Source organism: Cnuella takakiae (genome assembly GCF_001953305.1).
Taxonomy (GTDB): Bacteria; Bacteroidota; Bacteroidia; order Chitinophagales; family Chitinophagaceae; genus Flavisolibacter; species Flavisolibacter takakiae.
The window spans coordinates 2,456,145-2,506,070 of sequence record NZ_MTFE01000010.1; the positions used below are offsets into that span (position 1 = coordinate 2,456,145).

Genomic DNA, 49,926 nt, shown 5'->3' on the forward strand with positions numbered 1-49,926 from the left:
GTTTAACGAGGCGGCACTTACCACCATCGCTACCTGTGGCGACATCAACCGCAACGTGTGCACTACCTCCAACCCCGTAGCGTCGCCGCTGCACGAAGAGGTAGAGGTGCTGGCCAATAAAATTGCCGACCTGCTGTTGCCCAAAACGCGTGGTTATTACGAGATCTGGCTGGACGAAGAAAAGATCGCCGACAAAAGCCAGGAAGAGGACCCGCTGTACCAGGACCGCTACATGCCCCGGAAATTCAAGATCGGTATTGCCATTCCGCCGGTAAATGATGTGGACATCCTGACCAACGATCTGGGCCTGATTGCCATTGTTGAAGGCGGTAAAATCATTGGTTACAATATTTGCGTAGGCGGTGGTATGAGTACAACCCACGGCAACCCCGACCACTATGCCCGCCTGGCTTCTCCTTTGGCCTATGTTGAAAACGACGAAGCAAAGGTGTTGAAAGCCGTATACGAAGTGCTGACCATCCAACGCGACTATGGCAACCGCAGCGACCGCAAGCTGGCCCGCCTGAAATACACCGTTGACCGACTGGGCCTTGCATGGTGGCGCGAAGAGCTGGAACGCCGCAGTGGCTTCGCCATGGAAGATCCCAAACCTTTCCATTTTACCTCGCGCCGCGATGATTATGGCTGGGCACAAAACCACCATGGTTTGTGGTACTTCACCATGTTCGTGGAAAACGGCCGTGTACTCGACATTCCCGAACTGAAGATGAAGGAAGCCTTGCTGAAGATCGCAGAAAGCGGCAAGGCGGCATTCCGTTTTACCTCCAGCCAAAACCTGATTGTAGCGGACATCAAACCAGAAGACAAAGCTTTTGTTGAAAATATTCTGGAAAGCTATGGTTTGGTAGCCCATACCCTGCGGGCAACCAAGCTCCGGGGTAATGCCATGGCTTGCGTGGCCCTTAATACCTGCGCACTGGCACTTGCCGAAGCACAGCGTTATATGCCTTCTTTACTCACCAAGGTGGAAGGCATCCTGGAAAAGCACGGCCTGCAGGACGAAGAACTGATTATGCGCATGACCGGCTGCCCCAACGGCTGTGCCCGTCCTTATGCCGCGGAGATCGGTTTTGTAGGTACCGCTTACGGCCGCTACAACCTCCATTATGGTGGCGACCGCCTGGGCCTGCGCCTCAATAAAATTTACAAGGAAAGCCTCGACGAGGCCCAGATCCTTGCCGAGCTGGACAGCGCTTTTGCTGCCTTTAAAGCGGAGCGCACCGAAGGCGAAACCTTTGGCGACTTTAGCTATCGCAAGTATATTGCTGCGGCTGCAACAGCGTAGTCTCAGCATGAAAAAAGTTGACCAACAAGCCAGCAGCGGTGCATGCAGTACCCCTGCTGGTTTTTTTATGATGAAAAAATGGATGGTGGCCGCCGGCCTGCTGGCTGCAATCAAAAGCCCGGCACAAAAGCAGGTAACTGTAATGCAGCAAAGCTGGCTGGGACTGGTACAACAGGTAAGGCTTTCCCAACATTGGGGCCTGCTGGCCGATGCACAATACCGCACGGTACAGCACTGGGCCGAAGGCAATAACTTTCTGTTGAGCCGCTTGGGTGGCACCTGGTACAGCAATAGCCAGTTGCAACTTGCTGGTGGATATGCCTACCAATACCTGTTTGCACAAAATGGCACTCTGCTACGGCAGGAACATCGCCTGTGGCAACAGGCACAGTGGACCAACTCCTGGAGCAGGGCACGCTTCCAGCAAAGAGTGCGGATGGAGGAACGCTGGCGCGAACAGTTTGCCACCAGCGCACAGAAAACCAAAAGTTACCAGTACCTGTGGCGGGCAAGTATGCAACTGCAGCTGGCATACCCCCTCACCAAAAAGGCTGCAGGCCCGGGTGCTACCGCCCTGCTGTTGGCCGAAGAAGCGTTGTTCAACCTGGGAAAGGCTGTTGTGTACAACCATTTTGACCAGAACAGGTTGAGTGCCGGCTTCCAGGTTCAGGTAGGCAGCCAGGACCAGTTGCAGGCAACTTATATGCGCATCTTCCAGCAGCTGGCAGCAGGAAGCCATTACCGGCAAATCCATTGTGGCCGCATTTTTTACACCCATACCATCGATCTAAGGCGAAAAAGTTAGGTGAATTCCGCAGCAGCGGGAAACCATTACATGCATGAAAACAGCGGCGATCCTTAGCTTTTTATTACTTTCGCTGGGTGCCGGCGCCCAAAAACAGGTGAGCACGAACAGCCAGACCTGGCTGGGGTTGATACAGCAGGTGCGCTTCAGCAACCGCTGGGGCCTTTCCGCAGACCTTCATTTCCGTACTGCCGACAATTTTGTGCAGGGGAAAAACATCGTGCTGGGCAGGATTGGCGCTACCTATTACCCCGGCGACCGCACCCAGGTATCGGCAGGATATGCCCATTTCCATTATTATCCCGGCGAAAACCATCCGCAGGATGCACGGCCCGAGCAGCGCCTCTGGCAGCAGGTATTGTGGACTACCCATGCCTCCAGGCTGCGGGTACAAAACCGGCTGCGCCTGGAGGAGCGCTGGCGCAAACATGTGGACAGCCGCGGCGGCATTACAGATGATTATGATTTCAACTGGCGCACCCGCATGCAGCTGCAGTTGCTTTATCCTTTGGGTAATAAGCCATTCGGACCCGGCTCCCTGGCCCTGATGGCAGCCGATGAGGCCATGCTGAACTTAGGCCGGGAAATCCAGTACAACATCTTTGACCAGAACCGGCTGATTGCCGGCGTACAGCTACAGGTCAATAAAAACGATTTCCTGCAAATTGGCTATATGCACATTTTCCAGCAACAGGCATCCGGAAATAAGTACCGCCAAAGCCATGTGGCCCGGATTTATTATACCCGCAATATCGACCTGCGCAGGCAACGTACTGTTGCTGTCACTTTGTAAACCCCGTCTTTCCATGCCCCTATAATCTTGCCTTTTCTCCTGCAAGCTGCCGGTTGAAGGTTGGTAGGTCCCGTGGCCTTATTTTCGCTGTAATTTCCTTTAACAAACTACGAGGTTGCGGCACGAAAACGATGCCCCTTGCTATTCATATGGAATTCACTACCAACCTGCTCCTGCAACTGCCCTATCCTGTTGCCATCCTGAAAGGGGCGGACCTTGTAGTGGAACTTGCCAACAATCACCTGCTTCGTTTTTGGGGCAAAACAGCCGCTGAAGCATACCACCAATCTTACTTCGATTTATTTCCCCATTTACGCGATTCCGACCTGGTACGGCAATGCATGACGGTGTTGCAAACCGGTGAGCAACAGGAACGGGACGAAGTGCCCTGGATTTATGAACGCAATGGTGTCCAGCATAAGATCATTTTTAAAATAATACTGACACCCTGGCGCAGGGAAGAGGGTATCATTGAAGGGGTGATTGCCAGTGGCTTTGATATTACCCGCGAGGTGGAAAGCCGCAAGCAGTCGGAGGCTACCCGCTCGCACCTCGACAGCCTGATTGGCCAGATGGCCGCAGGTCTTGCCCAGGCCGATCTGCAGGGCAACTTCACCGATGCCAATGACCGCTTTTGTGAGATACTGGGCTATAGCCGGCAGGAGTTGCTGCAACTGAATTTTGCTGCCCTCACCCATCCCGATGACTGGAAAGCACTGGAGCCCCGTTTTTGGGCTTGTGTGGAAGAAGGCATATCCATGAATGCGGAAAAGCGGTGTATCCGGAAAGATGGTACCATCATTTGGGTCAACAATAGTTTTTCCCGTATTTCGGTGCCCGGTGTAAACCCGTTTTTGACGGCTGTTTGTATCGATATTTCTGCAACAAAGGAAATACAGGCCAACCTGGATCGAAAGATCCGCGAGGTTACCGATTATAAATATGCGCTCGATAAATCCTCCATTGTCGCCATCACCGACCATCGGGGCATTATCCAGTATGTGAATGAAAAGTTCTGTTCCATTTCGCAATACAGCGCCGAAGAACTGATTGGTAAAGACCACCGGCTGATCAATTCGGGGTACCACGAAAAATCATTTTTCAGTGAACTGTGGCGCACCATCAGCCAGGGAAAAATATGGAAGGGCGAGATCCGGAACAAGGCTAAAGATGGGTCTTTCTATTGGGTGGATACCACCATTGTTCCTTTTCTGAACGAAGCCGGGAAGCCTTACCAGTATATTGCCATCCGCAGCGATATTACCAGCCGTAAACAGGTGGAAGATGCCATCAAGGAAAGCGAGGAGCGTTATGCCACGGTGGTGGAAGCCTCGGACCTGGGCTTGTGGGATTTTGATGTTCGGAAAGGAACGATAGTAGCGGCAGGCAAAATGGCCCAGATTTATGGGCTTTCTTCCAACGCCGATTACAACCTGGAACTGGTGATGCAAAGTGTACATCCTGAGGACCGCAGGGAGCAGCAGGAATTACTGGAACAAATTATAGCAGGTAAAATTTCAACCACCTTTATTACCGAGTTCCGCATCATCGATAACCAAAACGGTGCAGTAAAATGGCTCCGTGCCAAGGCCAGGGCATTTTTCAACGAGCAAGGCAGTTTGTACCGTACCGTAGGCACTGCCGCCGACATCACCCATCAAAAGCTTGCCCAGGTACTGTTGGAGGAAAACGAAGAACGGCTGAACCTGGTTATAGATGCCGCCAACCTGGGTATGTGGGATTTTAATCTCGAAAACAATACGACCATATTGCCAGAACGTACTAGGGAGTTTTATGGGTTAAAACCTGATGAGGCTTTTACGTTTGAACGGTTCCTGCAATCCGTTCACCCCGACGACCGGGAACGGGTGGCAAAGGGCAACCGGGAACTGCTGTTTGGTAATACCAGCGAAACCCAATATTTCAATGAATTCAGGGTGCTGCAACCCGATGGCGGGGTGCGGTGGAACCGGTCTTTTGGCCGGGTGCTGCTGAACGAAAAAGGTGTTCGTTACCGGTTTATTGGTGCCATTCTCGATGTGACCGAAGAGAAATTAGCGGCACAGGAAATTATGGAGCGGGAGCGGGAGTTTCGCTCGCTGGCCGAGAATACGCCGGATATTATTATAAAGCATGGCCGGGATTTCAGGTACCTGTATGCCAATCCGCAGGTAGAGATACTGGTGGGCAAACCACCGGAGGCCATCATCGGCCGTTCCATGTGGGAGGTAGGTGTGCCGGAATCCATATGCCATTTTGTTGAGGAACAGCTGGAGCTGGTGGTAACAGAAAAAAGGTCGCACTCTGTTGAATATTCTGACCGGGATGGCGCTAACTGGTTGTACTCCCGTTTTGTGCCCGAGTTGGACGCCACAGGAGAGGTCAGTACCATCCTGGTGATCACTACCGATATTACTGGTTTGAAACGGGCAGAAGAAGCCCTGAAGGAAAGCGAAACCCGCTTCCGAACCATGGCCAACTTTATTCCCCAGCTGGCCTGGATGGCAGGCCCCGAAGGCAAAATCTATTGGTACAATCAAAGATGGTTTGATTTCACCGGTACCACGCCAGGCGAAATGAAGGAAGACGGCTGGCACAAGGTGTTCCATCCCCTAATGGCCGACCGCGTGGAAAACCTGTTGCAGCAGGCTTTCAGGGGTGGCTACCCTTGGGAAGATATTGTGCAGATCAGGGGCGTTGATGGGCAGTACCGCTGGTTCCTGTCGCGGGCCGTGCCGGTACATAACGAAGGCGGTGCCATCGAAAGCTGGTTTGGCACCCATACCGATATCACGGCCCAACGTGCCATCGAGGATGCCCTTACCCTCACCAAAGATCAGTTGGAACTGACATTTGAAAACGTACCTGCTGCTATTTTCCTGACAGATAAAAATGGCAGGATCATTTACCTGAATGAGGCCGCTGCGCACAACATCCTTTTCGACACCGTAGAGGAAGTGCTGGTCTTGGGTCATATGGAAGCAGTGCGCCAGCGAGTGGAAAAGTATTTTGAAATGCGCGATGAAAACGGCGAGCCTTTTACCATTAAAGGCGGCGCCAAAACACACGGTTTCCAAACGCGCAAACAAAGCCGGTTGGTGTACCAGCTGATACACCGCCAAACCGGTAAGGTGACCTGGTACGATTCACATTCGGCGCCCCTTTTCGATAATGAAGGCAACCTGCTGATGGTGCTCACCACTACCACTGATGTTACCGACCAGCGCCTGTTTACCGAAAAGCTGGAGCAGGAAGTTGCCCGGCGAACCCAAGAACTGCAGCGCTCCAACGAGGACCTGCAACAGTTTGCACATGCAGCTTCTCACGACCTTAAAGAACCGGTACGCAAGGTGCTCACCTTTCTTGACCGGCTGCTGAAGGAGTTCAAACCCCAACTGCCGGAAAAAGCCGTCAATTACCTGGAAAGGGTAGAAGTGGCTGCCCGCAGAAGCTATACCATGATTGATGGCCTGCTGCGCTATTCAAAAGTGGATGCTGCCATCCTGGTGCATGAACCCATAAACCTGGAAGCGCTAATCAAGGATATTGAAACCGACCTGGAACTGCCCATCCAGCAAAAGGGAGCCAAAATAATAGTAGGTGCCCTGCCCTGGCTTGAAGGTGCTCCCGAACTGATTTACCAACTGTTTTACAACCTGGTCAACAACTCGCTGAAATTTGCCAAACCCGGAGTGGAACCACAGATTGAGGTTTTTGCGGACAGCGAGCCTGCACCCGAAGGCATGGTGACCATTGTTGTAGCAGACAATGGCATCGGTTTCGACCCGGTACATTCGGAAAAGATTTTCCAAACCTATACCCGCCTGCATTCCAAGGACCTCTACGAAGGATCGGGGCTGGGGCTTGCGCTTTGCCGTAAGATTGTGGAGCGGCATGGCGGCACCATCAGGGCTACCGCCGAACCGGGAAGGGGTGCCCGTTTTATCCTTTCGCTGCCCCAAAAAGTGGACGCTGCCCATTTGGCCTTTGCTGCCGCCGACTGATGAGAATCAATCGGGTTATATGCTTACCTAAATTATTTTTGCCCTTTCCCCAACTGGTTGGTCTTCCTTTGTGATATTCTACTATTTTTGTGGACTAATGAAAAGGACGGTTCTACTGGTTCTGGGTTTACATCTGTTTATTCCCTTTATGGGCCAGGCCCAAAAACAAACGGTACATGTGCAGCAGGTATGGTTGAACTATTTTAACCAAACCCGGTTTTCGGACCGTTGGGGTATCTGGGCAGATGCATCTTTGCGAACTAAAGAAGATTGGACAAACGACCTGTCGCAGGTGATTGGCAGGGTAGGATTGACCTATTACCTGAGCAACCAAACTAAATTTACCGCCGGTTACGGGTACATACACCACTATCCCAGCGATAATCACCCCCAGGTTGCCATGCCCGAACACCGCCCCTGGCAACAATTGCAATGGCACAACAACAAACCCAACCTGCGGCTGATGCAATGGGTGCGGCTGGAAGAACGTTTTCGCCACAGGATTGCGGCCCCCGACAAACTGGGAGCAGGGTACAATTTCAACTACCGGGTGCGCTACAATATGCTGCTGGCCCTGCCCTTATCCAAAAAAGCCTTTGCTCCCGGTACTTTTTCGGGAGTGCTGAACAATGAGGTGCATATCAATTTTGGAAAGGAGATTGTATACAACAGCTTTGACCAGAACCGGTTCTTTGCAGGTTTCTTTTACCATGTAAACCAGCACGACCAGATCCAGGCAGGCTATATGAACCTGTACCAGCAGCAGGCCGCGGGCAACCGGTACCGCTCGGTACACACCGCAAGGATATCGTACTTCCACAACCTGGATCTACGCAGGAAAAAACAAAACAACGGCCCCGGCCATTAAACGCCACTCCAATACAAGTGAAAGAAGCACAGTCAATCAGCCAGTTGAAACATAAAGAAGGGCCGGCCTCCAATCATCTCTTTCCCATATTCCTTAAGCTGGAGCAATTGCGCCTGCTCATTGTTGGCGGCGGCTATATCGGTTTGGAAAAGCTGACCGCCGTACTGCAAAACGCACCTGCCACTACCATCCGGTTGGTGGGTATCACCATTTCGGACGAGATCAAAGCCCTCGCAGCAAAACATGAGCAACTGACCCTGGTGGAAAAAGCTTTTGATGCTTCGGATGCAAACGATATTGACCTCGCAATTGTAGGCATCAACGACCCCGAAGCCAGCAGCGCCATTTCTGCGGAAATCAAAAGCCGCGGCATCCTGGTGAACGTGGCCGACAAACCCGAGCTCTGCGACTTTTATCTTTCATCGGTGGTAAAAAAAGGCAACCTGAAAGTGGCCATATCCACCAATGGCAAATCGCCCACCGTGGCCAAGCGCCTGAAGGAAACCCTGGACGATGCCCTGCCTGCCGAACTGGACCAGGTGCTGGATAAAATGCAAGCCATCCGCAATGGGCTCAAAGGCGATTTTACGGAGAAGGTGAACAAGCTAAACCAGATCACTTCGGTGCTGGCCACCGGCAAAGAGTCGGAAAACGCCAAGAGCGAGCAGCAGTGGAAAAAGATTGCCACCTATTCGCTGTTTGCCTTCCTGTTCATGATCGTTGGACACTTGCTGCTTTCGTATATGCCTTTGCGTGAGTGGGGACAGGCACTGAGCGAAATTAAAATCGACAAGCAATTTTACTACCTCGTTGCCACGGGCTTTTTCGCCCAGCTGGTAGATGGCGCCCTTGGTATGGGTTATGGTGTTACCTGTACCACGGTGCTGCTGTCGCTGGGGGTAAACCTCCCTGCTATTTCCGGTTCCATTCATACGGCCGAAATGTTCAGCAGCGGTGTTTCTGGTTACAGCCATTATAAGTTCGGCAACGTAAACAAAAAGCTGTTCCGTGCACTGCTCATCCCCGGTATCATTGGTGCCGTTGTGGGTGCTTACCTTTTGTCTATCTACGGTGATGCCTATGCGAAAACAATCCGGCCCATACTGGCAGCCTATACCCTGATCCTGGGTATCCGCATCCTGTACACGGCGCTGGGTAAAAAGCGCAAACCCCAAAAAGTAAAAAGGGTAGGCTGGCTGGCCGGTGCCGGTGGCTTCCTTGATTCGTTTGGCGGCGGCGGCTGGGGGCCCCTGGTTACCAGTACCCTCATTTCAAAAGGCCGTACCCCTCGATTCGTGATCGGCTCCGTAAGCATCACCGAGTTTTTTGTAACCCTTGCTTCGGCACTCACCTTTTTCGGCATGCTGGGCCTGAGCCACTGGCAGGTGATCGTAGGATTGATTGTAGGGGGTATGCTGGGGGCGCCACTGGCGGCAAGGCTGTCGGGCAAACTGCCCCTGAAAACCATGTTTATCGGCGTAGGCACCATGGTGATCATCTGGAGCCTGCGGATATTGATCAAAGCATTTTTTTAAATAAAGCTTCCATCTCTTCCGGAAATGGAAGATCTGAACTCCTTCGGGAGTTTTATTTTACTTAATTAGTCTACAAAAACAATAGACTGTAAAGCAGAACCAACAACAATGCAAACAACCTCTACAAATCAACGCTGGCGCCTCTTGCCGGTATTGTTCTTTTTCACTTTTGTATTACAGCTTAGGGGATCAGCCCAGGAGTCCAACCTCGTTGAGGTAGCCGGCAGGGTAGTAAGTGCCGAAAGCCGCCATGGCCTTGCCGGCGTAAGCGTCGGTATCAAGGGTAGTGTAACCGGTTCGGTTACCAACGACTCGGGATATTTTGCCCTGCGCACCCGCCTGCGTTTTCCTTTTACCCTCAATTTTTCCACTATAGGCTACCAGCCGCAGGAGTATGAAGTGCGCGGACTGGATTCCAAGATCAACGTGGAGCTGTTCACCCAAACCCAGCTGGGTACCGAAGTGGTGGTAACCGCTTCCCGTGTTTCGGAAAACATTTTGAAAAGCCCGGTAGCCATTGAAAAGCTGGATATCCGGGCCATTAAGGAAGCCGCTGCACCCAGTTTTTACGATGCTTTGGAAAACGTAAAAGGCGTGCAGATGCTTACCTCAAGCCTCACCTTTAAAGTGCCCAATACCAGGGGGTTTAACGTACCCAATAACTTCCGCTTTTTGCAATTGGTGGATGGTGTGGATATGCAGGCCGCTACCCTGGGGGTTCCCCTGGGTAACGCTATTGGAGCCACCGAGCTGGATATTGAAGCGGTGGAAATTACGCCCGGTGCGGCCTCCGCATTATATGGCATGAACGCCATCAACGGAATCGCCAACCTGCAAACTAAGAGCCCATTCAAATACCCCGGACTAAGTGTGTACCAGAAAATCGGTGTGAACCATGTGGATGGCATTGATCGCGACCCCAGTGCGCTCACGGAAACTGCGATCCGGTATGCCAAAGTGATCGGCAACCGTTTTGCCTTCAAACTCAACTTCAGCACACTGAAGGGTACCGATTGGGTTGCCAACGGCCTCGTGGACCAAAACCCGCAGAACTTGGGTACGGCCAACCCGCGTTTCCCTGAACTGGCTGGTGAGGCCAATCCTGCCCGCGACCAGTGGAGCCGCTATGGCGATGACCGCCAGGCTCGCCAGGCCATCAGCGTCAACTACAAGGGTGTGCCTGAAACCTTCAACGTGGCCCGTACCGGCTACCTGGAAAAAGACCTGATCTATCCCGATGTGCGCAACCTGAAATTGGATGGCGCCCTTTTTTACCGCCTCAACGATAAACTGGAAGCGTCTTACAGCTACCGCTATGGGATCATGGATGGCGTGTTTCAGCGTGGCAACCGCATTCAGCTGAATGATGTGACGGTGCAGAACCACAAGGTGGAGCTGCGCAGTGCCGACTTCCTGGCCCGGGTATATGTGTTGAAAGAAAATACCGGCAAATCGTACAACCTCAACCCGCTGGCTTATAGCCTCGACCTGAGCCATGCTTCCAACGCGGTATGGGGCTCCACGTTCAAAGGCGAACTGCAAAGACAGCTGGATGCCAACGTTGCGCTCACCGATGCCATGCAGGCTGCCCGTGCTGCGGCTGATGCTGGCCGTGCCGAACCCGGTACCGCAGCCTTCAACCAGCTGAAAAATACCATTGTAAACTCCAACAACTGGGACGTAAAATCGGCCAGCTTGCCCAATGGCGCACCCAATGGTGGTGCAGCGGTATGGCAGTATAGCAATACCTACCACGCCGACCTGCAATACCATATCAGCCGCATCAAATGGGCCAATGTGCTGGTTGGCGGCGACTACCGTTTGTACGAAGTGATCCCTGATGGCAACACCTTCGTGGACCTTTCCCGCCCCTTGGCGGAGCGTACCGTTGCTGATAAAAACGGCTCATTTGGTGAAAAGCAGTACTACCGTAAGTATGGCGTGTTTGCACAGGTAACCAAGCTGTTCTTTGACGATAAACTCAAAGTATCTGCCTCAGCCCGCGTGGACCGCAACCCCGAGTTCAGCACCAAGCTGAACCCCCGCCTTGCTGTAGTGTACACGGCTGCGCAAAGACATAATTTCCGGGCATCTTTCCAGAATGGCTATCGTTTTCCTGCCTTGTTTGAAGCCCTGTCATTCCTCAACAATGCCAGTGTGCGCCGCGTAGGTGGCCTGGCACGGGTAAATGAAGGCATCGGCTTCCTGGAAAATTCCTACACCCTGGCTTCACTCGACCGCTTTACGGCTGCCGTTGCCAACGATGTACGCGCTGGTCTGACAAACAACGATGCGGCCCTGAAAAACCGCAATGTGTTGCAGGCAGCCAACCTGCCCGTTATGCAGCCCGAAAGCATCAACTCGTTTGAAATTGGTTACAAGAGTGTGCTGGCCAACAACAAGCTGGTGCTGGATTGGGATGCTTACTATAATATCTACGGGGGCTTCCTGGGACAGGTGGAAGTGGCCGTGCCTACCTCTGGAACCATCGGGAGTGATGCCGCCGTGTTGGATATGACCGTTCGCAACAAGCAAAACCGCTACCGCGTGTACACCAATGCCCGCAACAAGTACAATAGTTATGGTTCTTCGCTGGGCGTTACGTACAACTTCTACAAGCGGTTTACAGTAACTGGCAACCTTAATTACAACAAGCTGTCGAATAACCCCAATCCTGATATTTTCCAAACCAGCTTCAACACGCCGGCATGGATCACCAATGTCTCCTTCAGCAACCGCGAGATCATCAAGAATGTAGGCTTCAACATTGTATGGCGCTGGCAGGATGTGGTGTTCTGGGAAAGTACCCTCGCCAACGGACAGGTACCAGCCTATAGTACCATCGATGCACAGGTGAACGTACGTTTCCCCAAGCTGAAATCAACGGTGAAAGTGGGCGGTACCAACCTGCTGAACCAACGCTTTATCCAGTTTGCAGCGGGCCCCACCATTGGTGCCCTGTACTATGCAGCTGTTACGGTGGATGGACTGTTGAAGTAAACTATAAGTCTCACTGATGATAATGTATTGCTCACAGATGGCACAGATTACACAGATGTTTTTTGAATGGTAACATTCTTATCTGTGTCATCAGTGTCATCTGTGAGAAACTTTATTGTAAATGCCGGTGTTTGTGATCAAAAATGAGTGCTCACAGATGCCACAGATAACACTGATGTTTTGGGGATAATCCAATTCTTATCTGCGCCATCTGTGTAATCTGTGAGAAACTTAATTGTGATTGCCGGAGTTAGGAGATGCTATAGTTTAGTGCTCACAGATGCCACAGATACCACGGTTGTTTTTCGTAAAAATGAAATCCATCTGCGTTATCTGTGCCATCTGTGAGCACTTTATTTTTCAAGCCACTGCAGCATGTGCCCGGCAATGGTGGGGGTCTCTACCAGGAAACCATCATGGCCATAAGCCGAATCAATTTCCACGTAAGTGGCATTGGGAATATTGGCTGCCATGATCTGTTGCTCCTGCACCGGGCACAGGATATCGCTGGTTACACCAATGATGAGCGTAGGAACAGTTACCTGTTGGAGGGCCGCTTCAATAGTGTTGGCGCGTCCACGTGCAAGGTTATGGGTATCCATGGCCTTGCTGAGGAGGTAATAGCTATAAGCATTGAAGCGCTTCACCAGCTTTTCGCCCTGGTAGCGCATGTAGGAAGAAGCTTTGAAATCATCCACCTTGGCCACATCGGCATCCGATTGCTTTTCCACCATGATGGCATAGTTGCGGTAGGTAAGCATGCCAATAGCCCTTGCAGTTGCCAGCCCTTTTGCACCGGCATCAGCGTTGGGTTGGCCCCAGGTACCATCGGCTTCAATGGCCATGCGCTGCGCGGTGTGCACGGCTATGCCCCAGGCGCTTTCGGCAGGAGAGGTGGCCAGCAGGAACATACGGCCGAAACGGCCAGGTTCGGTGAGGCTCCATTCGAGGGCTTGGTAGCCGCCAATGGAACCGCCAATGAGCAGGTGAATATGTTCGAGTCCCAAGTGTTTCCGCAACAGGATATGTGCCTGCACCATATCGCGGATGGTGAGGAAAGGAAAGGCTTGGAAGTAAGGTTGGTTGGTGTCGGGGTTGATGCTGAGCGGGCCGGTACTGCCATAGCAGGAGCCCAGTATATTGGCGCAAACAATAAAATAACGATCGGTATCCAAGGGGAGGCCCTTGCCGATCATGCCGGGCCACCAGTCGGCAGCATCCGAATTGGCTGTGAGCGCATGACAGATCCAAACAACATTGCTTTTGTCCTGCTTTAAAGTACCATAAGTGTGATAGGCGATGTTGATTTGAGAAAGTTGCTGCCCGCTTTCGAGCAGTAGCGGACCATCATGTTGCAATACGTTCATCCGGCGAATTCAGGCCCCAAAATAAACGCCTGCAGGCGTACTTTTGAAAAAAAATATCCGAAATGATCCATATAACACTGGAACGTACACAAGGCGATTATGGTTTTGAAGCCAAAGATGCGGCGGGCCATAGCGTGCTCACCGACTCCTCATCCGAGAACGGCGGCAACGACGCCGGTGTGCGTCCCATGCAAATGCTGCTGATGGCCATGGGTGGCTGCAGCGGTATTGATGTTGTTTCTATTTTGAAAAAACAAAGACAGCAGATCGATGGCTTCACCATGCAGATCAGCGGTGAACGGGAAGCCGGCGTAGAACCCTCGCTTTGGAAAACCGTACATGTGGTGTTTGATATCAAAGGAAATATTGATCCTGCAAAGGCCGAACGTGCCTGCCAGCTTTCCATCGAAAAATATTGCTCTGTAGCCGAAACCCTGCGCCGCGCCGGTGCAGCAGTTACCTGGGAAGTGAAAGTAGCGCCAGTAGTTACCATTTAGCATTTTGAACCACAAAGACAGGAAGACAATGAGGAACACAAATCGTTTTTGATAGCTCTTTGTCCAAATGTCAGCGTGGCTCCAACAACAACAACAATGAACGACACCTCGAACGAACAACAGAAGAACCATAAGCTTCATCCTACCACGCAGGCCATCCGCACTCACACCGAGCGCACGCAGCAGATGGAACATTCATCACCCATGTTCCTTACTTCTTCGTTTTGTTTCGACAACGCGGAAGACATGCGGGCTGCCTTTGCCGATGAAACGGATGATAATATCTACACCCGTTTTTCCAATCCTTCGGTACAGGAGTTTATCGATAAAGTTTGTGTGCTTGAAGGCGCCGAAAGCGGCTTTGCCACCGCCAGCGGCATGAGTGCGGTCTTTGCTTCCTTTATGGCTTTAATGAAAGCCGGCGACCACCTGGTGGCCTGCAAATCGGTATTTGGTTCTACCCATACGGTTATCACCAAGTTCCTGGGCAGGTACGGCATTGAATATACCTATGTAGACACAGATGCCACCGCAGCAGAATGGGAAGCAGCGATGCGGCCCAATACAAAGATGGTATACCTGGAAACGCCTACCAATCCCGGCCTCGACCTGGTGGACCTGCAAATGGTGAGCGCCATCACCCGGAGCCGCAACATCATCCTGAACGTAGACAACTGTTTTGCCACACCCATTGGCCAGCGGCCGCTGAAGTTTGGCGCCGACCTGGTGATCCACAGCGCCACCAAGTGGATGGATGGACAGGGCCGTGTGCTGGGTGGGGTAGTGGTGGGCCGCCCCGACCTGATCAAGGAAGTGTATGCATTTTGCCGCAGCACAGGCCCCGCAATGTCGCCATTTAACGCCTGGGTGCTGAGCAAGAGCCTCGATACCCTGCATGTGCGGATGGAGCGTCATGCTGCCAATGCGCTGCACCTGGCAAAAGCATTGGAAGGTCACCCAGCATTGAGTTGGGTGAAATATCCTTTCCTGTCTTCACACCCGCAGTTTGCCATTGCCCAAAAGCAAATGCTGAATGGTGGCGGTATTGTTTGTTTTGAGCTGAAGGGCGGTATTGAAGCTGGTCGCAATTTCCTCAACAGCCTCCAATTGCTTTCCCTTACAGCCAACCTGGGCGACGCCCGGTCCATTGCCTCGCACCCCGCAAGCACTACCCATGCCAAGCTCACCGAAGCCGAGCGGATGGATGTGGGGATCACGCCGGGCCTGATCCGGATTTCAGTGGGATTGGAGTATGCGGAGGATATTGTAAATGATATCAAGCAGGCGCTAAACCCCCTGTCCCCCTAGAGGGGGAACTTAGGCCGTGGTGTTCGTCGCAATTGTACAATACCTTAAGCTTTAGTAGCACAAACAACAAAGCCACTCCGCAAAGAGTGGCTTTGTTGTTAATAAGGTTGATTGACCTGAGTTCCCCCTTCAGGGGGACAGGGGATGCTATGCGGCCTTCGCCTGCTCCATGATCTCGTCCATCGAAATACCCATATGGCTTTCGTCGTACACGCACTCGCCGTTGCGTACTACCAGTACCTGGGGCGACTCATGGTGCACATGAAACACTTCTGCAACCTTGTTGCTCAGGTGGCGGTAGGCAATCAGGTCGAGGAAATAAAAGTCAATGTCAGAGGGCTGGTCGGCCTTCTGCAACCGGGACAATGCAACGGATGAAATAGAGCAACGGGTGCTGTGCTTGAAAATCACCTGGGGCTTATCCTGGCTGCGGGCTATAATCTGTTTGATCTGTTCGTCTTCTGTGAGATGTATCCAATGCATATCGCGGTTCTTTGTTTAGCCTCTCCATTTACTGTTTCGCTCGGTGTTCATAGGACAGCCATACTTGCTACGGGTAGCGGTGCAGGATGCCATGCTTATAATGGTGATTGCCAGGAGGCCGAAGGCGATGATTTTGTTTTTCATGACCAAAATGGATTTGCGTTAAAAACGGCGATCTTTGCCGGATATTTTGCGCAAATATATAAACCTTTAAACACGTGAGGCGGGGCGGGTTTTAATCCTTAACAGTTTGCCCGCACCCTATCCTAAGACTTTTTGCTCATGAACCTACATTTTATTTCCATCGGCGGCAGCGTGATGCACCAGTTAGCCATAGCACTTAAGCGAAAAGGATACCATATTACCGGCTCCGATGATGAAATTTTCGAACCCTCCCGTTCCAACCTGGAGGCCGAGGGGCTGTTGCCCCAAACCATGGGCTGGAATCCAGACTATATTCTGCCAGGTTTGGATGCGGTGATCCTGGGCATGCATGCCAAGGCCGATAACCCTGAGCTGGCAAAAGCCAAAGAGCTGGACCTGCCCATATACTCTTTCCCTGAATACATCTACCAGGAAAGCAAGGAAAAGAAAAGGGTAGTGGTAGGCGGCAGCCATGGCAAAACCACCACTACCTCCATGATCATGCACGTGCTGCGCACCGCCGGCAAGGAGTTTGACTACCTTGTGGGCGCCCGCCTCGAAGGTTTTGACCAGAGTGTCAATATCACCGAGGCCCCGGTAATTGTTTGTGAGGGCGACGAGTACCCCGCCAGTACCCTCGAAAAGCGTCCCAAGTTCCATTTTCTCTTCCCGCATATTGCCGTACTTACCGGTATTGCCTGGGACCATATCAACGTATTTCCCACTTTTGATTTTTACCTGGAGCAGTTCCGCATCTTCCTGCAAAAGATTGAACCCAACGGCTCGCTGGTGTACAATGAAACGGATGCTGTACTCCGCGAACTGGTGGAAGCCAACCGCAGGGAGGATATACAGTACCTGCCATATGGCGTAACGCAGCATACCATTGCCGGAGGCAAAACCACGATCACCATCGATGGGCAAAGCAGCGAACTAAAGGTTTTTGGCAACCACAACCTGCTGAACCTCCACGCCGCCTGGCTGGTGACCCAGCAACTGGGAATTGGTGCCGAACAGTTTGTACAGGCTATGAGCAGCTTTACCGGGGCGGCCAAGCGCCTGGAACTGCTTGCACAAAATGATAACACCACCATTTACCGCGATTTCGCCCATGCGCCTTCCAAGGTAAAAGCAACCGTAGATGCTGCACGCCAGCAGTTTCCCGACCGCCGGATTATCGGCTTGCTGGAACTGCACACCTATAGCAGCCTCAACGAGGCATTCATGACCGAGTACAAGGGTGCACTGGATGGCGCCGACAGCGCTGCCGTTTTTTACAGCAAACACGCCCTTGAATTGAAGCGGATGCCCGACCTGTCCAAAGCCGTTGTGGAGTCCGGCTTTGCCAAAGAGGGGTTGCAGGTGCTCAATACCCGTGCGGAAATAGAACAGTGGCTGCAACAACAGGATTACAGCAACAGCGTTGTACTGTTTATGAGTTCGGGCAATTACGACGGGCTGGATGTGGCAGAGACTGCAAATAACATTGCCGGAAAAGCCTGAGCAGATTTCGTATCTGGGATTTCGAATTTCGGTAGTTGTTGATGGAATGTAACATGCTACTGGCGTACAGTGGCCGAAATCCGAAATCCCAAATCCGAAATGCCCTAAGTTTGCCCCTGAAAACACCAATACTTTACCTTTACCCCTTTTAAGAATTACGGGTCATGCTACAACTTACCAAGCCTATTGCGTTTATTGACATTGAGGCTACGGGTTCCAACCCCGCTACAGACCGGATCGTGGAGATCGCCATCATCAAATACCTGGTGGACGGCACCCGCAATGTAAAGCGCAAGCTGCTGAACCCGGAAATGCCTATCCCGCAACAGGTGATCGACATTCATGGCATCACCGACGAGATGGTAAAGGATGCACCCACCTTCAAACAGGCAGCCCAGGAGATCAAACAGTTCCTTACCGGCTGCGATATCTCGTGCTACAATGCTTACCGTTTGGACATGCCCCTGCTGGTAGAGGAATTTATCCGCGCCGGTGTGGAGTTTGACATGAAAAACCGCAAGCTGGTGGACGTGCAAAAGATCTTCCACCAAATGGAGCAGCGCACGCTTTCGGCTGCTTATAAATTTTACTGCAACAAAACCATCGAGAACGCCCATAGTGCCGAGGCCGATGCGGCTGCCACTGCCGAGATACTGGAAGCACAGGTACAGCGTTACCCACAGTTGGGCAACAACCTCGAGTCCATTTTAAAAGTTATTGGCGAAGACCAGATCATTGATTTTGCCCGCCGTTTTGTGTACGACGATAAAGGCGTGGAAATCTTTAACTTCGGAAAACACAAGGGCCGCGCTGTGGCCGACGTGTTGAAGGCCGAGCCGCAATACTACGACTGGATGATGCGCGGCGAATTTCCCATGAACACCAAGCAGAAGCTCACCGAGATCTACACCCGCTCGATGCTCAAAAAACAATAAGCCTGTCACTGGTGGAGAAATTAGTTATTATTCCTACGTACAACGAAAAGGACAATATCGTGTCCATTCTGCAGGCTGTTTTTGGCTTGCAGCAGGACTTTCATGTATTGGTGATCGACGACGGTTCGCCCGATGGAACCGCACAAATAGTAAAAGACCTGCAGCCTGCTTTTCGCGGCATGCTCCACATAGAGGAGCGGCGGGGTAAGCTGGGTTTAGGTACGGCCTATATCCATGGCTTTAAATGGGCCATCCGCAATGGCTACCAGTTCATTTTTGAAATGGACGCCGACTTTTCGCACCGACCCATCGATCTGCCCAAGCTGTATGAAGCCTGCAAAAATGGGGGCGCCGACCTGGCTATTGGCTCCCGCTATATTCCCGGCGGCAAAGTGGTAAACTGGCCCTGGGACCGCATAGCCCTTTCAAAAGGCGGTTCTATCTATACCCGCCTCATTACGTGGATGCCGGTAAATGACCCCACCGCGGGCTTTATGTGCTACCGCCGCGAAGTGCTGGAAGCCATCAACCTCGACCAGATCCATTTTGTTGGATATGCGTTCCAGATCGAAATGAAATTTGCCGCCTGGAAGCTGGGTTTCCGCATCAAAGAGGTGCCCATCCAGTTTGAAGACCGCAAGTTTGGCGAAAGCAAAATGAGCAAGGGCATCATCAAGGAAGGGGTGCTGGGTGTATTGAAACTGAAATGGTATAGCCTCTCTACAAGTTACCGCCGAAGGGTGCGCACCGCACCGGCGAAACTGGTGTGATGGAACCCGGTAGCTGTAAGTCCTGGGCTGCAAGCTTCAAGTATGCAGCATTCATTGTGATAGCTTCTTTCAATGGAGTGCCTAAAAAATAATTGGAAAAGGCCTGCTTTACTGCGGGCCTTTTCCATGATAGATAGCACCTAAACGGTTTTGCCATCCACCCTATTTCGGACAGGTTGTACCGTTTTCACTTTGGTTGTGGATAATAATAACTTGAAGCTTGCAGCTAATAGCTTGCAACTTTTCCCCCAGCTCTTAAATAAATGGCATTATACCTCCTGTTGTTCCACATTGTTCCAACCTAAGTTGGCAATACTATGCAGCACCAGCCAAAGTGCCGCCAGCGCAAGCAGGCTGCAAAGAATAAGCAGCAAGGTAAAACCGCTGATCAGGTAATGAAACCCGCCCATCAAACCGGCCAAACCATAAAGCGCAAGCGCCCGGAAAAACTTGGAAACGGAAACATTCGTTTTAGTAGGGTTGGCAAAGGGGAGCTGCATACCGGCAAAGCGCGTCATGGTAGCTGCAATCAGGAGTGCATTGAACAAACCAAACAGTAAGTTGGGAATAGCTGCCGGCCCCAGCAAAATGATCGCTAGTACGCAATAAGGTACAGCAAGCAGCAGGTAGAACTTGGTGGTTAGGGCTTTGAAGGCACCCAGGATAAAGGCACCCGGTTTTTGAAGCGGCCTTGCATAAAACACCCAACTGGCTTTCCACTGATCGGAGTAGCTCATTTGGGTAACTGCAAGCAGCAGGGTAAAAGTTGTCATATATAAAAATATTGCCGCATGGCTGGGTTTTAAAGGGTAGGCTACCGATTCATCCCTGCTGATGGTTCGGTAAACTGCATAGCCCAAAAACACAACGAAGTATCCGATGGAAGGGAGCACCTTCATCCGGAAATCGCGGCTGCGGCCGCTGAGGCGCCAGGCAAAAAGAAAACCGGCCTTTTGAAAACCTTTGGGTGAAAGCAGCTTGCTGAAGGTTTCACTCAATCCTTTCTTTTGAACGATCAGTTTTTCCTGTGCCGGGGCGTTTTCCTGTGTAGCATAGCTAAGCGTCAGGTTGCGGATGAACACACCTGCCATATAGCGTACTACAATCCAGATAGCTACAATCGGCAATACAATACCCATGATGGCGCCTGCAATTTCGTAAGGCGTTACGTACCCCTGGAAAATTCGGGTAAGGGCGCCAAACCAAAAGGAGGGCACCAGTAGTGCATACCAATGCTCGCCCATGCGGAACCGGGTTTCGCCCATATTCACCATCATCCGGGGCACCAGCTGGTAGCTGGCGTATACCACTACGGTAAGGATGATCTGCATATAGGAAACAATGGCCTGGAACTTTCGGGGCGATACCAGCCGCATAGCGGCCAGGTACACGGCATTGATGACAAAAATGCTGAACAGGGTAAGCAACACCACCACTACCAGGAACAAGGCCGCACTGGGCCAATTGTATTTGATACCGGTATAAACAAGTCCGGGCAGCGACATAGGCAGCACCAGCTTGGTAAGATGGATAAGGATATGCAGCAGCCTGGCCAACAAGAAAGTGCGGTCATTTACCGGGCGGGTAAGGATGATGTAGTTGTCGCGCACATCCAGCAATACCGATGTAAAGTCGGCAATGAGCAGGGAGCAGAGCATCACCAGGAACATGGAAAAGTAAAAGGTGTAGCGGGTGATGCCTTCGGCGCCAATGGCAAATACACCGAGGTAGAGCAAGCCCAATACGGCACTGTACAACATGGTGCCCAGGGTGGCCATGGTTGCCGGCTTGTCGTTCTGCTTCCGCCGCATTTGCTGCATGGCGTTGTGCGTGCGGTCGTCGAGGGTGAGCTTGGTATGCAGGATCATGTATACCTGTGCAGGGTCGGCACCCAGCCGTTGGTAAAAGCCCAGGGGAGCCATGGCTGCCTTCAGCAATCCTTTGTTGATGATGTTCATAACTGGTTATTGGTTTCAAATGCCTGCATCAACTGGTCGGCACTGTCCGCTGTTTGCCCTTGTGCGGTGAGGGAAGCAAATATTTGTTCGAGGTGGCTTTGGCCCAAGCGCTCTTTCAGGCCTTCAAAAGTATCGTCGGCCAGCACCTCCCCGTTGGCAATGAGCACAATGCGGTCGCTTACCTTTTCCACCACATCCATCATGTGGCTGCAGTAAAAGATGGTCTTGCCTTCTTTTGCCATCTTGCTGATCAGGTCTTTTACCAGGATCACGCTGTTGGCATCGAGGCCGCTGAGGGGTTCATCCAAAATGATGATTTCGGGGTTGTGCAGGATGCCGGAAATGAGCAATACCTTTTGCCGCATGCCCTTGCTGAAGCTGTCCATGCGTTGGTACATATTGCCCTGCAATCCAAAAGCTTCCAGCATCTTTTCGATGCGGGGTCTATATACTTCGGCTTCCATGCCCTGGAGCATGGCCACAAATTCGAGGTATTCCCAGGGCGTGAGCACGTCGTAGAGTTCAGCCAGCTCGGGCACATAGCCAATCAGCTTTTTTACAGCCAGCGGGTCTTTTTTTACTTCAATACCTTTTACCTGTACTTCGCCGGTATAATCGGTAAGCAGGCCGCACAGCACTTTTACCGTGGTGCTCTTGCCTGCACCGTTGGGCCCGATATAGCCAATGACCTGCCCGGGATAAATATCGAGGTTGATGTTTTGGAGTACGTGTTTCTGCCCATACCATTTGTTGAGCAGCTTCAGCGAGATGATAGGATCCATAAGCAGGTAGTTGTAATAGGGAAGATATGATGGATTTCGGATCTATGATTTCGGATTTGGGATCTTTTGGACAGTATGGGTGCGTGTATAAACTTTACCTGTTTGTGGGTGTACAAACCGGGGCTGATGCACTTGCAGCCTATTGAGGTTACCGCTTGAAATAGTTTTTGTATTTAATCAGGGCTATCCTTAAAGGGTGATTTTCCTTAGCTTAATTGGCCTGCCACAAGGGGCTTTTTTACTCAGTTCTAGTTAGGTGCCGCCTTGGGCTTTGTCTTTAGAGCCCTCTTGCTTTGGATAAACCCCAAGCAGTATTTACGCTTTAAAGACACCCGTTTTGAATACAAGTGCAAAGCTCTACCCGCTGCCGAAATCCGAAATCCCACATCCGAAATCAATTATCTCCGAATTTCGCGCCATGAAAAAGGCCTTGTTGCAACTGCATGCCGCAGTGTTTTTGTGGGGTTTTACGGGCGTGTTGGGCAGGGCCATAAGTTTGGATGCCACCCTGCTGGTGTGGTACCGTTTGCTTATTACGCTGGTATCGTTGTGGGTGTTGTTTGCCGTTCAAAATAAGATCAGCCGCATACCGGCGCGCTCTGTTTTGCTTATTGGTGGCATCGGGTTGGTGCAGGCCCTGCATTGGGTTACTTTTTATGGCAGCATCAAACTGGCCAATGTTACCATTGCTCTTACTTGTTTGTCCACTTCCGCCTTGCTGTCTTCGCTTATAGAGCCCCTTTTGCTGAAACAAAAATTTCAAACACGGGAAATCTTCCTTGGATTTTTTGCCCTTGCCGGCATCCTGGTTATTTACAACTCGCACCTCCAGTTTTCCTGGGGCATCATTGTAGGATTGGTTTCAGCCCTGCTCACGGTGCTGGTGTCGGTGCTCAATAAAAAATACATCAACCAGTACACACCACAGCAGATCACCCTATACCAGTTCACGGGTGGTTTTACAGGGCTAACGCTTTTGTTGCCGCTTTTGCTGCAACTGGCACCCAATGGCTGGCAGTGGCCCACTGCTTTCGATTGGGTTTGGCTGGCGGTACTCAGCTGGCTGTGTACCATCCTTACCTTCTTTTTATACATACGTTCGCTCAAGCATATTTCGGCATTTACCATGAACCTTACGCTCACCCTTGAGCCGCTGTATGGTATTGCGCTCGCCTTCTTTTTATACCAGGAAAACAAGTACCTGAGCAACTGGTTTTACCTCGGTTTTTTACTCATCGCACTGGCGGTGGTGTTGCATATGGTGATGCTTCTGCGGCCAAAGCGTAGTTAGTAAGTAAATAAGCATGTAAGTAAGTAAGCAAATAAGGAAGTAGGTATGAATGTATGTATGTATGTAAATGTATGTATGTATGTATGTACGTAGCAGGCCTCAGCGGAAATTATCAAAGCCCGTAGGGCTTTAATCTGAATAGCCGCCGGTGTAACCGGCGGAATCAATAGTCCTCAATATCCCTTTACGCCCAACCCCGTAGGGGTTGAACAGCCATAGAGGTTCAACCCCTACGGGGTTGGATGTTCTAAAAACATTACCTGTTTCTCTTTACCGCCGGTTGTACTGGCGGCTATTCAGATTCGAGCCCTACGGGCTCAGTGGCTCCGAACATCATCATGGTTGAAGAGGCACGGATGATGGTTCAAACTGTATGCTTCGAATGTAAGTGTACTGTTATTGGTATAAACGCTTGAAATCACAACGTCACTTGGTGAACCCCGCCCTTCCTTCCCAGAGACCTATGGCTTGTGTACGTCAAAACGCTGCCGCTTTATGACTTCGTACTTTATACTTCGTACTTCCTACTTTGCACTTCCAACTTCGTACTTCCAACTTTGAACTTCCGCCTTTTAACTCCATCCTGGCTTATATTTACTGCCTCACTTTTCTGCACATGAGAAAAATTTTTTGTCTGTTGGCCCTCGTGGGTGCAACAACAATGCACGCTCAAAAGAAGCCGCTCGATCACACCATATATGATGGCTGGCAAAGTATTGGAGAACGCCACCTTTCCGCCGATGGCAAATGGGTGGCCTATGCCGTCAACCCGCAGGAGGGAGATGGCACCCTGTACGTGCAAAGCATTGCCGACAAGCGTATCGTCCGGACGATTCCACGCGGCTATTCCGCTTTGATCAGCGCCGACAGCCGCTACCTGGTTTGCCGCATCAAGCCTTTTTATGCCGATACCCGTGCGGCACGCATCAAAAAGAAAAAGTCGGAAGAAATGCCCAAGGATTCGCTGGCGGTGCTGGCCCTTGGAACCGATAGCCTGGTGAAAAAAGCGGGCATCGCTTCCTACAAAATACCCCAGCAATCGGGGCAGTGGCTGGCTTACCACAAAGCGCAGGTGCCCACCAGGGCTTCGGTAAATACCGCTACGCAAAAAACAGTGGATAGCCTGCAGAAAAAGGTGGATTCGCTGATGCAACTGGTGGTACAGATAAAGCAGGTAAAGGGCGGCAGCGCCGATGGGATGGATGCAGAAGACCCTGCTGATGGTGCCGCCGGCGCCAACACCGGTACCGACCTGGTGCTGCGCAACCTGGCCACAGGCAAGGAGCACACCTTTGCCAATATCGGCGATTATGTATTTGATAAAAAAGGTAACCGCCTACTGATGAAGGCGCTGAAGGCAGCGAAGGATTCAGCAATTGCAAACGCCATAGTGTTGTACGATTTGGCCAAGGATAAGTTGGATACCATCTTAAAGGGTGGTAATGATTTCCGTGGGTTGGCATTAAGCGAAGACGGCGCCAAAGCTGCCTTTGTTGCCGAACGCGACAGCAGCACCAAGGCCTTGCAAAAGTTTTATGGTGTGTACCTCTACCAGCAAGGCATGGACAGTGCCCGCCGCATTGTGTTCAACAACACACCGGGCCTGCCGCAACAGTGGCGGGTGAGCGAACATAGCAATATCACCTTCAGCAAAAGCGGCAACCGCCTGTTTTTTGGTACGGCGCCCATTGCTGCTCCCAAAGACACATCGCTGGCCGAGATCGACCAGGTAAAGCTGGACATCTGGCATTATAACGACGATTACCTGCAATCGCAACAACTGTTTACGTTGCAGCAAGACCTGAAGCGGAACTATACTGCTTTATTTGATATTGCTGCGCAAAAGATGCTGCAACTGGCGGACAAGAACTTTCCGGTGGTACTGCAAACAGGGGATGGTGATGGCCGCTATTTCTTTGTGGCTACGGACACCGGACGCAGGGTGCAGGCACAATGGAGCGGCCGCACCCTCAAAGACCTGTATGCCATTGAACCCACAACCGGCAAGAAGATCCTGCTTGCTACTAAACTCGACGGACAAACTTATGCTTCCACCACGGGTAAGTACATGCTCTGGTACGATGCTGCCAAACGCCAGTATTTCTGCTGGGATGGTACTGCCACCCGCCAGGTATCGAAAGGTATTCCGCACCCGCTTTTTGATGAAGAACACGACACGCCCATCGAGCCCGGTCCTTATGGTGTAATGGGCTGGCACAAGGCTGACAGCTTTGCGTATGTATATGACCGCTATGATGTATGGCGTTTGGATCCCAGTGGAAACTTGCCTGCCAAAAATTTGTTTGGGACTGCATCGGGTCGCAAGCAGGCAATCACCTACCGTTTTGAGCGCACAGATACCACCAACAGGTTTATCTCTTTTGACGAGCCGCTTGTGTTCAGCGCTTTTGACAACAAAACCAAGAAGAAAGGTTTGCGCCTGTTCCAGGGTGGACAGCTGACCGGCAGCGATTTCCTGCAGCCATTCAGTTTGGGATCGCCCATCAAAGCTAAGGATGCCGCAGTGTGGGCTTATACCAAGGAAAGCTTTACCCATGCGCCCAACTTGTTTGTAAGCGAAAACTTGGCAAACGAGCAGCGCCTGTCGGCCACCAACCCGCAACAGGCTCAATACAACTGGGGCACAGCCGAACTGGTGCGTTGGAAAACCTTTGATGGCAAACAAACGGAAGGCATCCTGTACAAACCCGAAGATTTCGACAGCACCAAGCAATACCCCATGATTGCTTATTTCTACGAAAAGCTGTCTGATGGTTTGTATAGCTACAATGCGCCCGCACCCACGCCCAGCCGCCTCAATATTTCTTTTTATGTAAGCCGTGGCTACCTGGTGTTTGCACCCGATATCAGCTATACAAAAGGACAGCCGGCAAAGGATGCTTACAACTACATCGTGAGCGGCGTACAGCATCTGGCCCGCAACAAGTGGGTGGACAAAAAGAACCTTGCGGTTCAGGGGCAAAGCTGGGGTGGCTACCAGGTGCTGGCCCTGTTGGTACAAACCAATATGTTTAAAGCTGCATGGGCGGGTGCGCCGGTTGCCAACATGACATCGGCTTACGGTGGTATCCGTTGGGAGAGTGGTGTAAACCGCCAGTTCCAGTACGAGAAAGGCCAAAGCCGTATTGGGTATACCCTTTGGGAGCGCCCCGATCTCTACCTCCAGAACTCGCCCCTGTTCCAGTTGCCCAAAATCAAAACGCCACTGGTAATTATGAGCAACGACGCCGATGGTGCCGTGCCCTGGTACCAGGGTATTGAGCTCTTTACCGCCATGCGCCGCCTCAACAAACCCGTATGGCTGCTCAACTACAATGGAGAGGCCCACAACCTGGTGGAGCGCAAGAACCGTAAGGATATCCAAATGCGCCAGCAACAATATTTCGACTGGATGCTGAAAGGCGCCCAACCCACTAAGTGGATCACCGATGGTGTGCCTGCGGTAGAGAAAGGAAAGGAGTGGGGGTTGTTGTAGTGTTAGGATTTTAGTTTTTGGTTTTTGGTTTTTGGTTATCCAAAAAGAAACAGGCCTGTTGCAATTGTAACAGGCCTGTTTCTTTTTCTGTAAAATGATCTGCTACAAACTTGCAACAAGAAACTAAAAACTAAAAACCAAAAACCTCAAACCGTTTCTACGCAGCCGTTGAAATATACTTTACCAAACTCCGCTTGGCAACCGGCAGCAATGTTTCTTCCAGGGGAAAACTATATTCGGTTTCGATGCTGTACACGGCAGGGTTGGGCAAGGTGCTGTGATAGCGGATCAACTGCTGCTTGATGCTTTCGTAGGTGCTCGACAAACTGCGGGTTTCGTCCTGGATAAATGCCGTGCGCATGGCCCGGTAACGCTCATCGTGTTTTTCAAATATTGAAAGCCGATAGTGGTACACCCTTGTACGCTGGCTGTTGCCGGCACTTAAAAAGAAGTAACCTTCCTGTATGTCCAACGGCACCAGGCCGATGGGCGTGATGATAATTTTTTCTTCTACAAATTCATACAACTCCGTGCCGCTGGTGATGGTAGACTTCATCCTGCCTTCCGAAAAATGGATGATGTCTTCCAGTTGCTGCATCACTTCATTGTCCTGGATCATTTGTTCGTACAGCAGTTCCAGTCGTTCCAGTTGCACACCGGTGGCTTTTTTGGGAAACTGCTCCTGCAAAAAGCGTTTGTTTTCCCGGAAAGCAATCAGGTTGTTGTAATGAAAAATAAGATCGCTGAGTTGCGGGTATAATTTGTTTTCATTGAAACATGCCGACACCTGCTGCAGGTAAGCCAGCAGGGTATATTTTTTTAATTCGAAGTCGATAAAGCCTTCTGCAAACCAGGTTTCCGATAATTGTTTCATAGTGCCAATGTTTGATTCCTAATTTACTAAAAATCTGCGGGGACTATTCTGGCATCATTCTTCCTTACCTTGCTGCAAATTCGTTTTATGGTAAGAACTGTGTTAGCGCTTGCGGTATTGTTTGCTTCCTGTAAAACCACCTCTTTTTACGTGGTGCGCCATGCCGAAAAGGAAGCTGCCCCAGCCAACGATATGATGACAACTGATGTGCCATTATCTGCTGCAGGGCAGGAGCGTGCGGTGGCGCTCCGCGATCAGCTCAAAGACAAGGGCATCGGTACTATTTATTCCACACCTACCAACCGCACCACGGGTACTGTAAGGCCGCTGAGTGCCGCCACAGGTGTGGCCATACAGTTGTACAATCCGCAGGACCCGATTTTTATCAAGAACTTGGTACGGCACAAGGGTGCACCGGTACTGGTAGTTGGCCATTCCAATACCGTGGATGACATGGTGAATACCCTCACGGGTAAAAGCCTTTTGCAGGACCTGCCCGATAACCAATATGGTGATTTGTTCCTCGTGAAAGTGCGGGGGAAAAAGACGGAGTTGGTGAAGGAGCGGTACGGAAGGTAGGTGTTTGGTGTTTGGTAAAACGTTTAAGGCGAGAAGGAAAACCTGAACCCGCGGTTAGCTGTCATGCCGAACTTGTTTCGGCATCTCCCTCTACTATTGTAAACTCCGATTTCAGCGGGGATGCCGAAACAAGTTCGGCATGACAGAGTCTAACGACATATAGTTTCCTTTCATTATTCGAACGAATGATGCACCAATAAACTCACCAACAATAAATCATACCCATACAAAAGCCCGGATCACTCCGGGCTTTTGTTATTTAGGTGCACTGACTTTGAACTAAAAACTAAAAACTAAAAACTTATAACTATCCTACCATTCCCTTGCAGGATTGAAGTTTTCCAACTCCTTGCCGACGGCGGTCAGGAAGGTGGCACCCAGGCTACCGTCCACTATGCGGTGGTCGTAGCTCATGCTCAGGTACATCATGTGGCGGATGGCAATGGCGTCGCCATGGGGTGTTTCAATGACCACGGGGCGTTTTTTGATGGCGCCAACAGCCACAATGGCTACCTGCGGCTGGTTGATGATGGGCGTTCCCATCAGCGAACCGAATGTGCCCACATTGGTCATGGTAAACGTGCCGTCGGCGATGTCTTCGGGCTTCAGCTTATTGTTGCGTGCCGCCTCGGCAAGACCATTTACCTGTTTTGCTAATCCAGTCAGGTTCAGCTGGTCGGCATTGCGGATAACAGGCACAATGAGGTTGCCGGTGGGCAGGGCAGTGGCCATGCCGATATTGATGTCCTTCTTCACAACTATATTATTACCATCGAGTGAAGAGTTGATCAGGGGAAACTTTTTAATGCAACGAACAATGGCCTCGATAAACAGCGGCGTGAAGGTGATCTTGGTGCCTTCGCGACGCTCGAAATCATTTTTCACACGGTCGCGCCACTGTACCAGGTTGGTAACATCGGCTTCGGTAAAAGAAGTGACATGGGGGCTGGTGGATTTGCTGCGTACCATGTGATCGGCAATAAGGCGGCGCATCCGGTCCATTTCGATGATCTCTACATTACCGCTGTAGCTGGCTGCTTTTTGCACCCCAGTTTCGGGTTGTGCTTTGGGCTGCTCCATTACCACCGCGGGTTGAGCCACAGGTTGGGGTGCAGGCTGTGGCTTGGGGGCCGGCTGCGGCGCAGGGGCTGCCTGTGCAACAGGAGCGGCCTGCTGTGCAGGTGCTGTGCCGCCTTTTCGGTTGTGCACGTATTGCAGTATATCTTTCTTCGTTACACGGCCTTCATTGCCCGTACCGGGAATGCGCTCCAGTTCGCTCATGGGCACGCCTTCCTGTGCTGCGATGTTGAGCACCAGGGGCGAATAAAAACGGTTGGTGCCGGCTGCGGAAGCAGGGGGAGGCACGGAACCATGCATGGGTACATAAGGTACTTCCACACCTGCCAGTTCATCTTCATCGGGCTGTGCTTGTACAGGTGCTGGCGCAGGTGCCGTGGCCCGAACGGGTTCGGCGGCACCGGTACGTACCCGGGCAATGATACTGCCAATGGGCACTACATCATTTACCTGGAACAATAATTCTTCAATAACGCCTTCAGCGGTGGAGGGCACTTCGCTGTCTACCTTGTCGGTAGCAATGTCCAGCACGGTTTCATCCATCCGGACTGCATCGCCGGGCGACTTGTGCCATTTCAGAATGGTGGCTTCCATTATGCTTTCGCCCATCTTCGGCATCACCAGGTCTACTAGTGCCATAATCTGTGTTGTTTATAAGTAAGCAATCGTTAACGGGTAAAGTCATTGCCAGCAAAGGCAATGACGCTGTTCCTCAAAATATAGCGGGGCAAAAATAAGCAATGGGGGTTATATCCTCCCTGCCTTACGTAATAGATGGATTTGGCCGGGCAAACCCTGATAGCTTTCAAAAAAGCAACAGGTTTTCTTGAATGCTGTTTAAAAAATAAACCTATAAGGTCTTTAAGACCTTATAGGTTTTGCACAAAAGCGAGAGGCCGCAAAACCTTGAAGGTTTGAACTTAGGCGGTTTCCACCACCAACTGCCGCAGCATGTTCAATGCATTGACTGCGGTTAATTCAATGTTGCGTTTGCGGTCGAACCGGAACTGGAATTTGCGGGTGCGCACTTCCTGGCGGTTGGCTACGGCTATCCAAACGGTACCAACGGGCTTGTCGGCTGTGCCGCCGTCCGGGCCCATGATACCTGAAGTGGCAATGGCATAATCAGTTCCTACCTGCTGCTGCACACCCCGGGCCATCTGGGTTACGGTTGCTTCACTTACCGCGCCAACCGTTGCCAGCGTTTCGGCAGGTACACCCAGCAAACCTTCTTTCACCGAATTGGCATAGCTGATCACGCTGCCCTGGTATACTGCCGAAGAGCCCGGAATTGCCGTGATGAGGTGCGCCAGGTAACCTCCGGTGCAGCTTTCTGCTGTAGCAACTGTTTTGCCTTTTTCTTTCAGCAGGTTGAGCACCGCTTCCTGCAGCGGGATATCTTCGGCTACAACCAGCCACTGCTGCACCAGTTGTTGCAGCGCGCTGAACTGCTGTTCCAATACAGGCGCTACTTCCGTTTCGGTACTTCCTTTTGCTGTCAGCCGGAGTTTTACCATGCCATAGGAAGGCAGGTACGCAAGCTTGACATTGTTGGGTAACTGTGCTTCAAATTGTAACAGGATTTCTGCCACCTCGCTTTCGCCTTTGCCTGCCGTTAACAGCGAGCGATGAAGAATCACGGGCAGTTCAAATGTTGTTTTGAGTTTCGGCAAAACACTGCTCTGCATCAACCCGATCATTTCGTGGGGCACACCCGGAAGCGATATATAAACGGTTCCTTCTTTTTCAAACCACATACCCGGTGCCGTGCCACGCAGGTTGGGCAGCACTACACAGGTATCCGGCACTTCGGCCTGTTTGCGGTTGCGGTCGAACATGGGCCGCCCGAGTCTTTCGAAAATCTGCACCACGTTTTGCAAAGCACCCGCATCCACGATCATCGTACCGCCAAAATAATCGCACAGCGTAGGTTTGGTGATATCATCTGCCGTTGGACCAAGCCCGCCGGTGATGATGACCACCTGTGCCTGCCTGCTTTCGGCAGCCAGTGAATCCAGTATTTCCTGCCTGCCATCGCCAATGGCTACCCTGCGTTTTACCCAGATGCCAATCTTGTTCAGTTCCTGTGCGATGTAGGCGCTGTTGGTATCGATGGTCTGGCCGATCAACAGTTCATCGCCAATGGTTATAATGGATGCAAATACTTCTTTCATGGGTTGTTGTTTGCAGTATGGCTAATTTTAGCGCAATGTACCTAATGCGTATGAAAAGAATTTTTGTGTTGTGTTTGTGCCTGTTGTGTGTTATAACAAGCTTCGGGCAAAATGTTTCGGAGCGGTTGGCAACAGCGTTCAACCAGTTCCTTTCCGATGCACAGTTGAAGCAGGCCATGGCTTCACTGTATGTAGCCGATGCTGCCAGCGGAGCGATGGTTTTTGCCCGCAACGAACAGTTCGGGCTGGCACCGGCTTCCACCCAGAAGGTCCTGACCAGTGTTACGGCCTATTCCCTGTTGGGACGGGACTTCAGGTACCAGACTCATTTCGGACTGTTGACAAATGGCGGATCAGCGCAACTCTTTATCCTGCCTTCGGGCGATCCTACTTTGGGCAGCTGGCGTTGGCCAAACAACAGTGAAGGCGCCGTGCTGAAAAGATTGGCAGCTGCAGTGGGTAAAACCGGTACGGGAAAATTAGGACCCTTGCTCATTTATAATAAAGGATGGGGCGAAGAAGCCATTCCCAACGGGTGGATATGGGAAGATGTAGGCAATTATTTTGGTGCCGGTGCTTTTCCCCTCAACTGGCGCGAGAACCAGTATGATCTATTCCTGCGTTCGGGCAATGCCATCGGCACACCGGCCACCATTGTAGGCAGCGAGCCCAAGTTGTATGACCTCACCATCAACTCACGGGTAAGCGCAGCCGAAAAGGGGAGCGGCGATCAAACCCTGATTTACCTGCCGGTGCTCAGCCGCGAAGGCGTGATCAGGGGGACCATACCTGCAGGCGAGCAGCGCTTTAAAGTTTCAGGTGCCATGCCCAACCCGGTACACCAATTTGCCGAATCCCTGAAGGCCGAACTGGGTGCTTCCGTTTCGCCGGATGCGCCTGCTTTGCTCCTGGAAGAAAAGGGCACACAAGCAGGCATCCTGCATACGGAAGTTTCGCCTTCAATGGATAGCATTGTTTACTGGTTGAACCAAAAAAGCATCAACCTGTATGCGGAGGCACTGGTGAAAACGATGGCGCAACAAGGCGGCAAACCTGCAGCCACAGAAGCTGGTATTGACCTGATAAAGCAATTCTGGAAAACAAAAGGCATTGCCGAAACAGAGTTGAATATCCAGGATGGTTCCGGGCTTTCGCCCCAAAACAGGGTAACAACAAAGGCGCAAACAACGGTATTGCTTTATGCCAAGAAACAACCCTGGTACCAGGGTTTATACCAATCCTTGCCTACTTACAATGGGATGAAGATGAAAAGCGGTACTATTGGTGGCGTTAAAGGTTTTACCGGATATCATACCAGCAAAGCCGGTATCACCTATGCTTTTTCATTTTTGGTAAACAATTATAATGGTACTTCTTCGGCACTGGTGCAAAAGATGTACAAAGTGCTGGATGAACTCAAATAAGTTTTTTAAATCATTTCAAAACGTGTAGCAGTTGTCTGCATCCACTCAATCAAACAAACAGCAAAACATGGCAGCACAAAATTTTAAAAACCACCGCCAGATTGTACCCAGTTTTCATTTGCTCACCGGCTTACCGCTTGGGGCCCTGGTGTTTGGCGCTATACGCAACCTGTTCACCACATCTGCCGATAACTTGTATGAAGCTTCGCTAATTGCACTTGCATCCCTGATACTGTTTAGCCTTTATGCACATTCCCGGCTTTTTGCGCTTAAAGCACAGGACCGGGCCATCCGAGCCGAAGAGAGCCTGCGTTATTTTCAACTCACCGGCAGGCGCTTCGATTCGCGTTTAAGCACCAGCCAGATCATTGCCCTGCGTTTTGCTTCCGATGAAGAGTTGCCAGTATTGGCGCAGGAAGCTGCCGAACGAAATCTTTCCAATAAAGAAATTAAGCAGCAGATTAAGAATTGGCGGGCGGATACGTACAGGGTTTAAAGCCTAGCGTTCACCCCATCCCACCCCCTGTCCCCCAGAAGGGGGAACTTAGGTCAAACTTAACTACCAACAATAGCGCCCCTCCGAATGAAAGGGGCGCTATTGTTTATCCATCTTCGATTAAACGTAATTCGATTTGCCCTGAAGCATTCCGGCCTAAGTTCCCCCTTTTAGGGGGACAGGGGGTTTTACTTCCCAATAAACTTATCCAAACTCGCACTTCCCGGCCCGGCAAAAAGGATAGCGATATATGCGGAAAGATATAATGCTGCCATTTCGCCTTCGCCAAACAACTGTCCTTTGTGTGCATAGAAAAGCGCAATGCCCATGGCTATAATCAGGGGAAGTACCGCCAGGCGGGTAAAGAGTCCGAGGATGATAAATACGGAACAAAAGAATTCGGCAAAGACCACCATCGAAAGGGATGTGGTGGAGCCTACACCAAAGGGATCGGCAAAGCGGCCCGACTTCTCGGCAAAGTGCATCAGTTTGTCGAGGCCATGGTTTACCAACATCAAAAAGCCTACACCCAGCCGCAATACCAGCATGGCAAAGGAAAATGCGCCATCAGAAACACGGGTGCTGAATAGTTTTTTCATAGTATGTGATTTGGAGGGGCAATGATAGGGAAAGTTCCGGTTGAAAGTGCATTGGATGGTGCGCCGGCGGCATTTAGGAATGGATAAATCCACCCACAGAACCTAACCCATTGGCAGCAAGCAGCAGGGAGTAGTTTTCAACAATTTTGCCCAAACGTTGCACGCTGGCATTTCTGCTTGTAATCACAAAGAACAGCTTGCTTTGCAACAAGTTCATCTGCCACCAACTTGTTAAAACGCTTTGGCTTGTTTTGGCCCGCCTTATAATAATACCAATATTTGAGTCGTTTTACCCGCAACGGCTAAAGGATTATATGAAGCGATATTATTTGCCTATAACACTAAGCTTGCTGTTTTCCGTATCTCAGGCACAGCAAACTTTTACCCATAGAGACCCGCAAGCACGTTTTCTGCTGGCCAAGGAGCTGATGCAGAAAGAGCAATACGTGCTGGCCTACCCCATACTCAAAGAACTGCAGCAACAGCAGGGCGAAGCCACCCGTGCCGAACACCCCGTGCAGGCGCAGGAGGTAGATTATTACACCCTGGTGTGTGCGCTGAAGCAAAACGAACCAGCCGCTGAAAGCCTGGCGCAGCAATACATTGGCGCCACCCGCAACAATGCGAGGGTGCAGCAACTCAATTTTCACTTGGCTGAATACTATTTCCGCAAACAGCAGTTCGCAACCGCCCTGCCTTACTATGAAGCAGGCGGTATCGACAACCTGAGCAACCGCGAAATAGCCGATGCCAAGTTTCACCAGGGCTATGGCTACTTCACCCTACAGCAGTTCGACAAAGCCAAACCCCTGCTCAACAGCATCCGCCAGGTGAAGGAGGATCCCAACTATGTGGACGCGAATTATTATTATGGTTTTATCGCCTTCCGCGACAGGCAATATGCCGATGCCTTGGAAAGTTTTCGTGTAGTGGAAAACAATCCTGCCTACGAGTCGGTGGTGCCTTATTATATCGCACAGATCTATTATGTGCAGGGCCGCAAGGATGAAGCGCTCGATTATGCCCAGCGTAAATTAAAAGAGGGCAAGGCACAGTTCTACGACCTGGAATTGAAGCAATTGCTAGGTCATGCACTGTTTGAGAAAAAGCAATATGCACAGGCAACGCCTTACCTGCAGGATTATGTTACCCGCAGCAAAAAGGTTCGCCGCGAAGACCTGTACGAGCTTTCTTATGCCTATTATCAAACAGCACAATATCCCAAGGCCATCGACGGTTTCAAGCAACTGAGTGGTAAGGAAGATTCGCTTTCACTCCATGCCATGTACCTGTTGGGTGATGCCTACCTGAAAACAGGGCAGAAGGCCAATGCCCGCAGTGCCTTCCTGTTTGGTTCGGCCAACAACGGTGATGCCCAGCAAAGGGAGATATCCCGGTTCAACTACGCCAAGCTCTCTTACGAGCTGGGTTACCAGGACGAAGCCCTGCGCAGCCTGGAAGCTTTCATTACCGATTATCCTGCTTCCGACTACCGCGAGGAGGCCACCGACCTGCTGGTGGGGGCACTCACCAATACCAGCAACTACCGCCAGGCCCTGGCGCTGATCGAAGGCATGAAATATCCTTCGCAGAATGCCCGCAGGCTGTATCCCCGTATCCTGTACGGCCGCGCCACCGAACTGATTAACGATGGTCAGCTGGTGCAGGCAGAGGAGCTGCTGGACAAAGCCTTTAAAGATGCCAACAATGCAGCCGTGTTGCCCTTTATAAACTTCTGGAAAGGCGAGCTGGCTTTCCGCTCCGACAGGCTGGATGATGCCATCCGGTTTTACAATGCCTACCTGCAGGGCGGTGCACCGGTAAATGGTGAGGTAAATCCCAACAATGCCAAATACAACTTGGGATACGCCTACTACCGCAAACAGAACTACCCGGTAGCGCAAACCTTTTTTGAGCCTTTGGCAAAGAATGTATCGCTCAACTCCGACCCGGTAACACAGGACGCCTATGTGCGTACGGCGGATGCCTATTACATGAACCGCAATTACAGCCAGGCACGCGGCATGTACGATAATGTGATCCGGTACTCGTGGCCGCAGGAAGATTATGCTACCTACCAAAAGGCGATGATCTCGGGTATCAACAGCAGCAATGAAAAGATCAGCAACCTGAATACCCTGGTGCGCAAGTTTCCTGCCTCACCGCTGGTGATGGATGCCACCATGGAAATAGCCAATACCTATTTGGCAGAAGAGCAGTACCGCGAAGCCATTCCCTACCTGCAAACGGTAGCCAAGGCAGGCGGTAACAGCAGCCTGAAGCCACAGGCTTACCTGAAACAGGGTATTGCACAATACAACCTCAATAACAACAACGATGCGATTGCCAACTACCGCAGGGTGATCAGCGATTACCCCAACTCGCCCGAGGCGGAAACCGCATTGGACAACCTGAAAGCGGTATACGTGGAAACGGGCCGCCCCGATGAATATGCTACAGTGATGCGCGAAGCTGGCAAGCCGCTATCGGTAAGTGCAGAAGACTCGCTCACCTTTGCTGCCGCCGAACTGAAATATGAAGGCGGCAATGCAGACCTCGCACTGCAGGCACTGGACAACTACCTCCAGCGATTTGCCAGTGGCGCCTACACTACCAACGCGCAGTATTACCGTGCCGAAATATTTGGCACCCGCAAGGATTGGAAAAATGCGCTTACAGCTTACAGCTATGTTGCCGAAAGGGCACCCAATATCTTCGCCGACCGTGCGGTGTTGCAGGCTGCACGCATTGCTTTTTTTGAGCTCAAAGACTATCCGCAGGCCGAGCGTTTTTATACGCAGTTGAAAGGCATCACTGCCACACAGGAAGGCAGGCTGGAAGCCATGCGCGGGCTGTTGCGCAGCCAGTTCCTGCAAAAGAAATGGAACGAAGCTGTAGAAAATGCCAAAGAACTGCTGGCGCAAAAAAGCGCTTCTGCCGAAGACAAAGCCCTGGCGGCCATGGCCATTGGTAAAGCCGCACAGGTGAAAGGAACCATTGATGAAGCCATTGCCAACTTCAAAACCGTGGTGTCGCTGAACAAGGCCGCATTAGGTGCAGAAGCCCGCTACGAAATCGCCAACAGCTATTTCGGTATCAACAGGCTGGAAGACGCAGAGAAGGCCGCTTTTGAAGTGATCAACAAAGCGGGTTCTTACGAGTTTTGGGTTACCCGCTCTTATATCCTGTTGGGTGATATTTACTGGAAGCAAAAGGATTATTTCAATGCTAAGGCCACCTTCCAGAGCATTGTAGATAATAGCCTGAATGCAGAACTAAAGGCTGAAGCCCAGGACAAACTGGCCAAGGTAACCGCCGAAGAAGCACAGGGCAGTAAAGTAGCCACCAACTGATTTTTAACCGAGATTTTTTGAACCACGAAGACACAAAGACAGAAGGGATATACGAAGGAGAACTGAATTGATCAACAGAATGATTGTATGCCTTTGTGCTTCTTTGTCGCTTTGCGTCTTCGTGGTTTTGCCAAATAGTTTCCCAAATGAACAAGAACTTTTTAATCGCCGGAGCCCTTTTGCTGACAGTTGGTGCGGCTGCACAAGACAGCACCAAAAAGCGGGAAGTGAATGTAACGTCCACTTTTAAGCCGGAGCTGAAAGAGGCCGCCAAGATCAAGTTCAACGCAGCGCCGCCTGTTGCCGATACCAGCCGGCCACGTTTGAATTATGCCATTCCCAATCAGAACCTGAACCTGGCTTTCCTGCCCGGTTCGCTCAAACCCATGGCGCTGACGGTGGATACCGGCGGCCGTTTTGCCATGGCCAATTATATCAAGGCTGGCTTTGGCAACCTGAGTACGCCTTTCCTGCAGGCGGGCATCTCGCTGGGTGACGGTAAAACAAATGGCGTCAACTTTTACGGCAAGCATGTTTCTTCCAAAGGGAAGATCCCGTACCAGAAGTTTGGCTATACCGATTTTGATGTGGCCGGTTTTTTCCAGAACAGCAGTAATGGTGAATGGAGCGGCCGCCTGGGTACCGTGCTGGAGCGCTACAATAAATACGGCTTCCAGCCCGATACCCTGAAGTTCCCGGAAGATTCCATTAAAGTGCAGTACCGCACCGTTCGCGGCCGTATTGCCTATCGCAACCTGTCGCCTACCGCATGGGGCCTGCTGTATGCTCCAGAGTTGAAAGTGGATGTGTTCAGCGATGGCTTGAGCAATACCGAAAGCAATACCTGGCTGCATGTGCCGGTAAGTAAGATTTTCACCGAACAGTTCTCCGCAAAAGTGGCGCTTGAAGCCAGCCTGGGCAGGTATAAGCCCGAGAACAGGGATGCCATTGCCAACAACTATTTCCTGCTGGCACCCTCATTGATTTTTCAGAAAAATGGCGTGGTGATCAATGCCGGTGTAAAACCCAGCTGGGATAATGGCAGCTTCCACCTGCTGCCCAATATCCATGCTGAATTTGGAACGGCCCAAAAAACGGTAGCCGTACAGGCCGGCTGGATCGGCAGCTACCGCAATTCGGGCTACCAGTACCTGGCTGGTTTCAACCCCTGGATCTGGGCACCTGATAGTGTGTATAATACCCGCATCACCGATGCTTATGCCGGTGCAAAAGGCTCCATCGGCAGTCATTTTACCTATGGCGTTTGCATCGGTTCGGCGAAGCTGCACAACCAGCCGCTTTTTGTAAACGATACCGCTTCGGGTAAGTCGTTCCGCGTTACCAACGAATCATCTCTGAACAATACCTATATCAGCGGTGAGATGGGTTATACCTATGGCGAGCGTGTTTCTTTTAATTCCTCTTTGCGCATCAACCGATTTTCCAAACTGGAAGAGCATGATAAAGCTTTTGGTTTGCTTCCACTTGAGTTCACCAGCCGCCTGCGCATACAGGTGATGAAAGATCTGTATGTTACCAGCGACCTGTTTGCGTTTGATGGTGCCCGCTACCTGACCAAGGGTGGCGACGACCGCACCCAGAAGGGCGCCGTTGACCTGAGTGCCGGTATGGAGTTTGGCGTGGCCAAAAACATCAAAGTATGGGCACAATTCAATAATATCTTCAACAAACAATACCAGCGTTGGAACCAATATCCGGTTTATGGCCTCAACTTTCTGGGCGGCGTTGTATTTTCGCTGGCTCAAAACAGCAATAAATAGTGTTTCAACAATTACAGGACTATCTGTTTCAGTATAAAACCGTGGCTATTCCGGGGGTGGGCACCTTCGAAGTGATTGACCGGCCCGCCAGCCTCGATGTAGCCAACCAATTGCTGCTTCCGCCATCCTATGCAATCCAGTTCAGCCGCCAGGCAGCAGTGCCGCGGCACCAACTGCAGGCTTTAGCAGCCGGCTTCGACAACAATGCCGAATCTGCTGAAGCTGCCTTGTCACAATTTGGAACAACCCTGCAGCAACAGCTGCAACAAGCCCCACTTGCCTGGCAGGGTGTGGGTGCTTTGGAATGGAGTGGCAGCCAGGTACAGTTTGTGCCCACAACGGTTGATGGCATGCTGTCGGCTGTACCTGCTCAACGGGTACTGCGCGAAAATGTAACGCATACGGTGCTGGTAGGCGAGCAGGAAATGCGCTACACCGCCGATGAATACGAAGCTACCTTGCAGCAGGACAAGCCCCGCGACTGGTTCCTCATCATCGGCTGGATCATTGCCCTTGTATCCATTCTTTTTCTTCTTTATCATTTCTATCTCAATAACTGGGCACCGCATGCTTCCGGCCTTCGGCAGAAACCGGCAGTAAGCGAGATGCCGGTGCAATACAAATAGTTTGTGGTTTTTAGTTTTTGGTTTCTGGTTGGTAGCATTTTCTAATATGCCTTATGACCAACTTTAGCGGGTGCCTCAACTAAAAACTAAAAACCAAAAACTAAAAACCTTTTATTTTTCAGCCGCTATGAACGGAACAGTGCACTATACAGTTTGCCCGGTATGCGGCAGCAAGGAGATCAATCCTTTGCATGCCGTAAAAGATTATACGGTAAGCGGAAAGGAATTTGTGATCTGGCAGTGCGGCCAGTGCACCCTGCGTTTTACACAGGACGTTCCGGATGCTGCCAGCATTGGTCCTTACTATAAAGCAGAAGATTATATTTCGCATACCGATGAAAGCAAGGGACTACTCACCACTTTATACAAAAGGGTAAGGGCATATACCCTTGGGCAAAAGGCCGACCTGATTAAAAGGGAAACCGGGATAGAAACGGGGCATATGCTGGATGTAGGCTGTGGTACCGGCGCCTTTCTGAATGCTATGAAAACAGCAGGCTGGCAGGTGAGCGGCGTGGAGCCCGACAGCGATGCCCGCAACATGGCCCGTAAACTCTATGGGCTTGAAGTATCGGCACCGGAGGCATTGGCTCAGTTTGCACCTGCTTCTTTTGATGCTATTACGCTTTGGCATGTGCTGGAGCATGTACACGAACTGCATCCCTACATGGAGCAATTGAAAACACTGCTCAAGCCCAATGGCCGCATCTTTATTGCCGTACCCAATTATCGTTCGGTTGATGCCGATGTATACCGCCTGCAGTGGGCTGCCTATGATGTACCCAGGCACCTGTATCATTTTACGCCAAAAGCTATTGAAACCCTGTTGCAGCAACATGGCTTGCAGCTGGCTGCACAAAAGCCCATGTGGTTCGATTCATTTTATATCAGCCTGCTTAGCTCCAAGTACCGCAATGGCAAGAAGCCCAGTTGGCTGCATGCAGGTATCACAGGCTTGCGTTCCAACCTTACTGCGCTAGCACAACCTGATAGGTGCAGTTCGTTAATTTATGTTATGGAAAAGGTCAAATGACTTGTTCACGTTGCAGGCTGCTGATTGCACGATGCAGGTACTGGAGCTAACGGGAATATTGAAAACAAGTCACTTCAAGATGGCATTTTTAGCCCACGGTTTCAACCGTGGGTAAGCAGCAGGCATCGATCCAAATTCAAACCGTTTCAACGGTTTCTATAATAGCTTGGTGCATGTTTGGTATCAAAGACCATTCGTAAATGGTGAGAAGAAATAAAGCAAAGGCCCGCAAAGAATCAACTTTGCGGGCCTTTGAATTTTATTGAAAGTATCTAAATCATTTAAGCTTTCGCTGGTGCCTTGATGGCTTGCAGCTTGTAGCTAAAAGCTTGCAGCGCTTTAATGCTGGAACTGCACTTCATACAACTCGGGCCATAGCTTGCCTGTGATGTAGATTTTCTTCGTGCTGTCATCATAAGCAATGCCATTGAGGGTTGCTTCCGTGCCGGTATCATGGTTCGGAATTTTTGCCTGCACCCGGCTTACGAGTTCTGAGAAATCGAGTTGTGCTTCCACGATGCCGCTGTTGGGATCGATCTTCAGGATATAAGGTGTTTGCCAGCGGTTGGCATAGATAAACCCGTTGATGAATTCCAGTTCGTTCAGGAAGTTGATGGGCATCTGGTCCATGGTTACACCTTGGGTGCGCAGCAGCCTAAAGGTAGATGGTTCGTAATAATACAGGTTGCTGCTGCCATCGCTTACAATCAGGTTCTTGCCATCGTTGGCAATGCCCCAGCCTTCTGTATTGATCGGAAATTCTTTCACCTTCTTCATGTCCTTGGCGGTATAGGCCAGCACCACCTTGTTTTGCCAGGTAAGCTGGTACACGGTGTCGTTGAGCACCGTTACGCCTTCGCCAAATAAGTCTGCAGCCAGGTTTTGTGCCGATACGGGCTGGCCGCTTTTCAGGTCCACCTGCATTAGTTTCGACTTGCCCAGGTTGCCGGTACCTTCATACAGGTGCCCATTGTAAAAATCAAGGCCCTGGGTAAAAGAAGCGGTATCGTGCGGGTAGGCGGCGGCAATAGAATAGGAGAGGTTCTGTACCGAACTGGAAGGAACAGCGGTGTTGCTGCTATCGGCATTGCTGTCGCTGTTGGAATTACAAGCAGTAAAAATGGTGAGCGCCAGTGCGCCGAGCAGGGCTGATCCTGATTTCATAGGGCAAAAATAGGGGAAGGATGGTGGGTAGCTGAAACCAAACCTATAAGGTTTTTAAAACCTTTTAGGTTTTTGGGGGTACACCTAACAGGATTCCAAAACCTGTTAGGTGTAATAAAAGCATCAGTCCACACGATTTAGCGTTACTGCCATCAGGCCGATTACCACATCGTTGGCTACTGTTTTCAGGGTCAGGCTTTGCAGGATTTTGGTGCCATCCAGTGGCAGGTCCAGCACGGTAGCCGCCCCACCGGGAATCTTTTGTCCATTGTACTGTGCCTTTGAGGTTTTCCCATCTACCACATTTCCCGTAGCCAGGTGCACCCGGATGGGCCTGGCCTGCTTCAGGCGGAAGGCAAAGCCATCAGTATAGTAATCCTGTTCGATTGGCCACCAGGTTTCCGGGTTGCGCAGCACAAGGCTGTCCTTTGTACCGTCTGTATAGTGTACTTCCACGATGCCATTGGCCAGCTGGCTTTGCATGGGATTGGTGGAGCCGGCCATCAACAGCCAGGCATGTGTAGCCCTTCCAGATAGAGGAATGGTTTGCTCTTTGGGGTAGTTGTCCCATTGGGAGGTAAACAGGATATTGTTGACGCCGGCTTGCCCGGGTGTACGAAACCGGATGCCTTGCGGCAACAGGATTTCACCGGCTGGGCCTGCCAGTTTGCGCAAGCCGCTATCAGCTACCTCAAAACTTTCGTGCGGGTGCGGCCAGTCGCCAATGCCCTGCCAGGGGAGTTGCAAAGTGGTTGCTAATGGTCTTGGGGACAGGTATTTGTTTTTAAAGATCTGCCTCACCCGGTCGTTGAAGTGTGCGCCGAGATCAACAGGTTCCTGTTTGCCCGAAAACCTGCCTTTCCAGTATATCCAATGCAGGGTTTGCACCTTCCCGGGTGCAGTGGTGATGATCACCTTATTGGTACCCGGCAACAGTGCGCCTTCCGGTACAGTGATGATGTCTGAAACTTTGCCTGCTTCCACCTGGACTTCAGTGCGGAACGTATTGACGCTTACTTGCGCAGTTGTAGCTACACCAATATTGTTTTGTAAACGGAAAGCAGGACTGTTTTCCTCTTGGCCATTTACTGCAAGCAATTGCCATGGCGTGCTGATGATAAAACAGATGGGCAGCCACCAGGAAAGCTGGCCCTGGCTGATTTGGGCAAATACGGTGTAATTGCCTGTAGCCCCTTTGATTGCAGCTGAGAAACCGGATGACCTAACCTCCGTATTTCCAAGCGCTCCCTGGGGATCATACACCTGTAAAACCCTGGCTTCGGAGAAGGCCTGTTTTAACACCTGGCCTTGCACATAGGTCTGCTCTTTGGTGCTCGATGCTGGTTTTGCACCCTGCCACACAATGGTGATATCGTACCTGTTCGCATAGGGCGCTTGCACCTGGATTTGAAGTTTGCCTACGGCATCGGCAAGATTCTTCCAGTTGGCAGGCCGGCCATTTACCAAAACCTGTTGCACCTGCCTCTGTGCTTTTACCTGCAGTACCAGTGATGGTTCAAAAGGAAGTGCCGGTTGAATAGTGTATTGGTCCCTGTTGCCCCTTCTTTTAAAATCGAAAGCAATATCCGGCGTGGAAAAAGAGGCAAAGTTCCATGCTGCCGGTATGCCGGGCCTGATGGTTAGCGTATTATCCAAGGCATTGGGTACAATGCCAAACAAGCCTTCCACAAGTGCCCTCGAGAACATGCCCACCGGGTCGGCAAAGTCGCGGTAAGCTTCACCGCGGGCCGCATCAAAGCGGGATATCTGTACAATATTGCCGGGACTGCCACCGAGGTACATCGATTGGAGTACTTCACTTTTAAACAGCTTAAATGCTTCGTCGGTGCGGCCGGCCTGCCAGTTGGCCAGTGCCAGGTGCATCGACTCTGCAATGGCCACATTGTTCAGCGACCACATATAAGGCATCCAACTGGTGGTGGCAATGGTGTAATAGCCGCCATCATCCAGGCCTTTTGCCCGGATGGGAATATGCGGTATTTCCTTGTCTACATAACGCAGTTGCTGGTAAGCCTGGAAGGGCGTGGGCACTTCCGAATCAATACTATGGTAGATGGTCCAGATGCCCGGCGCCGGGTGGAGCAGCCTGTTGCCGAGGCGGTCCTGGAACTCGGCAAAGCGCCCCTTTTCAGGCAACCACAAAACCTGGTTCATGGCCTTCAATATTTTTTCTGCCTGCCGTTGGTAAGGAGTAGGGTCTTCGCCCAACAGCGTTGCAATCTTTGCTGCCTGTTTAAACCCCAGGTAGTTGTAGGCCGATGTATGGGTAACATCGCCGCCGCTGTATTGCAGGGCATCGCTGGCCCAGATGGCGGCATAAGCATCGTACAGCCCATTGCTGTCCACATCAAAATTGCGGGTTTCCCAGTCCAGGTGCCTTTTGATCACCGGCCAGGTCTGCCGCATAAAGGCTGTATCGCCGGTCCAGGCAAAATGCCGGAACAGTTGGTCGATAAACACGAGGTTCATATCGTAGTGGTGTGGCCTGGGGTTGGCGCCGTTGGGGTCCCGATTGATATAGCCGCTGGTGAACATACCGATGCCGGTCTTTTCGGTACTGCGTGCCAGGTGCATGGCCGTATCGGGCAGGATGGGGCCGGAGGGCGGGCTGGTAAACTGCGACTGTGCATAGGCGCCCAGGTGGGTCTTTGCCCGGTCGTGCCATCCCAGCACATCGGCGGTATAGGCACCGCGCCAGCCTGGTAGCCGCATGCGCCAACCAATAGAGCCGTGCATATAAGTAGGCGCATCCCATATGGCATCTGAAGCCACCGCCAGAGCACCACCAATGGTATTGATAAAAGGATCAGGCGTATTGACCTTGATGCGGCTGGCCAGTTCTTTTCGTACAAATTCGGCCCTAGTGAAAACTGAAGCAAGATCCTTATACAACAGGGGCTGCCGGGTAGCAGGATTGTAAATGGAAAAGTAATGGGTCGACTTGTTTGCAGCCTTTAGTTTGCCAGCTAAAACAGGGGCATTTTCAGATGTGGATTGCCACAGGTTGGCGGGAGCAGCAAGGTGCTTTGCATCAGAAAGTTTGAGCTCCGATGCAGGTGCAAAAACCCCTTCCAGAAATTGCTCTTTGGCGGGCTTTGCAGGCTGTTTTGCATCTTCAACAAAATACCTTCCATCGGGGCCGGACACCAGCCCTGTACCATAGGAAAGATGGAAACTTCCTTCCCTGATGGTAAACTTATTGTCCTTGCAGTTTTCCGGTTTCAGGTAAAAACTGGATTCCGGATCGGGACCCATATCACCGTCCCTGGAAAATTTCTTACCGGTGGCGCCGCCAAATGCCCAGAAGAACTCGGCTGGCTCATGCAGGTTTGTAAAATGCGTTTGGATGATACATCCTTCTGCATCGGCCAAGGCCAATATGGTTAATTGCAAGCTGCCTTTTCCCAGCAATCTATCCTTGATGGTGTATAGCCTTGCTCCGGGGCGGTATCTTGCAATGATGGTATCTGCTTCGGTAAGCCATTTTGTTTTGCCACCGACCCCAATACCGAACTTGAGGTTGCCACCCATGCCGGGCATATAAAAGGCAAACTCGGGGCGGTCGCCGGTTTCAACCCTGAAGGCAGTATGGGTGCCATAAAGCGCCCTTGTAAACTGCCTGTTGCCATTGGTGATAACAAAGTCCTGCCCGTCGGGTTTATACCTTAATTCCAATTGTTGGTCGTGCCATGTTTTGCTGGAAAGTTGTATTGGATAGGCTTCTTGCGCCTTACTGGCGAAGGCAGAAAGGAGCAGGAGGGAAGCTGCGGCAATTTTGGGAAAGGCAATCCGGTAATTGATCATGTGGCAAGCGGAGATAAGCTTTAAAAATATTGCTTGCTGCGGGGGCATTGTCCTGTACTATCCCGAGGAGCGTGCAGGGTTGGTTTTACGCGGAGGACGCAGAGGAGCAGAGGGCGCAGGGGGGTAGTTATAATACCAGTTAGCTTTTGATGATGACCATTTTAGCCTACGGTTTCAACCGTGGGTTTAGCAGCATCATCATTAAGCGCCAAACCGTTTCAACGGTTTGATAACAGCTTATTTGGTAGGATAAGTAGTAAAAAGCTTCACCTCTAATGTAAGGAAAGACAGTTTAATCCAGCATTTCCTTGGCCACCTGTTGGGCCACTACCGGTGCCAGTGCCACGCCCATCCCGCTCATGCGCACGGCTGTATACACACCCGGTGCCGCCTCGCCAATAATGGGCATTTTTTCAGAACCCATGGCCATGATGCCACTCCACCGGTCGGTGATGGTATAGCGGCCCTGGTGGTTGGGTAAGATGACATCCGCGAGGTAGGTTTCCAAAGCTTCCTGGATGGTATTGCTGGTGTCGAACTGGTGGGTGCGCTCGCCTTCAAAATCCCTATTGCGGGCACCGCCAAGCAGCACCCGGTTGCCCAGGTTGCGGAAATAATAATATCCTTCTTCTGAATGGAAAGTGCCTTCAAAAGGCAGGTTGTCGATTGGAGAAGTTAAGATCACCTGGCCGCGGGCCGGCATTATATCTGCCTCGGGTAGCAGTTCTTTTGCAAAAGCATTGGTGCATAATAATAGTTGGCTACAGCTAAAATCAAGACCTTGCCCGGTTGACAGGTGTATGGTATTACCACTATAACTGTAATCCATAACCGAAATGCCATTGAGCACCTGTACGCCCATTCCCTGTACCTCGTACAGCAGGGCCTGGAGCAGTTTGCCTGAGTGCAGGCATCCTTCAAATTTGTTTTTCACCAGTTGTGTCGTTTGCCCGAAGCCAAACTCAGGAATGCGGTCGTTGGCTGTGCGGAAGGTCTTTTTGCTACCGGTAATATCAGCCAGCAGGGAATTGATATAACCCATATTGGCCCGCAGTTCTTCCGGGTCCGTACCATGTGGATATAACTCGTATCCGCCTGTAAGCGCGAAGTCAATCTTTTCGGCCTTAAAAAATTTCTGTATTCTTTCCAATCCTTTGAACCGCATGGCTACCAGTTCCAGCATTTTGTCGGTACCCATCAGGTGTCCGTCGTGTACCAGTTCGCTGAGGCTGCCAAAACAGGCAAAGCCGGCATTGCGGGTGCTGGCACCTGTCGGGATCAGGCCACGCTCCAGGATGGTAATCCGCAAGAGCGGTTGCTTGCGCTTGAGTTGAAATGCACTCCACAGGCCTACAAAGCCGCTGCCGATGATGATGATGTCTTGTGGTGCAAAAAAGGTTTCTTTTTCCCAGATGCTGATCATGGTGGAAGGGTTATGGCGCCAAGTTAAATGGATTTAACCTGCTGTTTGGTATTGGCCGGTTAAATTTGGAACATCGATACCTACTATGCAAAAACATTGGATACCCCTGCTGGCTGCTACCATGTTCGCTTCGGCTATACATGCCCAAACCATCCCAAACGTATTTAGAAAGAATGGCAAAAACGACAGTGCCGCCACACAGGTGAAGCTGCCCAATATATTTGGGAAAGGCAAAGCCGGTACTAACCTGAGTGCTACCGAAGTGAGTGCTGGCCTTAAGGAAGCGTTGACCATTGGTGCGCAAAGAGCCACTGGCAAGCTTTCGGTTGCTGATGGTTTTTTCCGGGATGCCGCACTGAAAATCCTGATGCCTCCGGAGGCTAAGAAGCTGGAAAGCACCCTGCGCAGCATGGGCATGAATCGGCAGGTAGATGCTGCCATCCTGGCCATGAACCGTGCTGCTGAAGATGCTGCGGGCAGTGCCTCCAAAATCTTTGTGGATGCGGTTAAGGGAATGACCATCCAGGATGCGCTGGGCATTCTTCGGGGTGGTGATAATGCTGCCACCAATTTTTTAAAAGATAAAACAACGGCATCCCTGGTTTCGGCTTTTCAACCCGTGATTGGCGAGTCGTTGAAAAAGGTAGATGCCACGCGTCATTGGACTACCATCACTACGGCATACAATACCGTGAGCCGCGAAAAGGTCAATACGGACCTGACCGGCTATGTTACGGAAAAAGCCCTGGCTGGTATTTTCTTGCAACTGTCGCAGGAGGAACAATCCATCCGTAAAGATCCGGCAGCGCGGACAACGGAGTTGTTGAAGAAGGTTTTTCAATAGTACCCCCTGTCCCACTAAAGGGGGTACTTAGGTCGGAGTGCTTGTTCATTCCACCAGAAATTTTAGTTGATAAGAATAAAATAAAAGCGCCCCTCTGTTCAGGAGGGGCGCTGTGCTAATAGAAATGTTTGACCTAAGTCTCCCCTTTAGGGGGACAGGGGGTTACAGGTGAATCGCCTCACCGTAAGCCACTTCGATGGCATCCTTGATGCTCTCGGAAATGGTGGGGTGGGGGTGGATGGCGTTGAGCACCTCGTGGTAGGTGGTTTCCAGCTTGCGGGCAACTACGCTCTCAGCGATCATCTCGGTAACGTTGTACCCGATCATGTGGGTACCCAGCCACTCGCCGTACTTGGCGTCGAAGATCACTTTTACAAAACCTTCGGTGTGACCGGCAGCAGAAGCCTTACCCGAAGCGCTTAGGGGGAATTTACCCACCTTGATCTCATAACCCAGGTCGCGTGCCTGCTTCTCGCTCATACCCACTGATGCGATCTCGGGTGAGCAATAGGTACAGCCGGGTACGTTGCCGTAATCCAGTGCTTCGGGCTGATGGTTGTATTTCTTCTCGTTGTAACCAATGTTCTCCACGCAGATGATGGCTTCTTTGGAAGCAACGTGTGCCAGCGCCTGGCCGGGAACCGCATCGCCAATGGCGTATACACCGGGCAGGTTGGTTTGGTAAAACTTGTCAACGATGATCTTTCCTTTTTCGAACTTGATACCCAGCTCTTCGAGGCCGATGCCTTCGAGGTTGCTTTGTACGCCTACAGCGCTCAGCAGCACGTCGGCTTCCAGCACCACCTCACCTTGAGCGGTCTTCACGGTGGCTTTTACGCCGGCACCGGAAGTGTCCACCTTGGTTACTTCGGCATTGGTCATGATTTCGATACCCTGCTTCTTGAAGCTCTTTTCCAGTTCTTTGGAGATGTCTTCATCTTCAACAGGCACGATGCGGGGCATGAACTCAACGATGGTCACCTTGGTGCCCATGCTGTTGTAGAAGTAGGAAAACTCCACGCCGATGGCGCCGGAGCCTACCACGATCATGCTCTTGGGTTGGGTGGGCAGTACCATGGCCTCGCGGTAGCCAATGATCTTTTGGCCATCGATGGGCATGGTGGGCAGCTGGCGGGCACGGCCACCGGTGGCCAGGATGATGTGCTTGCCTTCAACGGTTTGCTTGGAACCATCGGCAGCGGTAACTTCTACCTTGCCCTTGGCTACTACTTTACCAAAGCCCATCACCACGTCAATCTTATTCTTGCGCATCAGGAACTGAACGCCCTTGCTCATCTTGTCGGCTACACCACGGCTGCGTTTTACCACGGCGCCAAAGTCGTGCTGACCCTGTGCCTGGATACCGAAATCCTGGGCGTGCTTGATATATTCCATTACGGTTGCGCTCTTCAGCAGGGCCTTGGTAGGGATACAACCCCAGTTGAGGCACACACCGCCGAGGCTTTCCTTTTCAATAACGGCGGTTTTAAATCCGAGCTGTGCTGCGCGGATGGCAGCCACGTAGCCACCGGGTCCGCTTCCGATTACAACGACATCGTAAGCCATGATTATTAGTTGTTTTTGATGTTCGATTTTTTCGCGTGGCGAAGCTACTTGAAATGGGGCAAAGTGCAAAAGAGACGAGTTTGGAGTTAGGGGTTGGGAGTTTGGGGTTGGGAGTTTGTGGTTTTTGGTTTTTTGTTTTTGGTTATGGGCTCCGGGGTGAGGAGGGGTAAGCTGCACCCAGCGGCTGTCCTTTAGACTTGCACTTGTAAATACACAGGAGCTTTAGCCTTTGTTTCAGTACAC

General features: G+C 51.3%; 35 protein-coding genes. 22 read left to right on the forward strand and 13 right to left on the reverse strand.

All coding sequences use genetic code 11. The features are described from left to right. The 7 genes from BUE76_RS10795 to BUE76_RS10825 form a co-directional block, all read left to right on the forward strand. Window positions 1–1,306 (forward strand): NADPH-dependent assimilatory sulfite reductase hemoprotein subunit (locus tag BUE76_RS10795; protein ID WP_254049527.1); only part of this gene is annotated, 1,306 nt, incomplete at its 5' end. Window positions 1,307–1,313: 7 nt separating this feature from the next. Then, window positions 1,314–2,111, forward strand: coding sequence for a DUF2490 domain-containing protein (locus BUE76_RS10800; RefSeq protein WP_073046066.1), 798 nt, complete (start codon window positions 1,314–1,316; stop codon window positions 2,109–2,111). Between the two features lie 34 nt (window positions 2,112–2,145). Further along, window positions 2,146–2,904, forward strand: a complete 759-nt coding sequence (locus tag BUE76_RS10805; protein ID WP_073046068.1) for a DUF2490 domain-containing protein — start codon at window positions 2,146–2,148, stop codon at window positions 2,902–2,904. Window positions 2,905–3,035: 131 nt separating this feature from the next. Beyond that, entirely contained in the window at window positions 3,036–6,908 is a 3,873-nt protein-coding gene (locus BUE76_RS10810; protein ID WP_083596640.1) for a PAS domain S-box protein, read from the forward strand. Window positions 6,909–7,056: 148 nt separating this feature from the next. Then, on the forward strand, window positions 7,057–7,776 hold the full coding sequence (locus BUE76_RS10815; RefSeq protein WP_158069952.1) for a DUF2490 domain-containing protein: 720 nt from the start codon (window positions 7,057–7,059) through the stop codon (window positions 7,774–7,776). Between the two features lie 17 nt (window positions 7,777–7,793). Then, window positions 7,794–9,311 carry a TSUP family transporter gene (locus BUE76_RS10820; protein WP_083596641.1) on the forward strand — a complete coding sequence of 506 codons (1,518 nt, stop codon included), beginning with the start codon at window positions 7,794–7,796 and terminating at the stop codon, window positions 9,309–9,311. Between the two features lie 108 nt (window positions 9,312–9,419). Further along, complete coding sequence (locus tag BUE76_RS10825; protein WP_073046076.1) at window positions 9,420–12,311, forward strand: TonB-dependent receptor; 2,892 nt, start codon at window positions 9,420–9,422, stop codon at window positions 12,309–12,311. Window positions 12,312–12,664: 353 nt separating this feature from the next. On the opposite strand, the gene metX is transcribed toward BUE76_RS10825, so the two are convergent. Continuing rightward, window positions 12,665–13,678: a homoserine O-acetyltransferase MetX gene (metX, locus tag BUE76_RS10830; RefSeq protein ID WP_073046079.1), complete on the reverse strand. Its 1,014-nt coding sequence runs from the start codon at window positions 13,676–13,678 to the stop codon at window positions 12,665–12,667. A gap of 62 nt (window positions 13,679–13,740) precedes the next feature. Between metX and BUE76_RS10835 the strand changes: the two genes are divergently transcribed. Then, window positions 13,741–14,175: an OsmC family protein gene (locus BUE76_RS10835; protein WP_073046082.1), complete on the forward strand. Its 435-nt coding sequence runs from the start codon at window positions 13,741–13,743 to the stop codon at window positions 14,173–14,175. A 96-nt stretch (window positions 14,176–14,271) separates the two neighbouring features. Continuing rightward, the gene (locus BUE76_RS10840) at window positions 14,272–15,483 is read left to right on the forward strand and encodes a trans-sulfuration enzyme family protein (RefSeq protein ID WP_073046085.1); all 1,212 of its coding nucleotides are present in this window, start codon (window positions 14,272–14,274) and stop codon (window positions 15,481–15,483) included. Between the two features lie 147 nt (window positions 15,484–15,630). On the opposite strand, the gene ytxJ is transcribed toward BUE76_RS10840, so the two are convergent. Beyond that, window positions 15,631–15,966, reverse strand: coding sequence for a bacillithiol system redox-active protein YtxJ (ytxJ, locus tag BUE76_RS10845; protein WP_073046088.1), 336 nt, complete (start codon window positions 15,964–15,966; stop codon window positions 15,631–15,633). 15 nt (window positions 15,967–15,981) lie between these two features. Continuing rightward, a complete protein-coding gene (locus BUE76_RS25290; protein WP_262485776.1) occupies window positions 15,982–16,110 on the reverse strand; it encodes a hypothetical protein in 129 nt (42 codons plus the stop codon). A 138-nt stretch (window positions 16,111–16,248) separates the two neighbouring features. On the opposite strand from BUE76_RS25290, the gene BUE76_RS10850 reads away from it, so the two are divergent. The 3 genes from BUE76_RS10850 (at window position 16,249) to BUE76_RS10860 (ending at window position 19,318) form a co-directional block, all read left to right on the forward strand. Beyond that, window positions 16,249–17,613, forward strand: a complete 1,365-nt coding sequence (locus tag BUE76_RS10850; RefSeq protein ID WP_073046090.1) for a UDP-N-acetylmuramate--L-alanine ligase — start codon at window positions 16,249–16,251, stop codon at window positions 17,611–17,613. A gap of 164 nt (window positions 17,614–17,777) precedes the next feature. After that, window positions 17,778–18,548: a 3'-5' exonuclease gene (locus tag BUE76_RS10855; RefSeq protein ID WP_073046093.1), complete on the forward strand. Its 771-nt coding sequence runs from the start codon at window positions 17,778–17,780 to the stop codon at window positions 18,546–18,548. An 11-nt stretch (window positions 18,549–18,559) separates the two neighbouring features. Then, complete coding sequence (locus tag BUE76_RS10860) at window positions 18,560–19,318, forward strand: polyprenol monophosphomannose synthase (RefSeq protein WP_216820658.1); 759 nt, start codon at window positions 18,560–18,562, stop codon at window positions 19,316–19,318. 269 nt (window positions 19,319–19,587) lie between these two features. Here the strand turns inward: BUE76_RS10860 and BUE76_RS10865 are convergent, their stop codons facing one another. Both BUE76_RS10865 and BUE76_RS10870 read right to left on the reverse strand, forming a co-directional pair. Continuing rightward, complete coding sequence (locus tag BUE76_RS10865) at window positions 19,588–21,276, reverse strand: hypothetical protein (protein WP_073046098.1); 1,689 nt, start codon at window positions 21,274–21,276, stop codon at window positions 19,588–19,590. Further along, window positions 21,273–22,058, reverse strand: a complete 786-nt coding sequence (locus BUE76_RS10870) for an ABC transporter ATP-binding protein (protein WP_073046101.1) — start codon at window positions 22,056–22,058, stop codon at window positions 21,273–21,275. Before BUE76_RS10870 ends, BUE76_RS10865 begins: the two co-directional genes overlap by 4 nt. A gap of 418 nt (window positions 22,059–22,476) precedes the next feature. Here BUE76_RS10870 and BUE76_RS10875 point away from each other — a divergent pair, with 418 nt between their 5' ends. Both BUE76_RS10875 and BUE76_RS10880 read left to right on the forward strand, forming a co-directional pair. Continuing rightward, a complete protein-coding gene (locus BUE76_RS10875; protein ID WP_073046103.1) occupies window positions 22,477–23,349 on the forward strand; it encodes a DMT family transporter in 873 nt (290 codons plus the stop codon). Between the two features lie 661 nt (window positions 23,350–24,010). Beyond that, complete coding sequence (locus BUE76_RS10880; RefSeq protein ID WP_245798404.1) at window positions 24,011–26,845, forward strand: alpha/beta hydrolase family protein; 2,835 nt, start codon at window positions 24,011–24,013, stop codon at window positions 26,843–26,845. 157 nt (window positions 26,846–27,002) lie between these two features. Here the strand turns inward: BUE76_RS10880 and BUE76_RS10885 are convergent, their stop codons facing one another. Next, entirely contained in the window at window positions 27,003–27,719 is a 717-nt protein-coding gene (locus BUE76_RS10885; protein ID WP_073046105.1) for a hypothetical protein, read from the reverse strand. An 87-nt stretch (window positions 27,720–27,806) separates the two neighbouring features. Here BUE76_RS10885 and BUE76_RS10890 point away from each other — a divergent pair, with 87 nt between their 5' ends. Next, window positions 27,807–28,298: a SixA phosphatase family protein gene (locus BUE76_RS10890; protein WP_073046108.1), complete on the forward strand. Its 492-nt coding sequence runs from the start codon at window positions 27,807–27,809 to the stop codon at window positions 28,296–28,298. A gap of 312 nt (window positions 28,299–28,610) precedes the next feature. Here the strand turns inward: BUE76_RS10890 and BUE76_RS10895 are convergent, their stop codons facing one another. Beyond that, window positions 28,611–30,014, reverse strand: coding sequence for a dihydrolipoamide acetyltransferase family protein (locus tag BUE76_RS10895; protein WP_073046111.1), 1,404 nt, complete (start codon window positions 30,012–30,014; stop codon window positions 28,611–28,613). A 281-nt stretch (window positions 30,015–30,295) separates the two neighbouring features. Then, a complete protein-coding gene (locus BUE76_RS10900) occupies window positions 30,296–31,549 on the reverse strand; it encodes a competence/damage-inducible protein A (RefSeq protein WP_073046114.1) in 1,254 nt (417 codons plus the stop codon). Window positions 31,550–31,599: 50 nt separating this feature from the next. On the opposite strand from BUE76_RS10900, the gene dacB reads away from it, so the two are divergent. Then, window positions 31,600–32,973, forward strand: a complete 1,374-nt coding sequence (dacB, locus tag BUE76_RS10905) for a D-alanyl-D-alanine carboxypeptidase/D-alanyl-D-alanine endopeptidase (RefSeq protein ID WP_073046117.1) — start codon at window positions 31,600–31,602, stop codon at window positions 32,971–32,973. A 67-nt stretch (window positions 32,974–33,040) separates the two neighbouring features. After that, window positions 33,041–33,469, forward strand: coding sequence for a DUF6526 family protein (locus BUE76_RS10910; RefSeq protein WP_073046120.1), 429 nt, complete (start codon window positions 33,041–33,043; stop codon window positions 33,467–33,469). Window positions 33,470–33,657: 188 nt separating this feature from the next. Here the strand turns inward: BUE76_RS10910 and BUE76_RS10915 are convergent, their stop codons facing one another. Further along, window positions 33,658–34,068: a DoxX family protein gene (locus BUE76_RS10915; RefSeq protein WP_073046122.1), complete on the reverse strand. Its 411-nt coding sequence runs from the start codon at window positions 34,066–34,068 to the stop codon at window positions 33,658–33,660. Between the two features lie 314 nt (window positions 34,069–34,382). On the opposite strand from BUE76_RS10915, the gene BUE76_RS10920 reads away from it, so the two are divergent. The 4 genes from BUE76_RS10920 (at window position 34,383) to BUE76_RS10935 (ending at window position 40,861) form a co-directional block, all read left to right on the forward strand. After that, the gene (locus tag BUE76_RS10920; RefSeq protein ID WP_073046125.1) at window positions 34,383–37,421 is read left to right on the forward strand and encodes a tetratricopeptide repeat protein; all 3,039 of its coding nucleotides are present in this window, start codon (window positions 34,383–34,385) and stop codon (window positions 37,419–37,421) included. 146 nt (window positions 37,422–37,567) lie between these two features. Then, window positions 37,568–39,202, forward strand: a complete 1,635-nt coding sequence (locus tag BUE76_RS10925) for a hypothetical protein (protein WP_073046128.1) — start codon at window positions 37,568–37,570, stop codon at window positions 39,200–39,202. Then, window positions 39,202–39,828, forward strand: a complete 627-nt coding sequence (locus BUE76_RS10930; protein WP_073046131.1) for a hypothetical protein — start codon at window positions 39,202–39,204, stop codon at window positions 39,826–39,828. The genes BUE76_RS10925 and BUE76_RS10930 overlap by 1 nt, the downstream gene beginning before the upstream one ends. Before the next feature lie 127 nt (window positions 39,829–39,955). Next, complete coding sequence (locus tag BUE76_RS10935) at window positions 39,956–40,861, forward strand: class I SAM-dependent methyltransferase (RefSeq protein ID WP_073046133.1); 906 nt, start codon at window positions 39,956–39,958, stop codon at window positions 40,859–40,861. 339 nt (window positions 40,862–41,200) lie between these two features. Here the strand turns inward: BUE76_RS10935 and BUE76_RS10940 are convergent, their stop codons facing one another. The 3 genes from BUE76_RS10940 to BUE76_RS10950 form a co-directional block, all read right to left on the reverse strand. Next, on the reverse strand, window positions 41,201–42,025 hold the full coding sequence (locus tag BUE76_RS10940) for a glutaminyl-peptide cyclotransferase (protein WP_073046136.1): 825 nt from the start codon (window positions 42,023–42,025) through the stop codon (window positions 41,201–41,203). A gap of 123 nt (window positions 42,026–42,148) precedes the next feature. Continuing rightward, window positions 42,149–45,850, reverse strand: coding sequence for a DUF4450 domain-containing protein (locus BUE76_RS10945; protein WP_083596642.1), 3,702 nt, complete (start codon window positions 45,848–45,850; stop codon window positions 42,149–42,151). A 292-nt stretch (window positions 45,851–46,142) separates the two neighbouring features. Continuing rightward, window positions 46,143–47,273 carry an NAD(P)/FAD-dependent oxidoreductase gene (locus BUE76_RS10950; RefSeq protein WP_073046138.1) on the reverse strand — a complete coding sequence of 377 codons (1,131 nt, stop codon included), beginning with the start codon at window positions 47,271–47,273 and terminating at the stop codon, window positions 46,143–46,145. Window positions 47,274–47,358: 85 nt separating this feature from the next. Between BUE76_RS10950 and BUE76_RS10955 the strand changes: the two genes are divergently transcribed. After that, the gene (locus BUE76_RS10955; RefSeq protein ID WP_073046141.1) at window positions 47,359–48,117 is read left to right on the forward strand and encodes a DUF4197 domain-containing protein; all 759 of its coding nucleotides are present in this window, start codon (window positions 47,359–47,361) and stop codon (window positions 48,115–48,117) included. 162 nt (window positions 48,118–48,279) lie between these two features. On the opposite strand, the gene lpdA is transcribed toward BUE76_RS10955, so the two are convergent. Beyond that, complete coding sequence (gene lpdA / locus BUE76_RS10960) at window positions 48,280–49,683, reverse strand: dihydrolipoyl dehydrogenase (protein ID WP_073046144.1); 1,404 nt, start codon at window positions 49,681–49,683, stop codon at window positions 48,280–48,282. Window positions 49,684–49,926 lie beyond the last annotated feature (243 nt).

What these genes read in the sequence shown, in the direction of transcription:
- BUE76_RS10800 (WP_073046066.1), top strand. Translation starts at nt 1,314, where the DNA reads ATGAAAAAAGTTGACCAACAAGCCAGCAGCGGTGCATGCAGTACCCCT.
- BUE76_RS10805 (WP_073046068.1), top strand. Translation starts at nt 2,146, where the DNA reads ATGAAAACAGCGGCGATCCTTAGCTTTTTATTACTTTCGCTGGGTGCC.
- BUE76_RS10810 (WP_083596640.1), top strand. Translation starts at nt 3,036, where the DNA reads ATGCCCCTTGCTATTCATATGGAATTCACTACCAACCTGCTCCTGCAA.
- BUE76_RS10815 (WP_158069952.1), top strand. Translation starts at nt 7,057, where the DNA reads ATGGGCCAGGCCCAAAAACAAACGGTACATGTGCAGCAGGTATGGTTG.
- BUE76_RS10825 (WP_073046076.1), top strand. Translation starts at nt 9,420, where the DNA reads ATGCAAACAACCTCTACAAATCAACGCTGGCGCCTCTTGCCGGTATTG.
- metX (WP_073046079.1), bottom strand. Translation starts at nt 13,678, where the DNA reads ATGAACGTATTGCAACATGATGGTCCGCTACTGCTCGAAAGCGGGCAG.
- BUE76_RS10835 (WP_073046082.1), top strand. Translation starts at nt 13,741, where the DNA reads ATGATCCATATAACACTGGAACGTACACAAGGCGATTATGGTTTTGAA.
- BUE76_RS10840 (WP_073046085.1), top strand. Translation starts at nt 14,272, where the DNA reads ATGAACGACACCTCGAACGAACAACAGAAGAACCATAAGCTTCATCCT.
- ytxJ (WP_073046088.1), bottom strand. Translation starts at nt 15,966, where the DNA reads ATGCATTGGATACATCTCACAGAAGACGAACAGATCAAACAGATTATA.
- BUE76_RS25290 (WP_262485776.1), bottom strand. Translation starts at nt 16,110, where the DNA reads ATGAAAAACAAAATCATCGCCTTCGGCCTCCTGGCAATCACCATTATA.
- BUE76_RS10850 (WP_073046090.1), top strand. Translation starts at nt 16,249, where the DNA reads ATGAACCTACATTTTATTTCCATCGGCGGCAGCGTGATGCACCAGTTA.
- BUE76_RS10855 (WP_073046093.1), top strand. Translation starts at nt 17,778, where the DNA reads ATGCTACAACTTACCAAGCCTATTGCGTTTATTGACATTGAGGCTACG.
- BUE76_RS10865 (WP_073046098.1), bottom strand. Translation starts at nt 21,276, where the DNA reads ATGAACATCATCAACAAAGGATTGCTGAAGGCAGCCATGGCTCCCCTG.
- BUE76_RS10870 (WP_073046101.1), bottom strand. Translation starts at nt 22,058, where the DNA reads ATGGATCCTATCATCTCGCTGAAGCTGCTCAACAAATGGTATGGGCAG.
- BUE76_RS10875 (WP_073046103.1), top strand. Translation starts at nt 22,477, where the DNA reads ATGAAAAAGGCCTTGTTGCAACTGCATGCCGCAGTGTTTTTGTGGGGT.
- BUE76_RS10880 (WP_245798404.1), top strand. Translation starts at nt 24,011, where the DNA reads ATGCACGCTCAAAAGAAGCCGCTCGATCACACCATATATGATGGCTGG.
- BUE76_RS10885 (WP_073046105.1), bottom strand. Translation starts at nt 27,719, where the DNA reads ATGAAACAATTATCGGAAACCTGGTTTGCAGAAGGCTTTATCGACTTC.
- BUE76_RS10890 (WP_073046108.1), top strand. Translation starts at nt 27,807, where the DNA reads ATGGTAAGAACTGTGTTAGCGCTTGCGGTATTGTTTGCTTCCTGTAAA.
- BUE76_RS10895 (WP_073046111.1), bottom strand. Translation starts at nt 30,014, where the DNA reads ATGGCACTAGTAGACCTGGTGATGCCGAAGATGGGCGAAAGCATAATG.
- BUE76_RS10900 (WP_073046114.1), bottom strand. Translation starts at nt 31,549, where the DNA reads ATGAAAGAAGTATTTGCATCCATTATAACCATTGGCGATGAACTGTTG.
- dacB (WP_073046117.1), top strand. Translation starts at nt 31,600, where the DNA reads ATGAAAAGAATTTTTGTGTTGTGTTTGTGCCTGTTGTGTGTTATAACA.
- BUE76_RS10910 (WP_073046120.1), top strand. Translation starts at nt 33,041, where the DNA reads ATGGCAGCACAAAATTTTAAAAACCACCGCCAGATTGTACCCAGTTTT.
- BUE76_RS10915 (WP_073046122.1), bottom strand. Translation starts at nt 34,068, where the DNA reads ATGAAAAAACTATTCAGCACCCGTGTTTCTGATGGCGCATTTTCCTTT.
- BUE76_RS10920 (WP_073046125.1), top strand. Translation starts at nt 34,383, where the DNA reads ATGAAGCGATATTATTTGCCTATAACACTAAGCTTGCTGTTTTCCGTA.
- BUE76_RS10925 (WP_073046128.1), top strand. Translation starts at nt 37,568, where the DNA reads ATGAACAAGAACTTTTTAATCGCCGGAGCCCTTTTGCTGACAGTTGGT.
- BUE76_RS10935 (WP_073046133.1), top strand. Translation starts at nt 39,956, where the DNA reads ATGAACGGAACAGTGCACTATACAGTTTGCCCGGTATGCGGCAGCAAG.
- BUE76_RS10940 (WP_073046136.1), bottom strand. Translation starts at nt 42,025, where the DNA reads ATGAAATCAGGATCAGCCCTGCTCGGCGCACTGGCGCTCACCATTTTT.
- BUE76_RS10945 (WP_083596642.1), bottom strand. Translation starts at nt 45,850, where the DNA reads ATGATCAATTACCGGATTGCCTTTCCCAAAATTGCCGCAGCTTCCCTC.
- BUE76_RS10950 (WP_073046138.1), bottom strand. Translation starts at nt 47,273, where the DNA reads ATGATCAGCATCTGGGAAAAAGAAACCTTTTTTGCACCACAAGACATC.
- BUE76_RS10955 (WP_073046141.1), top strand. Translation starts at nt 47,359, where the DNA reads ATGCAAAAACATTGGATACCCCTGCTGGCTGCTACCATGTTCGCTTCG.
- lpdA (WP_073046144.1), bottom strand. Translation starts at nt 49,683, where the DNA reads ATGGCTTACGATGTCGTTGTAATCGGAAGCGGACCCGGTGGCTACGTG.